At 64.5% G+C, this 57,390-nt stretch carries 48 protein-coding genes and 1 pseudogene (1 of these 49 cut by a window edge); 15 read left to right on the top strand and 34 right to left on the bottom strand.

From position 1 onward, the window contains the following. Positions 1-106: 106 nt before the first annotated feature. Both ACZIRK_RS17925 and ACZIRK_RS17920 read left to right on the top strand, forming a co-directional pair. Positions 107-1,675, top strand: coding sequence for a DUF4403 family protein (locus ACZIRK_RS17925; protein WP_463327877.1), 1,569 nt, complete (start codon positions 107-109; stop codon positions 1,673-1,675). Between the two features lie 251 nt (positions 1,676-1,926). After that, entirely contained in the window at positions 1,927-3,138 is a 1,212-nt protein-coding gene (locus tag ACZIRK_RS17920) for an ABC transporter substrate-binding protein (protein ID WP_456642406.1), read from the top strand. A gap of 53 nt (positions 3,139-3,191) precedes the next feature. Here ACZIRK_RS17920 and ACZIRK_RS17915 read toward each other — a convergent pair whose 3' ends face one another. The 4 genes from ACZIRK_RS17915 to ACZIRK_RS17900 form a co-directional block, all read right to left on the bottom strand. Next, positions 3,192-4,109, bottom strand: coding sequence for an MBL fold metallo-hydrolase (locus tag ACZIRK_RS17915; RefSeq protein WP_165435259.1), 918 nt, complete (start codon positions 4,107-4,109; stop codon positions 3,192-3,194). A gap of 174 nt (positions 4,110-4,283) precedes the next feature. Continuing rightward, positions 4,284-5,498, bottom strand: a complete 1,215-nt coding sequence (locus ACZIRK_RS17910) for an acyl-CoA dehydrogenase (protein ID WP_028168956.1) — start codon at positions 5,496-5,498, stop codon at positions 4,284-4,286. 87 nt (positions 5,499-5,585) lie between these two features. Next, the gene (gene ribB, locus ACZIRK_RS17905; RefSeq protein ID WP_028168955.1) at positions 5,586-6,659 is read right to left on the bottom strand and encodes a 3,4-dihydroxy-2-butanone-4-phosphate synthase; all 1,074 of its coding nucleotides are present in this window, start codon (positions 6,657-6,659) and stop codon (positions 5,586-5,588) included. 111 nt (positions 6,660-6,770) lie between these two features. After that, positions 6,771-8,504, bottom strand: a complete 1,734-nt coding sequence (locus tag ACZIRK_RS17900; protein ID WP_130226458.1) for a cation:proton antiporter — start codon at positions 8,502-8,504, stop codon at positions 6,771-6,773. A gap of 127 nt (positions 8,505-8,631) precedes the next feature. On the opposite strand from ACZIRK_RS17900, the gene ACZIRK_RS17895 reads away from it, so the two are divergent. From ACZIRK_RS17895 to ACZIRK_RS17885, 3 genes are all read left to right on the top strand, one after another. Beyond that, positions 8,632-9,096, top strand: coding sequence for a DUF3124 domain-containing protein (locus ACZIRK_RS17895; RefSeq protein ID WP_245474757.1), 465 nt, complete (start codon positions 8,632-8,634; stop codon positions 9,094-9,096). Positions 9,097-9,157: 61 nt separating this feature from the next. Further along, complete coding sequence (locus tag ACZIRK_RS17890) at positions 9,158-10,396, top strand: aminotransferase-like domain-containing protein (protein WP_130226459.1); 1,239 nt, start codon at positions 9,158-9,160, stop codon at positions 10,394-10,396. A gap of 102 nt (positions 10,397-10,498) precedes the next feature. Continuing rightward, positions 10,499-10,711, top strand: coding sequence for a hypothetical protein (locus tag ACZIRK_RS17885; RefSeq protein ID WP_028168951.1), 213 nt, complete (start codon positions 10,499-10,501; stop codon positions 10,709-10,711). 932 nt (positions 10,712-11,643) lie between these two features. Here the strand turns inward: ACZIRK_RS17885 and ACZIRK_RS17880 are convergent. From ACZIRK_RS17880 to ACZIRK_RS17870, 3 genes and pseudogenes are all read right to left on the bottom strand, one after another. Continuing rightward, positions 11,644-13,223: pseudogene (locus ACZIRK_RS17880) on the bottom strand (alkaline phosphatase D family protein). Between the two features lie 232 nt (positions 13,224-13,455). Beyond that, positions 13,456-13,806: a hypothetical protein gene (locus ACZIRK_RS17875; RefSeq protein ID WP_463327876.1), complete on the bottom strand. Its 351-nt coding sequence runs from the start codon at positions 13,804-13,806 to the stop codon at positions 13,456-13,458. A 243-nt stretch (positions 13,807-14,049) separates the two neighbouring features. Continuing rightward, complete coding sequence (locus ACZIRK_RS17870; protein WP_463327835.1) at positions 14,050-17,520, bottom strand: indolepyruvate ferredoxin oxidoreductase family protein; 3,471 nt, start codon at positions 17,518-17,520, stop codon at positions 14,050-14,052. A 192-nt stretch (positions 17,521-17,712) separates the two neighbouring features. Between ACZIRK_RS17870 and ACZIRK_RS17865 the strand changes: the two genes are divergently transcribed. Continuing rightward, positions 17,713-18,513, top strand: a complete 801-nt coding sequence (locus tag ACZIRK_RS17865) for an SDR family NAD(P)-dependent oxidoreductase (protein WP_130226164.1) — start codon at positions 17,713-17,715, stop codon at positions 18,511-18,513. A gap of 336 nt (positions 18,514-18,849) precedes the next feature. Continuing rightward, positions 18,850-19,074 carry a hypothetical protein gene (locus ACZIRK_RS17860; protein ID WP_130226165.1) on the top strand — a complete coding sequence of 75 codons (225 nt, stop codon included), beginning with the start codon at positions 18,850-18,852 and terminating at the stop codon, positions 19,072-19,074. A gap of 89 nt (positions 19,075-19,163) precedes the next feature. Here ACZIRK_RS17860 and ACZIRK_RS17855 read toward each other — a convergent pair whose 3' ends face one another. Continuing rightward, on the bottom strand, positions 19,164-22,346 hold the full coding sequence (locus ACZIRK_RS17855) for an efflux RND transporter permease subunit (protein ID WP_463327834.1): 3,183 nt from the start codon (positions 22,344-22,346) through the stop codon (positions 19,164-19,166). Positions 22,347-22,589: 243 nt separating this feature from the next. Then, on the bottom strand, positions 22,590-23,837 hold the full coding sequence (locus ACZIRK_RS17850) for an efflux RND transporter periplasmic adaptor subunit (protein ID WP_130226167.1): 1,248 nt from the start codon (positions 23,835-23,837) through the stop codon (positions 22,590-22,592). A 102-nt stretch (positions 23,838-23,939) separates the two neighbouring features. On the opposite strand from ACZIRK_RS17850, the gene ACZIRK_RS17845 reads away from it, so the two are divergent. Together ACZIRK_RS17845 and ACZIRK_RS17840 are read left to right on the top strand one after the other, a co-directional pair. After that, complete coding sequence (locus ACZIRK_RS17845; protein WP_130226168.1) at positions 23,940-24,539, top strand: TetR/AcrR family transcriptional regulator; 600 nt, start codon at positions 23,940-23,942, stop codon at positions 24,537-24,539. A 93-nt stretch (positions 24,540-24,632) separates the two neighbouring features. Further along, positions 24,633-26,354, top strand: coding sequence for a SulP family inorganic anion transporter (locus tag ACZIRK_RS17840; RefSeq protein WP_463327833.1), 1,722 nt, complete (start codon positions 24,633-24,635; stop codon positions 26,352-26,354). A 111-nt stretch (positions 26,355-26,465) separates the two neighbouring features. Here ACZIRK_RS17840 and ACZIRK_RS17835 read toward each other — a convergent pair whose 3' ends face one another. After that, positions 26,466-27,389: a LysR substrate-binding domain-containing protein gene (locus ACZIRK_RS17835; RefSeq protein WP_130226202.1), complete on the bottom strand. Its 924-nt coding sequence runs from the start codon at positions 27,387-27,389 to the stop codon at positions 26,466-26,468. 484 nt (positions 27,390-27,873) lie between these two features. On the opposite strand from ACZIRK_RS17835, the gene ACZIRK_RS17830 reads away from it, so the two are divergent. Beyond that, positions 27,874-28,692, top strand: a complete 819-nt coding sequence (locus ACZIRK_RS17830) for an alpha/beta fold hydrolase (protein WP_463327832.1) — start codon at positions 27,874-27,876, stop codon at positions 28,690-28,692. A 243-nt stretch (positions 28,693-28,935) separates the two neighbouring features. On the opposite strand, the gene ACZIRK_RS17825 is transcribed toward ACZIRK_RS17830, so the two are convergent. The 10 genes from ACZIRK_RS17825 to phnG all read right to left on the bottom strand — a co-directional run bounded on the left by ACZIRK_RS17825 (position 28,936) and on the right by phnG (position 37,290). Continuing rightward, positions 28,936-30,060, bottom strand: a complete 1,125-nt coding sequence (locus ACZIRK_RS17825; RefSeq protein WP_130226171.1) for a GGDEF domain-containing protein — start codon at positions 30,058-30,060, stop codon at positions 28,936-28,938. A gap of 291 nt (positions 30,061-30,351) precedes the next feature. Then, positions 30,352-30,963 carry a pyridoxamine 5'-phosphate oxidase family protein gene (locus tag ACZIRK_RS17820; protein WP_130226172.1) on the bottom strand — a complete coding sequence of 204 codons (612 nt, stop codon included), beginning with the start codon at positions 30,961-30,963 and terminating at the stop codon, positions 30,352-30,354. 13 nt (positions 30,964-30,976) lie between these two features. Then, positions 30,977-31,573: a phosphonate metabolism protein/1,5-bisphosphokinase (PRPP-forming) PhnN gene (phnN, locus tag ACZIRK_RS17815; RefSeq protein ID WP_130226173.1), complete on the bottom strand. Its 597-nt coding sequence runs from the start codon at positions 31,571-31,573 to the stop codon at positions 30,977-30,979. Continuing rightward, a complete protein-coding gene (locus ACZIRK_RS17810; protein ID WP_130226174.1) occupies positions 31,570-32,721 on the bottom strand; it encodes an alpha-D-ribose 1-methylphosphonate 5-triphosphate diphosphatase in 1,152 nt (383 codons plus the stop codon). The genes phnN and ACZIRK_RS17810 overlap by 4 nt, the downstream gene beginning before the upstream one ends. A gap of 10 nt (positions 32,722-32,731) precedes the next feature. After that, a complete protein-coding gene (gene phnL, locus ACZIRK_RS17805) occupies positions 32,732-33,430 on the bottom strand; it encodes a phosphonate C-P lyase system protein PhnL (protein WP_463327831.1) in 699 nt (232 codons plus the stop codon). A gap of 8 nt (positions 33,431-33,438) precedes the next feature. Next, on the bottom strand, positions 33,439-34,239 hold the full coding sequence (phnK, locus tag ACZIRK_RS17800; RefSeq protein ID WP_130226176.1) for a phosphonate C-P lyase system protein PhnK: 801 nt from the start codon (positions 34,237-34,239) through the stop codon (positions 33,439-33,441). Further along, positions 34,232-35,116, bottom strand: coding sequence for an alpha-D-ribose 1-methylphosphonate 5-phosphate C-P-lyase PhnJ (locus tag ACZIRK_RS17795; RefSeq protein ID WP_028165309.1), 885 nt, complete (start codon positions 35,114-35,116; stop codon positions 34,232-34,234). Before ACZIRK_RS17795 ends, phnK begins: the two co-directional genes overlap by 8 nt. Further along, positions 35,113-36,216: a carbon-phosphorus lyase complex subunit gene (locus ACZIRK_RS17790; protein WP_130226177.1), complete on the bottom strand. Its 1,104-nt coding sequence runs from the start codon at positions 36,214-36,216 to the stop codon at positions 35,113-35,115. Before ACZIRK_RS17790 ends, ACZIRK_RS17795 begins: the two co-directional genes overlap by 4 nt. Before the next feature lie 2 nt (positions 36,217-36,218). Further along, the gene (gene phnH / locus ACZIRK_RS17785) at positions 36,219-36,824 is read right to left on the bottom strand and encodes a phosphonate C-P lyase system protein PhnH (RefSeq protein ID WP_130226178.1); all 606 of its coding nucleotides are present in this window, start codon (positions 36,822-36,824) and stop codon (positions 36,219-36,221) included. 4 nt (positions 36,825-36,828) lie between these two features. Then, positions 36,829-37,290 (bottom strand): phosphonate C-P lyase system protein PhnG, encoded by a 462-nt coding sequence (phnG, locus tag ACZIRK_RS17780; RefSeq protein ID WP_028165306.1) that lies wholly within the window; start codon positions 37,288-37,290, stop codon positions 36,829-36,831. A gap of 113 nt (positions 37,291-37,403) precedes the next feature. Here phnG and phnF point away from each other — a divergent pair, with 113 nt between their 5' ends. Beyond that, entirely contained in the window at positions 37,404-38,135 is a 732-nt protein-coding gene (gene phnF, locus ACZIRK_RS17775; RefSeq protein WP_130226179.1) for a phosphonate metabolism transcriptional regulator PhnF, read from the top strand. Positions 38,136-38,308: 173 nt separating this feature from the next. On the opposite strand, the gene phnE (ACZIRK_RS17770) is transcribed toward phnF, so the two are convergent. The 4 genes from phnE (ACZIRK_RS17770) to phnC form a co-directional block, all read right to left on the bottom strand. Further along, positions 38,309-39,157, bottom strand: a complete 849-nt coding sequence (gene phnE, locus ACZIRK_RS17770; protein WP_130226180.1) for a phosphonate ABC transporter, permease protein PhnE — start codon at positions 39,155-39,157, stop codon at positions 38,309-38,311. Next, complete coding sequence (phnE, locus tag ACZIRK_RS17765) at positions 39,154-40,038, bottom strand: phosphonate ABC transporter, permease protein PhnE (RefSeq protein ID WP_130226181.1); 885 nt, start codon at positions 40,036-40,038, stop codon at positions 39,154-39,156. The genes phnE (ACZIRK_RS17770) and phnE (ACZIRK_RS17765) overlap by 4 nt, the downstream gene beginning before the upstream one ends. Before the next feature lie 84 nt (positions 40,039-40,122). Then, complete coding sequence (gene phnD / locus ACZIRK_RS17760; protein WP_456642386.1) at positions 40,123-41,058, bottom strand: phosphonate ABC transporter substrate-binding protein; 936 nt, start codon at positions 41,056-41,058, stop codon at positions 40,123-40,125. A gap of 162 nt (positions 41,059-41,220) precedes the next feature. Next, on the bottom strand, positions 41,221-42,036 hold the full coding sequence (gene phnC / locus ACZIRK_RS17755; protein ID WP_130226183.1) for a phosphonate ABC transporter ATP-binding protein: 816 nt from the start codon (positions 42,034-42,036) through the stop codon (positions 41,221-41,223). Between the two features lie 186 nt (positions 42,037-42,222). On the opposite strand from phnC, the gene ACZIRK_RS17750 reads away from it, so the two are divergent. From ACZIRK_RS17750 to ACZIRK_RS17740, 3 genes are read left to right on the top strand one after another with little or no spacing between them, the layout of a single operon-like run. Further along, positions 42,223-42,879, top strand: a complete 657-nt coding sequence (locus ACZIRK_RS17750; RefSeq protein WP_463327830.1) for an LbetaH domain-containing protein — start codon at positions 42,223-42,225, stop codon at positions 42,877-42,879. Beyond that, positions 42,876-44,069, top strand: a complete 1,194-nt coding sequence (locus ACZIRK_RS17745; protein WP_463327829.1) for an alpha-D-ribose 1-methylphosphonate 5-triphosphate diphosphatase — start codon at positions 42,876-42,878, stop codon at positions 44,067-44,069. The genes ACZIRK_RS17750 and ACZIRK_RS17745 overlap by 4 nt, the downstream gene beginning before the upstream one ends. Positions 44,070-44,089: 20 nt before the next feature. Then, entirely contained in the window at positions 44,090-44,782 is a 693-nt protein-coding gene (locus ACZIRK_RS17740) for a DUF1045 domain-containing protein (protein ID WP_130226186.1), read from the top strand. Positions 44,783-45,124: 342 nt separating this feature from the next. On the opposite strand, the gene hemC is transcribed toward ACZIRK_RS17740, so the two are convergent. From hemC to ACZIRK_RS17690, 10 genes are all read right to left on the bottom strand, one after another. Further along, entirely contained in the window at positions 45,125-46,120 is a 996-nt protein-coding gene (gene hemC / locus ACZIRK_RS17735) for a hydroxymethylbilane synthase (RefSeq protein WP_130226187.1), read from the bottom strand. Between the two features lie 113 nt (positions 46,121-46,233). Continuing rightward, on the bottom strand, positions 46,234-46,854 hold the full coding sequence (gene pncA / locus ACZIRK_RS17730) for a bifunctional nicotinamidase/pyrazinamidase (protein ID WP_130226188.1): 621 nt from the start codon (positions 46,852-46,854) through the stop codon (positions 46,234-46,236). A gap of 65 nt (positions 46,855-46,919) precedes the next feature. Further along, a complete protein-coding gene (locus ACZIRK_RS17725) occupies positions 46,920-47,747 on the bottom strand; it encodes an aspartate dehydrogenase (protein ID WP_130226189.1) in 828 nt (275 codons plus the stop codon). Between the two features lie 72 nt (positions 47,748-47,819). Next, positions 47,820-48,338, bottom strand: coding sequence for a VOC family protein (locus ACZIRK_RS17720; RefSeq protein ID WP_130226190.1), 519 nt, complete (start codon positions 48,336-48,338; stop codon positions 47,820-47,822). 55 nt (positions 48,339-48,393) lie between these two features. After that, a complete protein-coding gene (locus ACZIRK_RS17715) occupies positions 48,394-49,608 on the bottom strand; it encodes an FAD-dependent oxidoreductase (protein ID WP_130226191.1) in 1,215 nt (404 codons plus the stop codon). Next, complete coding sequence (gene atzD / locus ACZIRK_RS17710) at positions 49,608-50,726, bottom strand: cyanuric acid amidohydrolase (protein ID WP_130226192.1); 1,119 nt, start codon at positions 50,724-50,726, stop codon at positions 49,608-49,610. The genes ACZIRK_RS17715 and atzD overlap by 1 nt, the downstream gene beginning before the upstream one ends. Next, positions 50,723-53,065, bottom strand: coding sequence for a molybdopterin cofactor-binding domain-containing protein (locus ACZIRK_RS17705; RefSeq protein ID WP_463327828.1), 2,343 nt, complete (start codon positions 53,063-53,065; stop codon positions 50,723-50,725). Before ACZIRK_RS17705 ends, atzD begins: the two co-directional genes overlap by 4 nt. Then, complete coding sequence (locus ACZIRK_RS17700) at positions 53,062-53,553, bottom strand: (2Fe-2S)-binding protein (protein ID WP_130226194.1); 492 nt, start codon at positions 53,551-53,553, stop codon at positions 53,062-53,064. The genes ACZIRK_RS17705 and ACZIRK_RS17700 overlap by 4 nt, the downstream gene beginning before the upstream one ends. Further along, positions 53,543-54,415 carry an FAD binding domain-containing protein gene (locus tag ACZIRK_RS17695; protein WP_130226195.1) on the bottom strand — a complete coding sequence of 291 codons (873 nt, stop codon included), beginning with the start codon at positions 54,413-54,415 and terminating at the stop codon, positions 53,543-53,545. Before ACZIRK_RS17695 ends, ACZIRK_RS17700 begins: the two co-directional genes overlap by 11 nt. A 431-nt stretch (positions 54,416-54,846) precedes the next feature. Next, positions 54,847-56,274: a M20/M25/M40 family metallo-hydrolase gene (locus tag ACZIRK_RS17690; protein WP_130226196.1), complete on the bottom strand. Its 1,428-nt coding sequence runs from the start codon at positions 56,272-56,274 to the stop codon at positions 54,847-54,849. Between the two features lie 335 nt (positions 56,275-56,609). Between ACZIRK_RS17690 and ACZIRK_RS17685 the strand changes: the two genes are divergently transcribed. Then, on the top strand, positions 56,610-57,390 hold the beginning of the coding sequence (locus ACZIRK_RS17685; protein WP_463327875.1) for a TonB-dependent siderophore receptor. 1,529 nt of this gene lie beyond the right edge of the window; the window shows 781 of its 2,310 coding nt (coding positions 1-781); the start codon lies at positions 56,610-56,612; its stop codon lies off the right edge, out of view.

The raw sequence follows: 57,390 nt of genomic DNA, 5'->3' as shown, positions 1-57,390 counted from the left end.
CGCGCGACCCAGAAACGCCGCAACACGGACACCGACCCGCCGCACTGGCGCATCTTTCCCCTTCCCTATAATAAGCAAATCGGGGGTTTCTCGATCCGGGGGAATGATGCGTCTGCCGATGCGTCCGAAGACGATAGTGATTGGCGTCGTGGTGATTGCGGCGTCGTTCCTGATCAGCCTGAAGGCTATGGACTGGCTGTCGCCGCATGCCGCGGTGCCGGCACCGCCGCTGGCCGAATTGCCGCCGCTGCCGCCGGCGCCGCGCAGCTCGGTGGTGATGGCGCCGGTCGCCATTGCGCTGTCAGCGATCCGCGACGTCGCCGACCGCGGTACGCCGAAGAATTTCAACGGCAAGGCCGACAATCCGGTGCCGCAGATCCTGCAGAATGCCGATATCGGCTGGACCGCCTCGCGTGGGCCGATCGCGGCGACCGGAGCAGAGGACGTGCTGTCGCTCACCACGCCGCTGACGGGTGCGCTGAACGTCACAGGCTCGCTGTCGGCGAAGGCGACGGGCGCGATCGGCGACGTGCTCGGTAGCCTGCTCGGCGCCAATGCGGCCAAGCAGATCGGCGACATCAACATCAAACAGATCAATGCCAACGCCGAGATCAAAGGCAATGTGGTCGTCACCTCGCGGCCCCGGCTGGCCGCAGCCTGGCGTATCGAGCCAAACCTGCAGGCGCAGGTCAATCTCGGCGACACCGGCCTGTCGGTCGCAGGCGTCCGCGTCAACGTGCCGGCGCAGGTCAAGCCGCTGATCGACAAGACCGTCGCCGACCAGTTGACCGCCGTGCAGACGAAGATGCGCAACGATCCGACCTTCGAGCAGAATGCGCGCGCGCAATGGGCGAAAGCCTGCCGCTCGATTCCGCTGCAGGGCGCGGGTGCGGTCGCCAACATGCCGCCAATGTGGCTGGAGCTTCGCCCGATCCGTGCGCTGGCGGCGCAGCCGCGTGTCGACGCTTCCGCGGTAACGCTGACGCTCGGCATCGAAGCGGAGACCCGGATCACGGAGGCGCCGACCAAGCCGGACTGCCCGTTCCCATCGACGATCCTGATCGGGCCGCAGACGCCGGGCCATGTCAGCATCGGCATGCCTGTCGACATGTCCTTTGTGTCGCTGACAAAGCTTTTGGAGGCGCAGCTCGCCGGCAAGACCTTCCCGGAGGATGGCTCCGGTCCGGTCGACGTCACGGTGAAGCACGCGAGCGTGGCGGCCTCCGGCGATCGCCTTCTGATCTCGCTGCTGGTGAACGCGAAGGAGAAGAAGAGCTTCTTCGGCTTCGGCGCCGAGGCAACCGTGCACATCTGGGGACGGCCGGTGCTGGACCAGGCGCAACAGATCGTGCGGCTGACCGATATCGAGCTGGCGGTCGAATCCGAGGCCGCCTTCGGCCTGCTGGGTGCTGCGGCACGCGCCGCCGTGCCGCAGCTGCAGCGCGCACTCGCGGAGAAGATGACCGTCGACCTGAAGCCGTTCGCGAGCAACGCCCGCGAGAAGCTCGCCGCTGCGATCGCCGATTACCAGAAGAACGACGACGGCGTGAAGGTTTCGACCGAGATCACGAGCCTGCGACTCGCCGGCATCGCCTTCGACTCCAAGACGCTGCGCGTGATCGTGGAAACCGAAGGCGCGATCGACGTCTCCATCAAGAAGCTGCCGACCCTTTGAGGTTCTCCCTCGCCCCGCTCTTGCGGGGACCGCCGTAGCCCGGGTGGAGCGGAACGCGTAACCGGGGGCCGCTCGTCAATGCTGATACAGACGTCCCGGGTTGCGCTGCGCTCCACCCGGGCTATGGGCTGCGCGTGAGCAAACCTCCCTGCCGCCTTGTTCGCGGTCCAGGGCTTTGCCGCCGTGATGGCACCGGATAGAACTGGCGGCGTTAATAAAAATCCTCAACAAGAAGTTAGGGAGAAGAAACGATGAAACCGCTTGCGGCCGCCCTTGCGGCGGGTCTCGCGCTTGCCGCTTCCGGCGGCGCGGCCAACGCCCAGATTTCCGACGACGTGGTCAAAATTGGTGTGCTCACCGATATGTCCAGCCTCTATGCCGATGCCACCGGCAAGGGCTCGGTCGCCGCGGTGCAGATGGCGGTCGCCGACTACGGCGGCAAGGTGAAGGGCAAGCCGGTCGAGGTGGTCTCGGCCGACCATCAGAACAAGCCGGACGTCGGCGTCGCCATTGCCAGGAACTGGTACGATAACGAGAAGGTCGATGCGATCTTCGACGTGCCGACCTCCTCGGTCGCGCTGCCGATCTCGGCGCTGACGCGCGAGAAGAACAAGATCAATATCAATTCCGGCGGCGGCACGTCCGACCTCACCGGCGTTGCCTGCTCGCCCAACACCGTGCACTGGACCTACGACACCTACGCACTGTCGAACGTCGCCGGCAAGGCGATGGTCAAGCGCGGCGAGGACACCTGGTTTTTCGTCACCGCCGATTATGCGTTCGGCATGGCGCTCGAGCGCGACGCTGCCAACGTCGTCAAGGAAAGCGGCGGCAAGGTGCTCGGCGAGGTGCGCCACCCGCTCAACACCTCCGACTTCTCCTCCTTCCTGCTGCAGGCGCAGGCCTCGAAGGCCAAGGTCGTGGCGCTCGCGAATGCCGGCGGCGACACCACCAACGCGCTGAAGCAGGCCGCCGAATTCGGCCTCACCCAGGGCGGCCAGAAGATGATCGCGTTGTTGCAGGAGATCACCGACACCCATTCGCTCGGTATCCAGGCAACCCAGGGCCTGATCGTGACGGATGCCTTCTACTGGGACATGAACGACGAGACGAGGGCCTTCTCGAAGCGCTTCAATGAGAAGGTCGGGCACATGCCGACCATGATCCAGGCCGGGCTCTATTCGGCGACGATGCATTACCTCAAGGCGATCGAGGCCATCGGCGCCGACGAGGCGCCGAAAGTGATGGCGCAGATGCGGGCGACGCCGGTGAACGATTTCTTCGCCAAGAACGGCAAGATCCGCATCGACGGGCGGATGGTGCACGACATGTACCTGTTCGAGGTGAAGAAGCCCTCGGAATCCAAGGGCGAATGGGACCTCTACAAGCTGCTCGCCACCGTGCCCGGCGACGAAGCGTTCCGTCCGCTCGACAAGGGCGGCTGCCCGCTGGTGACGCACTGACGCGCACGACGTAGGCGAATGGCGGATGGACCGCCCCATCCGTCATTTGCGCATCACGCCAACCGGTATGTTCCCCCGATCACCGGATCGCCGTCGGTCGTGACGATCCCTCGGGCGACCAGATCCTCCAGATGCGCCAGCACGGAATAGCCGGCAGCGCCGGTTAGCCGCGGATCGAGGCCGATATAGATCGCCCGCACCATGGTCGGGATGTCGGCTTCGCCCTTGGCGAGGCGATGCAGGATCGAGGCCTCGCGCGCCTTCCGGTGCCGCGCCAGGAAACGGACGTAGCGCGGCCCTTCGGTGATTTCGGGGCCATGACCCGAGAAATAGAGTTCCTCCGGCCGCTGCTCCAGCCGTTCCAGCGAAGCCATGTAGTCGATCATCGATCCGTCCGGCGGCGCCACGATCGAGGTCGACCAGCCCATCACGTGATCGCCGACGAAATTGATGCCGCGCTCGGGCCAGGCGAACGCGAGGTGATTGGCGGTATGGCCCGGCGTCGCCACCGCCTCCAGCGCCCAGCCGGAACCTTCGATCACGTCGCCGCTCTTGACCTCGATGTCCGGCCTGAAGTCGCGGTCGGCACCGGACTCCGGATTATGCTTCTCGCTCTCGAACCGCGGCCGCGAAGCGCGGTGCGGGCCCTCGGCATAAACGGGCGCGCCGGTCGCCTGCTTGATCCGCGCGGTGTTCGGCGAATGGTCGCGATGGGTGTGGGTGACCAGGATGTGCGTCACGGTCTCGCCGCGCACGGCATCGAGCAGCGCCTTGGCATGCGCTTCATCATCCGGGCCGGGATCGATGATCGCGACATTGCCCTGGCCCACGATGTAGCTGACCGTGCCGGTGAAGGTGAACGGGCTCGGATTGTTGCAGAGGACGCGCCGCACGCCGGGGCGGGCTTCGTCGACCACGCCGGGCTGCAGCGGAAAATCGCGGTTGAACGGGATGTCGTCGTTGTCGGCCATGGCTGCACACCTGACGCTGATTCCGTCATGCCCGGGCAAAAGCGCGAAGCGCGTCTTCGCGCAGATGTCCCGGGCATCCACGCGCTTTCTTTCCGGAAGCTCACACGTGGATGGCCGGGACAAGCCCGGCCATGACGGAGCAAGGGGTTACATATCGCTCCACAAGATCAGCGCTTACGAGAACGCCTGGATGCCGGTGATGGCGCGGCCCAGGATCAGCGCGTGCACGTCGTGGGTGCCCTCATAGGTGTTCACGGTTTCCAAATTCGCGGCGTGGCGCATCACATGATACTCGATCTGGATGCCGTTGCCGCCGTGCATGTCGCGCGCCATGCGGGCGATGTCGAGGGCCTTGCCGCAATTGTTGCGCTTGACGATGGAGATCATCTCCGGCGCCATCTTGCCCTCGTCCATCAGCCGGCCGACGCGAAGCGAGGCCTGCAGGCCGAGCGCGATCTCGGTCTCCATGTCCGCAAGCTTCTTCTGCACCAATTGCGTCGCGGCGAGCGGGCGGCCGAACTGCTTGCGGTCGAGCGTATATTGCCGTGCACGGTGCATGCAGTCCTCCGCGGCGCCCATCGCGCCCCAGGAGATACCGTAGCGGGCGCGGTTGAGGCAGCCGAACGGCCCCTTGAGACCGGAAACATTGGGCAGCAGCGCACTCTCCGGAACCACCACACCATCAAGCACGATCTCGCCGGTGATGGAGGCGCGCAGCGACAGCTTGCCACCGACCTTCGGCGCGGAGAGGCCCTTCATGCCCTTCTCCAGGATGAAGCCGCGGATCTGGTTGTCGTGCGCGGCCGACTTCGCCCACACCACGAAGACGTCGGCGATCGGCGCGTTCGAGATCCACATCTTGCTGCCGGTCAGCCGGTAGCCGTCGGAAACCTTCTCGGCGCGGGTCTTCATGCCGCCGGGATCGGAACCCGCATCCGGCTCGGTCAGGCCGAAACAGCCGACCCATTCTCCGGTGGCGAGCTTGGGCAGATATTTCTTGCGCTGGTTATCATCGCCATAGGCATAGATCGGGTACATCACCAGCGAGGTCTGCACCGAGTTCATCGAGCGATAGCCGGAATCGACCCGCTCGATCTCGCGTGCGACGAGGCCATAGGCCACATAGCTCGCATTCGCGCAGCCATATTCCTCCGGCAGCGTGACGCCGATCAGGCCGAGTTCCCCCATCTCGTTGAAGATCTCGCGATCCGTCTTCTCTTCCAGATAGGCGTTGATGACGCGGGGCAGCAGCTTGTCCTGCGCATAGGCGCGCGCGGTGTCGCGGATCATGCGTTCGTCTTCGGTGAGCTGGTCATCGAGCAGGAACGGATCATCCCACTGGAAAGAAGCCGCAGCCGGCTTGTCCTTGGCCTGGGGGCGCACGCTCATGAAGATCCCTTTCGTCTCGTCGTTTCGGAATTACCCGATAAATTAAAGCGCCGTGAGTGGAAGCGCAATTGCATTGGGTTCCCCTGGTCAGCTTTCGAGCTTCTCGTTGGAGACGATCTCGATGCCGAAACCGGACAATCCCTTGTAGTCATGCACGGATGAGGTGAGATTGCGGATCGAGGTGACGCCGAGATCGCGCAGGATCTGTGCGCCGACGCCGACCTCGCGCCATTGCCGGTTGCGATCTGCCTCCGCAGTCTGCGTGCCAACGGGCTCAACGGGAACACCGGCCGCGCCGTCGCGCAAGTAGACCAGCACACCGCGGCCAGCGTTCTTGAATTGGCGCAGAACGGCTTCCATGCGCGCCCCACCGGTGAAGATGTCCTTGACGATGTTCGGCTTGTGCAGCCGCGTCAGCACGTTCTTGCCGTCGCCGATGCCGTTATAGACGAAGGCGGCGTGCATGATCTCGTCGAATGGCGAGCGGTAGGCATAGCCCTGCAGCGGGCCGATCGGGCTGTCGGTCGTGAACGTCGCGACCCGCTCGATCAGTTTCTCGCGGGCCTGGCGATAGGCAATCAGATCGGCGATCGTGACGTGCTTGAGCTTGTTGGCGGCGGCAAAGCGGGCGACCTGCTCGCCCTTCATCACCGTGCCGTCGTCGTTCATCAATTCGCTGATCACGCCGACCGGCGGCAGGCCGGCGAGCTTGCAGAGGTCGACCGCGGCTTCGGTATGGCCGGAGCGCAGCAGCACGCCGCCGTCGCGGGCGATCAGCGGGAAGATGTGGCCCGGCCGGGCAAAATCATTGGCGCCGGCATTGGGATTGGCGAGCGCGCGGCAGCAGGAGGCGCGCTCGTCGGCCGAAATGCCGGTGCCGCCATCGGGCTTGTAGTCGATCGAGACGGTGAAGGCAGTGGTGTGGCTGGAATCGTTGTGCGCGACCATCGGGTCGAGCCGCAGCCGCTTCGCGTCGTCGGTGGTGATCGGCGCGCAGACGATGCCGGAGGTGTGACGGATGATGAAGGCCATCTTGTCGGCAGTACAGAGCGAGGCCGCGACGATCAGATCGCCCTCGCCTTCCCGATCCTCGTCATCGGTGACGACGACGAGTTCGCCCTTCGCAAAGGCTTGCAACACTTCCTGGATCGTATCGGCCATGTGTCAAAATCTCGCTTCTTGCTGCCAGTGCATTAGCCGGAACCGGCAGCCCGCGCCAGCATCAATCCGCATGGCAGCAGGCATACCAGCATGCATTCCGCCCACCAGCATCTAGGGCAACACCTCGCGCCGCTCGGCGAGCTGCACATCCATCTCGGCGCGCTTCTCTGCCAAGAGACCGGCGTCCGCCGCTTCGATCACCGAGAACAGCTCGCTCGCGTCGCTGATCCGCGTCACCGTCACGTAGTCGGCTCCGGCGGCGTAGAGATCGTTCACGTCAGCCAGGAAATCGGCGGTCGCGACGATCTTGGCGGTCGGATTGAGGCTCCGGACATGGCGGACCAGCTTCTCATTATTGGCGCCGACCAGGAGCGAATCCGGCACGCTCAGGATGATGATCTCGGCCTTGCCGATGCCGGCATGCACCAGCGTATCGACATTGCTGATATCACCATAGATCACCTGCAGGCCGCGGTCTTTCAAGGTCCTGAACACCAGCGGGTTGAAGTCGATGACGCTGATCTGCTCCAGCAGCGCCTCGTTCTGCCGCTCGATCTGGCTGAGCAGGGCGCTGGCGGCGCGAAAAAAGCCGAGGATGACGATCCGGCGGGGCGCGCCGTGGCCGCCCTCGGGGCCATCCGCTTCCACAGGGTGGGCCTGATCGAGGTCGCGAAGCCCGATCCGCTTCAATGGCCCGATCAGGGATCGGGTGATCTCGCCGCTCCTGGTCATCGCGAAGGTGCTGAGCACCGCCAACACCACGAAAGCGAAGGAGGCGGCGCTCGAGGTCGCGGTGGAGATGTGCCCGGCGGCAACGCCGGTCTGGATCACCACCAGCGAGAATTCCGAGATCTGCGCCAGGTTGATCGCCGGCAGCAGGCTGGCCCTCAAGCCCTGCTTCATCAGATAGAGCGGCGTGAACGTCGTGACCAGGCGGCTCACCACGGTGAACGCCGCGATCAGCAGCGCAAGCCCGATCACCGAGAGACCGGGAACCGGGATCGTCATCCCGAGCGCGACGAAGAACAGCGTGATGAAGAAATCGCGCAAGGTGGTGACCTTGGCGGTGACGTCGAGCGCATACGGGAAGGTCGACAGCGATACGCCGGCGACCAGCGAGCCCATCTCGCGCGATAGATGCAGGCGTTCGGCAACCTCGCCGATCAGGAAGCACCAAGCAAGCGCGCCGAGCAGGATCAGCTCGGGGCGGCGTGCGATCTGCTGGAACAGCCGCGGCAGCACGTAGCGGCTGAGCACCAGCGCGGTCGCCACCAGCACGCCGACGCGCACGATCGAGAGCAGGACGATGCCGATCTGGAGGTTGTCGAGGCTCGGCTGCACGGCGAGGAACAGGATCGCGAAGATGTCCTGCAGCACCAATACGCCCAGCGTGATGCGGCCGGGCAGCGTATCGAGCTCGCGCTTCTCGTAGAGCACCTTGACGATGATCACGGTCGAGGAGAGCGCGCAGGCGACGCAGAGATAGAGCGCGTCGAACTTGCCGCCGCCGCCCATCGACAGCCCGATGCCGACGAAAAACAGGATGCCGAGCAGGCAGCCGCCCAGGAGCTGGCCGCCGGCCGCGAACAGGATCACCTTGCCGGCGCGGACGATCTTCTTCAGGTCGATCTCGAGCCCGATCATGAACAGCATGAAGATCAGGCCGAGCTCGGATATGACGCTGATCGATTCCTGGGACTTGACCAGGCCCGTGCCGAATGGACCAATCAAAAACCCGGCGATAAGGTAGGCCAGGATCAGGGGTTGCCGGGAGAAATGAGCTAACAGGCCGAGCACCCAGGCGAACAGGATGCTTAAAGTAATATCACCTATAAGTTCATGCATGTCTTGGGGCTTCTCCTCAGCGCAACCTAGAGACCCAAGCACGGGGGTCAAACGAGCAATCTGTCACATCCGCGCCCTTAGCCTGTTTCTGGCGATTCTGGCATCGCTGACCGCATCCCGCCCCTCTGTGGCGCAAAGCGGCAGCATCGAGCAGGATTTTGCGAGTTCGCTGACGGCTGTTCCCGCCGAGAATCTCGTCGTTTCCGGCTCTTTCTACGTCCCAGTCTATTCCAGTGTTTCGATGAGCCAAGGCAGGCTCAGGGCCGATTTCTCGGTGACATTGAGTGTCCACAACACCTCCGAGACCAAGCCCCTTGTATTGAAGCGGATCGCCTATTTCGACACCGAAGGCAAGCCGGTTGAAAGCTACCTCAAGGCGCCGATCGCGCTGAAGCCGTTCGCAACCATCGAGGTCTTCATCCCCACCTCCGACGTGCGCGGCGGCACCGGCGCCAATTTCGTGGTGGACTGGGCGGCAGCCGGCGAGATCGCTGAACCCGCGGTCGAAGCGCTGATGGTTGGCAGCGTCGGCCCGGGGCACTATGCCTTCATCAGCCAGGGACGACCGATCAGGATCATCAGTAAGAACTAGCAAGAGGGCCATCGACTTTCTCCGGGCCTTCTCAACGACAACAACACGGGAGTGAATGTCCATGTCGTCAGCCCAATTCGATTTCGCGCCGCTGTTGCCCGCCGGCCTGCCGGCACCGGCCGCCAAGTGGACCGGGCTTGCCAAGTACAGCTTTGTCGGCGGCAACAACGATCCGGACGGGGTTCCGGTCGACGGGCTGATTGAGGCGGTCAACGCGGTGCTGAGGCGCGAGGGCAAGGCGCTCGCGACCTATAACCTCGCCCACGGCCCGCAAGGGTATCGGCCCTTGCGCGAATTCCTGATCCATAAGCTCAAGCGCGATGCCGGCATCGACTGCACGGCCGATGACATCTTGATCGTCTCCGGCTCGCTGCAGGCGCTCGACCTCGTCAACCACACGCTGCTGGCGAAGGGTGACACCGTGCTGATCGAGCAGGAGACCTATCAGGGCTCGCTGAACCGGCTCACACGGCTCGGCATCAATGCCGTCGGCATTCCCCTCGACCAGGACGGCATCCGGATCGATGCGCTGGCTGCCGCGCTCGCCGACCACAAGCGGCGCGGCATCACGCCGAAATATATCTACACCATCCCGACCGTGCAGAACCCGACCGGCACGATCCTGCCCGAGAGCCGCCGCGCCGAGATGCTGAAGCTGTCGCGCGACTATGGCGTGCCGATCTTCGAGGACGATTGCTACGCCGACCTCACCTGGAGCGGCGAGCGTCCGCCCGCGATCTATGCCATGAGCCAGCAGGGCGGCGTGATCCATATCGGCTCGTTCTCGAAATCGATCGCGCCCGCCTTGCGCGTCGGCTTCATCGTCGCGCCCTGGGAAGTGATGTCGCGGATGCTGGCGCTGAAGACCGATGCCGGCTCCGGCGCGCTGGAGCAGATGGTGCTCGCCGAATACTGCGCGCCGCATTTTGCGACCCATGTGCCGGAGCTGACGCGCGGCCTGCGCGCCAAGCTCGATACGCTGATGGAGGCGCTGAGCGAGCAGTTCGGCACCGTGGCGGAATTCGAAGAGCCGAAGGGCGGCATCTTTCTCTGGGTCAAGCTTCCGGATCATGTCGATACGCTCAAGCTTTACCAGGCGGCGCTCGCGGCCGGCGTATCGATCAATCCGGGACCGGAATGGTCGACCAACAAGGCGTGGTCCGGCAGCCGGCTGCGGCTGTGCTTCGCGAGCCCCTCGCATCAGCAGATCCGCGAAGGCGTAGCCGTGCTCGCCGACGTCTGCCGTCGCGAATTCGGCGTGCCGACACGCAGCGGCAATATCGAACGCGCGCAAGGCTGAACGCATTCGCTTGCTGAACAGTTGTTCAGGATTCTCCCTAAGTTCCTGCGGAACGTTTCCGCGGGAAGTGCCGTTTAGTTCAGGCACATGGAGGAGGACATCATGAAGAAACTTGCTTGTGTCTTTGCAGCGCTCGGCGCGATTGCCGTTGCAGTTCCGTCGATCGCCAATGCAGAGACCGTCGTAATCAAGCGTGGCGACCATCATCATCACTGGCGCGGCGCCCACGCCGAGATGCGCGGGCCCGGCTGGCATCATCGCCATCACGACAAGGTGGTGATCATCAAGAAGCATCATCACAATTACGGCTACTGAGGCGTGAACAGAATGGCTCCGCAAGGGGCCATTCTTTTTTGCAGCGATCCTGCGTAGGATGGGTAGAGCGGCGCGAAACCCATCGCGATAGAGCGAGCCGCACGATGATGGGTTTCGCGCCGCTCTACCCATCCTACGATTCCCCAAACCTTGCACCGCCGTCGTCCTCGCGAAAGCGGCCCCATAACCACAGGGGAGAGTTCTGATTCAGATTTCAAACAGCCGAGGGGATGTGAGTCCGCATTCTCGCGACGTGAAATGCCCGAGGTTTGCATCGTTTCCGCCCTCCTCGATGTCAGAGGGCGCAGGGAAAGCCGGGTGCTGGTTGCACCCGTGGGTCCCGTGCAACAAAAAGCACGGGGGTAGGACCACAGGTCAACCGAAGCATTCCGGCTTTCCCTGCGCGATGGTGTTACGGTTTCCTTCGCGCTCTCCCCGGTGACCGGGCTTTCTTGCCACCGTCATCTCAAGCGCGAACTTGTTCGCGCGAAAAACTTAGCGCCAGCGTCGGGGCGCCAGGACCACACGACTTCGCCGTCCGTGAGTATCTCGCTCGTCAGTCGTGACACTCACGTCCACCGCATCTCACCGCAACGTTCGTGACGATCGCGAGCCGCCCCTCATCCGCCGTGAGACGCGCGGAGTTAAATCACTGATTTGCCCGACGGCGAAAGCGGAATATTTTTCGCAGCACGGCTGGACAGACTTTGGGCTGATTTGCCCGTCGAGTTGATTTGTCGCACCCAAAGTATCCACGTCGTCATTGCGAGCGGAGCGAAGCAATCCATAGCGCCGCAAGCGGAGGCGTGGATTGCTTCGCGGAGCCTGTCGTCGGGCGCGCGTTCGCGCGACCCGTTGGCTCGCAATGACGGGGCTGCAGCCGGAATGGATTCCGGGCTCGTCCTTCGGACGCCCCGGAATGACGGAGGGAGTCAGATGTGCTCGGCCATGATCTCGCCCGGCCGCGCATCCGGCCGCGGCTCGATATCGACCGACCAGAGGTCGCGGTTGTCGACGTCCTTCAAGGTCACCGTCATCACCCCGGTCGCACCATCGATGTCGACGCGGCCGAAGAATTGCAGGCCGAAGCAGGGAGCGAGGTTGTCGCCCTGCTCTGCGCTGCAGCCTTTCTGATACATCGCTTTGGGGCCGAAAGTGTTGTCGAGCACGCCGGGCGACCAGGTGCCGGCGTGCAGCGGGCCGGAGACGAATTCCCAGAACGGCTCGAATTCCTGGAAGACCGCGCGGTTCGGATCGTAATGATGGGCCGCGGTGTAGTGCATGTCGGCGGTGAGCCAGACCGTGTTGCGGATGCCGGCGCACTTCATGAAAGACAGGAGATCGGCGATCTCGTGCTCGCGGCGCTCCGGAGGGCCGTCGCCGAGCGCGACCGCATCCAGGCTGATAAGGCCGATCGGCAAGTCCGCGGCGATCACCTTCCAGGTGGCGTTGGAGGCGACCAGCTCGCGCTTCAGCCATGCGAGCTGCGCCTTGCCAAGGATGAAGCTGTCGCTGTTGCCATCGCCTTTATTCCACGTGGAATCGCGGTAAGAGCGCATGTCGATGAGGAACACGTCGAGCAGCGGACCATAGGCGATCCTGCGATAGACGCGGCCGTCCTGCGCGGGGGTAGCGCGCATCGGCATGAATTCGTGAAACGCGCGCCGCGCACGCGCCACCAGACGCGAAGAGCCGTCCTCGGCATAGCCGGTCTCATCAGCGCTGCCGATCGGCGACCAGTCGTCGGCAACCTCGTGGTCGTCCCATTGTGCGAACATCGGCACTTCCGCATGGAAGGCGCGGAAGTTTGCGTCACACCAATTGTATTTGTAGTTGCCGCGAAATTGCCCGAGGCTCCTGGCAACCGCCGACTTCTCTTCGGTGACGATGTTACGCCAGAGCGTGCCGTCCGGCAGCCGCAACTCAGATGGCACCGGGCAATCGGCGTAGATGTGGTCGCCGGAATGAATGAAGAAGTCGGGACGGTTCGCCAGCATGGTGCGGTAGCTGCGCAGGCCGCCACGGGAGGGATCGATGCCCCAGCCCTGCCCCACGGTATCGCCGGACCAGACGAAGGAGATCGATTGGCGCATCGTCGGTGCCGTGCGGAAACGGCCGCCCCTCGCCTCGCCCGCAAGTCCGTCGGACGATTCAAAGCGCACCCGATAGAAGATGTCCTGTCCCGGCGGCAGGCCGTCGATGAGGAGCTTTGCGGTGAAGTCGGTTGAAGGCAGCCGTCGCTTGAGGCCGCGCGCAAAATGGTCTTGAAATTCTCGTCGGCTGCGCATTCCACCTGCATCCGCGCGGCCCGATCGACACGCGACCAGATCACAGCGGCATCATCAGAGACGTCACCCGATTGAATCCCGCACCGAAGCTTCGGGCGATCGGCGGCGCGGCTGAGATAAGGCTTTGCGAGAGTGCCGAGACTTGCGAGTGCGGCGGTCGAGCCTGACCGGATCAGAAACTGGCGTCGGGTCAGGCCGCGCCTGGCGCGTGTCGCGATCGCCATCAGGCAGGATCTCCGTCGAATCGCGACGAAGGTTGCCTGTGCTGCTTGACTCCCAGCCTACGGTTTTACGACAGGTGGATGACTCGTGAAAACGCGCTCGTCATGCCCGGGCTTGACCCGGGCATCCACGTCTTGCAGCCGCGCGCGCTCTCGTGGATGGCCGGGTCAAGCCCGGCCATGACGGAGAATGTGTGCGCCAGTGGTGCTCTTAAGACTTTGTCGGGCGCGCCCGTCAACGCCAGTTGCAGATGCCGCCGGAGCGGCAGGGCCAGGTCTGGATGCGGGCGTCGCGGGCCTGGGCGTCGAGCGGGTTGCCGTGGCGGCGGGCAAGCTTGGCGCGGGCGGGAACGCGCCGCTCGGTGCGCACCGACCGCTCAGGCACAGGCGCAGCACGCGCCGCCCTGACCCTTTTCGTCTCTACCGGCTTCGGTTCCGCGACCACATGTGCAGCATCATTGTGATCGCTCTTGGCTTCGACGGGAACCGGTGCGAACTCCGTCGGCGGACCGAGCCGCTTAGGCGACAGCACGGCCTTGGAGAGGTCGAGATTGAAATAGTCGCCGGGGCGATAATCGTCCGCCATCGCCGGGACGCTCAGGACCAGGGCGGCGGTGGCAACGGCGGCCAGAACTGCATTTCTGGAGCTCACCGAACGCCTCCGAAATGACTCCAAGTGGACATGCCCATCATGTAGGAAGCCGGCCGGACAATTCCAGCCGATCCTGTGGGCACGGTTACCGATCAACGAAAACAATGGCCGCAGGTTGCTTCCTGCGGCCCAAGAATAGGCTCAAGAATCAGCCCAAGCACCGGACCGGATCGGAACCTACTCGGCCGCCTGCGCGACCGGCTGACCGATCGCAGCTTCGAGCCGCTGGCACTCCTGGCGATAGCGAGCGACGTTCGCTTCCTTGACGTGGCCGTAGCCGCGTACCAACTCCGCAGCCTTCGCCAGCGCCACCAAGCGCGGCACATCGAGCGGCTTGTTGCCGAGATGGCGCAGGATCATCGCCGAATATTCGCCCGGCAGCGCCCGCTCCATCCGCCGCTCGGCGGTGTAGCCGAAGATATCGAGCGCGGAACCACGCAAGCGTTTCAGCCGCGCCAGCAGCCTGAACGCGCTGAACACCCAGGGCCCGAACTCGCGCTTCCGCAGATGTCCGGTGACCTTGTCGCGACGCGCGAACAGCGGCGGGGCGAGCAGCACCTTCAACCCGGGCTCGCCGTCGAACTGCTCCTTCAACGCCCTTGCGAATTCGCCATCGGTGTAGAGCCGCGCGACCTCGTACTCGTCCTTGTAGGCCATCAGCTTGAACAGGCCTTTTGCAAACGCCTCCGTCAGCTCATGCGAGCCGGGGGCCGCCGCAGTCTCGGCGGCACGCACCCGCGCGACGTCGGCAAGGTACCGCTGCGAATAGGCCTCGTCCTGATAGTCGGTGAGGAACTTGGCGCGGAAGGCGATGGTCTCGTCGAGCGTGCGCCGTGCCGGCGCCGCGCTCGACGTTTTGAAGCGCGCGGCGCTGACGACACGTGCCAGGTCGTGCGCCGCGAGCCGGCCCCATGAGAAGGCCATCTTGTTCATGTCGACCGCGGCGCCGTTGAGCTCGATCGCCTTCATCAGCGCCTCCAGCGACATCGGCACCGCACCGCGCTGGAAGGCGAAGCCGAGCAGGAAGGCGTTGGTGGCGATGCTGTCGCCCATCAGCGCTGTGGCAAGGCCGGTGGCATCGAGGATGTCGAGGTCGGACGAGGTGACGGCTTGGCTCAGCGCATCGCGCATCGCGCCCGCCTCGAAATCGATGTCGGGATTCATCACGAAGCTGGCGGTCGGCAGCAGGTCGGCATTGACGATCGCGCGCGTCACGCCGCGTTCGGCGCGGCTCAGCGCCGCGACGCTGGTCGCGACCACGATGTCGCAGCCGAGGATCAGGTCGGCGCCGCCGGCGGCGATGCGGACGCTGGCGAGATCCTCCGCACGCGGCGCGAGCCGGACATGGCTCATGACCGCGCCGTTCTTCTGCGACAGGCCAGTGAAGTCGAGCGTCGAGCACGCCAGGCCCTCGACATGGGCGGCCATGCCGAGCAGCGCGCCGATGGTGATGACGCCGGTGCCGCCGATACCGGTGACGAGAATATTGTAGGGGCCGGACAGCGCCTGCGGCTTTGGCGTCGGCAAGTCCTTAAACAGTGCCGACGGATCGGTAGCGGCGCGGTCGGCCTTGCGCAGCTTGGGATTGTGGACGGTGACGAAGCTCGGGCAGAAGCCCTCGATGCAGGAGAAATCCTTGTTGCAGTTGGACTGGTCGATGCGACGCTTGCGGCCGAATTCGGTCTCGAGCGGCTGCACCGAGACGCAGTTCGATTGCACTGAGCAATCGCCGCAGCCCTCGCAGACGCGCTCGTTGATGAAGACGCGCTTGGGCGGATCGGGATAGAGCCCGCGCTTGCGGCGACGCCGCTTCTCGGCCGCGCAGGTCTGGTCGTAGATCAGGACCGTGAGGCCGGCGATGTCGCGGAGCTCGCGCTGTACGGCATCGAGCTCGCGGCGGTGATGGATGGTGGCGCCAGTGGGGAAATAGTTGGCAGGATATTTGGTGGGATCGTCGGAGACGATGGCGATGCGCTTGGTGCCTTCGGCGGCGACCTGATGCGCAATCTGCGACACGTTGAAGCTGCCTTCGGCGGGCTGACCGCCGGTCATCGCGACCGCATCATTATAGAGGATCTTGTAGGTGATGTTGACGCCGGCGGCGGCCGCGGCGCGCAGTGCGAGCAGGCCTGAATGGGTGTAGGTGCCGTCGCCGAGATTCTGGAAGACGTGCTTCTCGTCGGTGAACGGAGCCTGCCCGATCCAGGCCACGCCCTCGGCGCCCATATGCGAGATGGTGGCGGTGCGGCGCGCCGGGATCGACAGCGCCATGCCGTGACAGCCGATGCCGGCCATGGCGCGGCTGCCTTCCGGGATCTTGGTCGAGGTGTTGTGCGGACAGCCCGAGCAGAAATAGGGCGTGCGCTGCAGTTTTGCGGCGCCGATGCCTTCGGCCGGCCGATCGAAGGCCTCCAGCTTGGCGAGGTGCTGCTCCAGCATCGGACTGCGATGGCCGAGCCTGCGCAGCCGCGCGACGACAGCGGCAGCGACCATGGTCGGCGTCAATTCCCCTTCGCTCGGCAGCAGCACCGCGCCGCTCTCGTCGCGCTTGCCGACCACCGACGGCCGCCTGGAAGCATCCACATTGTAGAGGATGCGGATGAGCTGGTCCTCGATGAAGCCACGCTTCTCCTCGACCACGAGCACGTCCTGCAATCCTTCGGCGAAGGCGCGGGCGCCGGATTCCTCCAGCGGCCATGTCAGCGCGACCTTGTAGATGCGAAGACCGAGCGCTTGTGCCTCGGCGTCGGTGATACCAAGCTCAGCCAGCGCCTGGCGCAGATCGAGATAGGCCTTGCCGGTCGCCATGATGCCGAGCCGCGCCGGCTTGGAGTCGAGCACGATGCGGTCGAAGCGGTTGGCGCGGGCAAAGGCGGCGACGGCCTGCATCTTCGGGCCGTGCAGGCGGCGCTCCTGTTCGAGCGGCGCATCCGGCCAGCGGATGGAAAGGCCATCCGGCGGCATCTCGAAATCATCCGGCGTGATGATGCGGATGCGGTCGGGATCGCTGATGATCGAGGCCGAGCTCTCCACCGTCTCCGAGATCGCCTTGAAGCCGACCCAGCAGCCGCTGTAGCGCGACAAGGCGAAGCCAAGGATGCCGAGGTCGAGATAGTCCTGCAGCGTGGCCGGATTGACGACCGGCATCAGCGCCGATGCGAACACCTGCTCGCTCTGATGCGCCAGCGTCGAGGACTGGCAGCCATGGTCGTCGCCGGCGAGCGCGATCACGCCGCCATTCCGCGACGTGCCGGCGGAATTGGCGTGCTTCAGCGCATCGAGCGAGCGGTCGACGCCGGGGCCCTTGCCGTACCAGATGCCGAACACGCCATCGACCTTGGCGCCCGGAAACATGCCGACCTGCTGGCTGCCCCACACCGCGGTCGCGGCCAGATCCTCGTTGAGGCCGGGGACGAAGGCGATGTCATGCTGCTTGAGGAAAGATTTCGCCCGCCACAATGTGTGGTCGTACATCCCGAGCGGCGAGCCGCGGTAGCCGGAGATGAAACCCGCTGTGGTGAGTCCCTGCGCACGATCGCGTTCGCGCTGCAGCATGGGAAGCCGCACCAGCGCCTGGGTACCGGAAAGAAAGATGCGTTTGACGTCCAACCGGTACTTGTCGTCCAGGCCAACTTCCATCAGCGACATGCTTCGCTCCCCGTTCGTGCAAGCTTTTTATGGCTGCATAAAATGCACCGTTTTGCTATGCGTTGAAGGGCCTGCATTCATGGCCTGACAGCATATCTCCCGCCCCCTTGCCGGCCCCGCGCATCTTTGAAACGCTATCGTCAACGGGGAGAACCCCGATGGACAAGAACGAAAAGCGGGAGTGAAGCAGAGATGCGCCTTCAAGATCGTGTCGCCATCGTCGTCGGCGCCGGCCAGAGTCCCGGCGAGGGCATCGGCAACGGCCGCGCCACCGCGCTCACTTTCGCGCGCGAGGGCGCCAAGGTGCTGTGCGTCGACCACCATTTGGATTCGGCGCAGGAGACCGTCGACATGATCGCGGCGAAGGGCGGCACCGCTGTCGCCTTCAAGGCCGACGTGACGAAGAACGCCGAGATCAAAGCGATGGTGGCGGACGCGCATCGGCGCTGGGGCAAGGTCGATATCCTGCACAACAATGTCGGCGTCAGCCTCGCAGGCGGCGATGCCGAACTGCTCGAGATCAGCGAAGAGGCGTTCGACCGCTGCGTCGCGATCAACCTCAAGAGCTGCATCCTCGCGGCCAAGCATGTGATCCCGATCATGCGCGCGCAGAACAGCGGCGCCATCATCAATATCTCCTCGATGGCGGCGATCACGACCTATCCTTACGTCGCCTACAAGGCGACGAAATCGGCGATGATCGCCTTCACCGAACAGCTCGCCTATCAGAACGCGCAATACGGCATTCGCGCCAATGTGATCCTGCCCGGCCTGATGAACACGCCGATGGCGGTCGACACCCGCGCCCGCGAATTCAACAAGAGCCGCGCGGAAGTCGAGGCCGAGCGCGACAGCAAGGTGCCGCTGCGCCAGAAGATGGGCACCGGCTGGGACGTCGCCAACGCCGCGCTGTTTCTGGCGTCAGATGAGGCGAGTTTTATTACGGGTGTCACATTGCCTGTGGATGGGGGTGCCAGCGTACGGCGCGGTTGACTGCTTTACCTCGCCCCGCTCTTGCGGGGAGAGGTCGGCGCGCAGCGCCGGGTGAGGGGTCTCTCCGCGAACGCATTTCTCTCAAAACCTAAGATGCGGAGACTCCCCTCACCCCGCCCCTCTCCCCGCAAGAGCGGGGCGAGGGAGAAGGGGCAGCACGGCTGTATCATCTGGTTAAGATTCAATGGATGGCTTGAAAATATTGAAGAATTCCAGCCACACGATGATGTGACGGTCTATCCCCGTAATTCGAAATCCTGACTCGTTCTGGTCGCATGTTCTTCACGAGCGCTGGGTAATACGCGCCCCGTCGATGGTTAACGAATCCGAGGGACCATGAACGACGAATTTGACTACGAGCTGACAACCGATCAGTGGGAAGTTCTCAAAGCGTTGCGTGCACCTGCAGCAAACCCTTCGAGAATAAGCAGGTTTGCGGTCGAAAGCCTGATCACGCTCGGGCTCGCCGCGATGCGGGGCGATTCGCTCGCGTTAACACCTGCCGGACGCAAGGTGCTGGTGCGCGGCTCGTCGAAACTGCTGCAGGACCTCGCCGCTTGAGGTGAGGACCGCAGCGGGATAATTTTTCCTCGAAACCATCCCGCTTCATCTTTTTGTAATGCGTGATCACGCTCCGGGCCCGCGCGGCGTCATGCCGCGTGGGCCTTTGTTGGAATGGTCGCTTCGCCGTGATGCGTCAGCGGCTTCATGCCGGTGGCGCTGCGGAGCAACACATAGAAGACCGGCGTCAGGAACAGACCGAAGATCGTGACACCGATCATGCCGGAGAACACTGCGACGCCCATCGCGCGACGCATCTCCGAGCCGGCGCCGGTCGACAGCACCAGCGGCAGCACGCCCATGATGAACGCCATCGACGTCATCAGGATCGGGCGAAGCCGCAAGCGGCTCGCCTCGATCGCGGCGCGGATCGGCGAACGGCCGGCGAATTCCAACTCGCGCGCGAACTCGACGATCAGGATCGCGTTCTTCGCCGACAATCCCACCAGCACAATCAAGCCGATCTGGGTGAAGATGTTGTTGTCGCCGCCGGAGAGCCAGACGCCGAACATCGCAGCCAACAGTCCCATCGGCACGATCATGAGGATCGCGAGCGGCAGCGTCAGGCTTTCATAGAGCGCAGCCAGCACCAGGAAGACCAGGAGGATCGCGAGCGGGAAGACCCAGAGGCCGGAATTGCCGGCGATGAACTCCTGATAGGTCAGGTCGGTCCATTCGAAGGCAAAACCCGGCGGCAGCACTTCGGCGGCGATCCGCGTCGCCGCTTCCTGCGCCTGGCCGGACGAATAGCCGGGCGCCGCAGCGGCGTTGATGTCCGAGGACAAAAAGCCGTTGTAGCGGATCGCGCGCTCTGGCCCTGCGCTCTGCCGGATCTTCAGCAGCGCCGATAGCGGCACCATGTCGCCGGAGGCCGAACGCACCTTCAACTGCCTGATGTCGTCGGCGCGGGCGCGGAACGGCGCGTCGGCCTGGACATAGACTGAGTACGTACGACCGAATTTGTTGAAGTCGTTGACGTAGTACGAGCCCAAATAGATTTGGAGCGTGTTGAACACCTCCGTCACGGGCACGCCGAGCTGCAGCGCCTTGGTGCGGTCGATGTCGGCATAGAGCTGGGGAACGTTGACCTGGAAGCTCGAGAACAGGCCGGCGATCTCCGGCGCCTTCGACATCGCCGCCATGAACGCCTTGGTCGCCTCGTTGAGCGCGTCATAGCCGAGGCCAGCGCGATCCTCGATCTGCAGCTTGAAGCCGCCGATGGTGCCGAGACCGTTGACCGGCGGCGGCGGGAACATCGCGATGAAGGCTTCCTGGATGCCGGCATATTTCTTGTTGAGCTCGGCGGCGATCGCATTGCCGCTGAGCGAAGCGTCCTTGCGCTCGTCGAACGGCTTCAGCGTCGAGAACACGATGCCGGCGTTGGAGGAGTTGGTGAAGCCGGAGATCGACAGACCCGGGAACGCCACGGAGCTTTCGACGTCGGGCTGCGTCAGCGCGATGTCGCTCATCTTGCGGATGACCTCCTCGGTGCGATCCAGCGTCGCGCCGTCGGGCAGCCGCGCGAAGCCGACCAGATACTGCTTGTCCTGGCCGGGAACGAAGCCGCTCGGCACCTGCTTGAACAGCACGGCGGTGACGCCGATCAGGAGCACATAAACGCCCATCACGGCGGCCTTGCCGAAGATCACCTTGGTGACGCTGCGGCCGTAATTCTCCGAGGAGCGCGTGAAGACGCGGTTGAAGCCCCGGAAGAACCAGCCCAGCCCCTTGTCCATGATCAGCGTCAGCCTGTCCTTGGGCTCGTGATGGCCCTTCAGCAGCAGCGCCGAGAGCGCCGGCGACAGTGTCAGCGAGTTGATCGCCGAGATCACGGTCGAGATCGCGATCGTCAACGCGAACTGCTTGTAGAACTGACCGGTGAGGCCGGAGATGAAGGCGAGCGGCACGAACACCGCGATCAGGACCAGCGCGATCGCGATGATCGGGCCGGACACTTCCTTCATCGCCTGGTAGGTGGCCTCCCGCGGCGACAGGCCGGACTCGATATTGCGTTCGACGTTCTCGACCACGACGATGGCGTCGTCGACGACGATGCCGATCGCGAGCACCAGGCCGAACAGGCTGAGCGCGTTGATGGAGAAGCCGAACACATGCATCACCGCGAAGGTGCCGACGATCGACACCGGCACCGCGAGCAGCGGAATGATCGAAGCGCGCCAGGTCTGCAGGAACAGGATCACCACCAGCACGACCAGCACGATCGCTTCCAACAGCGTGTGCACCACCGCCTCGATCGAGGAACGCACGAACTGCGTGGGATCGTAGACGATCTTGAAGTCGACGCCATCGGGCATGTTCTTCTTGATCTCGGCCATGGTGGCGCGGACCTTGGTGGAGATATCGAGGGCGTTGGAGCCGGGCGCCTGGTTGATCGGGATCGCGACCGCCTGCTTGTTGTCGAGCAAAGAACGCAGGCCGTATTCGGAGGCGCCAAGCTCGATGCGCGCAACGTCACGCAGCCGTACCACCTCGCCGCGCGCGCCGGTCTTCACCACGATCTCACCGAACTGCTCTTCGCTGGCGAGCCGGCCCTCGGCGTTGACGGAAAGCTGCAGGTCGATGCCCTTGACGCTGGGCGAGGAGCCGACCACGCCGGCGGCGGCTTCGACATTCTGCGCCTGGATCGCCCTGACGATATCGCTCGCGGTCAGGCCGTGCTCGGCGGCCTTCTGCGGATCGACCCAGACCCGCATCGAATAGTCGCCGGCGCCATAGAGCTGGACGTCGCCGACGCCGTCGATCCGCGCCAGCCGGTCCTTGACGTTGAGCACTGCGTAGTTGCGCAAATACGTCATGTCGTAGCGGTTGTTCGGCGACAACAGATGCACCACCATGGTGAGGTCGGGCGAGCTCTTCTTGGTGATGATGCCGAGCTGGCGCACCACCGCCGGCAGGCGCGGCTCGGCCTGCTGCACGCGGTTCTGCACGAGCTGCGTCGCCTTGTCGGGGTCGGTGCCGAGGCGGAAGGTCACCGTCAGCGTCATCGCGCCGTCGGTGGTCGCCTGGCTGCTCATATAGAGCATGTTCTCGACGCCGTTGATCTGCTCCTCGATCGGCGTGGCGACCGTTTCCGCGATCACCTTCGGATTGGCGCCGGGATAGGTGGCGCGCACCACGACCGAAGGCGGCACGACATCGGGATATTCCGAGATCGGCATCGCGAGCAGCGAGATCAGGCCGGCGAGGAAAATCAGGACCGACAGCACGCCTGCAAAGATCGGGCGGTCGATGAAAAATTTCGAGAGATTCATGGGTGTGCCCCCGCCTGTGCGGAGCCTTCCAATGCGATCAATTCAGGAGTTGGGGAGTTTCTCCTTCTCCCCGCACGCGGGGAGAAGGTCGGGATGAGGGGAGCTTCCGCAAACACGGTGAGAGATAGACTCGTGGAAAGGTTCCCCCTCACCCGGATCGCATCTTCGATGCGATCCGACCTCTCCCCGCGAGCGGGGCGAGGTGGAGTCCGGCGGATCGATCGAGCGCCAAGTCATCACGCATCACTGCTGCGCCAGATGCTGATTGTTGCTACCGGCAGCGGCCTGCTGGGTGCCCCGCGCGCCCATTTCGGCGATCTCCAATTTCAGGAGAGCGCCGGGGCGCACGCGCTGCAGGCCATTGACGACGATGCGCTCGCCCGACTTCAGGCCCGAGGTGACGATACGCAGGCCGTCGACGGTGCCGCCGAGCGCGACCGGACGGTAGACTGCGCGGCTATCCTCGCCGACCACCATCACGAATTTCTTGTCCTGGTCGGTGCCGATCGCGCGCTCATCAACCAGCACAAGCGTCTGCTTCTGCGGCTGGCCCATGCGCACGCGGGCGAACTGACCCGGGATCAGGCGGCCGTCTTCATTGCGGAACACCGCCCGCACGCGGATGGTGCCGCTCTGGCCGTTGACCTGGTTGTCGATGAGCTGGATATGCCCCTTGGCGGTGGTGCCGCCGGACGTCGTCATCTCCACCGGGATCCGGTCGAGATTGCCGCGCGTGCCGGAGGCATCTGCGATCGAGTTCAGCGCGCGCAGCACCACCTCTTCGTCGGCGTCGAAGCTGGCATAGATCGGATTGACCGAGACCAGCGAGGTCAACACCGGCGACGCGGTACCGGCCGCGACGAGATTGCCGACGGTGACCTCGAATTTGCCGACGCGGCCGTCCACGGGAGCGCGCACTTCGGTGTAGTCGAGATTGAGCTTTGCGGTTTGCAGCGTCGCTTCGGCGGCCTTGACGTTGGCGATGGCTTCGCGATTGGCATTGTCGCGCTGGTCATAGTCACGCCGGGTCACGACCGCGTTGCCGACGAGTTGCGCGCCGCGTTCGAGCTCGCTTGTGGTGAAGACCACACGCGCTTTGGCGGCCTCGAGCTGCGCCTTGGCCTTGTCGACCTCCGCGGCGTAAGGCGCGGGATCGATCTTGAACAGGACATCGCCGGCCTTCACCAGCGAGCCTTCGGTGAAGTTGGTCGCCAGGATCGCGCCGGCGACACGCGGCCGCAGCTCGACACGGTCGATGGCCTCGAGGCGGCCGGAGAAATCGTCCCACAGATTGGCCTGTCGGGGCTCGATGGCCGCAACCGTTACGGCGACAGCCTGCTCAGGCGCCGTGGCCGCGCTGGTCGCCTGCGCGGCATAAAAATATCGGCCGGAAAGAACCGATCCGGCCGCCGCGACGGCGCCAACGATCACAATACCGCCAACGATGCGTCGGAATCGGCCAGAACGGGGGGTAATACGGGCGGGGGGCATTTGCGCGCTCCATAATGTAGTGAGCGCTACAAATGTGGATCTGGACGCCGGTCCGCAAGATACTTATGTAGCGGATGTTAAGAAATTTTCAGGGAGCACGCAATGGCGATGGGCAGGCCCCGGGCGTTCGACGCCGACGCGGCGCTGGACCAGGCGATGGAAGTGTTCTGGCGGCACGGCTATGAGGGCGCGACGATCGCGCAACTCACTGAAGTTATGGGCATAAATCCGCCGAGCCTGTACGCGGCCTTCGGCAGCAAAGAGGGCCTGTTGAAGGCTGCGCTCGATCGTTATAGCGCCAAACGCGCCTGCTGGATGGAAGAAATCGTGAGCGCGCCGACCGCCCGCGGGGTGGCCGAGCGCATGCTGATGGGCACCGCCGATACCCAGACCGACCCGGCCAACCCACCCGGCTGCCTGCTGGTCCAGGGCGGTCTTGCCTGCGGCACCGGCTCGGCAAACGTTCCATTCGAACTCGCCGCCCATCGGGCGCAGACCGAAAACCAGCTCCGCGAGCGCTTCGTCAGGGCGAAGGCCGAGGGCGACCTGAAGGAAACCGCTGACCCCGCCGCGCTCGCGCGCTATCTCTCCGCAGTCATCGCCGGCATGGGCGTGATGGCCTCGTCGGGCGCCGACCGCGAGGCACTGCGGCAGGTCGCCGCGGTATCGGTGAAGGCGTTCGAGGAGCAGAGTAATTCGTAAGTCGCCTGCCCCGCTCCGTCCGCTCAGCTTGAACCTCTGCCGGGTTTGATCCGAGAATGGTGCGAGCCTGACCGGGTTGGGGAGTGACCGGCGATGAAGCATTGGAGCCGCTGGCTGCCAGGTCTCGACGCCATCCGTCGATATGAAGGGGCGTCGCTCCGCCACGATGTCTTCGCCGGGCTCGTGCTGGCGACCATGCTGGTCCCGGTTGGGATTGCCTACGCGGAAGCATCGGGCTTGCCCGGCATCTACGGTCTGTACGCAACGATCGTACCGCTGCTGGTCTACGCGCTGTTCGGGCCCAGCCGCATCCTTGTGCTGGGACCGGACTCGGCTCTCGCAGCCGTCATCCTCGGCGTCGTCGTTCCGCTGTCGGGTGGCGATCCTCTGCGCGCCGCAACCTTGGCCGGCGCAATGGCGATCGTATCCGGGACGGTATGCATTCTGGCAGGCATCGCGCGTCTGGGTTTTGTGACCGAGCTTCTTAAGCCGATACGCTACGGTTACATGAACGGAATTGCCCTGACCGTGTTGGTCAGCCAACTGCCAAAGCTGTTCGGTTTCTCCATCGAGAGCGAAGGACCGTTACGGAGCTTGTGGGCAATCGGCGATGCGATCCTTGAAGGCAAGACCAACTGGATCACGTTCGGGATTGGACTCGGCAGCTTGATCATTATTCTCCTGCTCCGGAACAACAAGCGTCTGCCAGGTGTCCTGATTGCAGTGGTCGCGGCGACGCTCATCGTCGGTGCGCTGGGTCTCGGGTCGCATTACGGCGTCACCGTTCTGGGTCCTCTTCCGCAGGGGTTGCCGGGCTTCGCCGTTCCCCTGATCGGCACCAATGACATAGTGCCGGTCGTGCTCGGCGGCTCTGCCGTCGCGCTGATATCGTTCGCCGACACCAGCGTGCTGTCGCGCGCCTTTGCCGCACGATTGGGCACGCACGCCGATCCCAACCAGGAGATGGTGGGCCTTGGCGCGGCCAATCTGGCAGCCGGCTTTTTCCAGGGCTTTCCGATCAGCAGCAGCAGTTCGCGGACGCCGGTTGCCGAAGCCGCCGGCGCCCGCACCCAACTGACTTGTGTCGTCGGGGCGCTGGCCATCGCCCTTCTTCTGCTGGCAGCACCAAACCTGCTTCAGCATTTGCCCAACGCTGCGCTCGCCGCCGTCGTCATCGCCGCCGCGATCGGGTTGTTCGAGGTCACCGACCTCAAACGGATCTATCGCATCCAGCAATGGGAGTTCTGGCTGTCGATCGTCTGCTTTGTCGGTGTGGCCGCGCTCGGGGTGATTCCGGGAATTGGCCTCGCAATCGTCATCGCCATCGCCGAGTTTCTATGGGACGGGTGGCGCCCGCACTCGGCCGTGTTGGGCCGCGCCGACCGCGTCAAAGGTTATCACGACATCAGCAGATATCCGGACGCACGCCAGATCCCCGGGCTGGTGCTGTTTCGGTGGGACGCGCCTCTGTTCTTCGCCAACGCCGAATTCTTCAATGAGCGCGTTCTGGACGCCGTGGCGAAATCACCGACGCCCGCGCGTTGGCTGGTCGTTGCCGCCGAGCCGGTCACCAGCGTGGACGTCACCGCCGGCGATACACTTGCCAAGCTGGACGAGACGTTGCACGCGCGGGGTATCGAGCTTCGTTTTGCGGAGCTCAAGGATCCCGTAAAGGACAAGCTGAAGAAATTCGGATTATTGGCGCAGCTTGGTGAGGACAGCTTCTTCCCGACCGTCGGCGCCGCCGTTTCCGCCTACCTGGACATCAACAGTGATGTGGAATGGGAGGACTGGGAAGACCAAGCCGGCCGCTAGAGTGTGTGCTCACAAAGGCGCACATGTCAGCTTCTGACGACCAAGCGGAAATCTTATGATCAGTCGGAGCATTACCGCTCGTGACCCAAAGCGGACGTAAACCTTCGCCAGCTACTGAGCTTCAACGTATCGGATGATGCTCTGATTCTGGACGTTCGCGACCAATTCATCCGTGCGGGATAAAAGCCGACGTAGCAAGGGCGACGGATTTGCCTGATTGTATCCCAAGGCCAAATCGACCGTTGGAGTGCCGCCCTCAAGCGCTCTGGCGACGACGTTCGGTGCAAGCATGTTCTGCGCATAGAGCGGGACGAGGCTAATTCCGCCCGTGGAGGCCACGAGCGACATGGCCGATGATATGTTTTCACCTTCATACTTCGCCTTGAGGGTAATGCCGACTCGGGCTGCGTAGTTCTGTATGACATCCTGCAAGACCGGCGATGTTCTTGCCGAGCTGACATAGATCTCGCGGGCGAGATCCTGCGGACGAATCTTCTTCCGTGATGCCAAGCGGTGTTCGGCCGGCAGCACGGCAATTAAGGGCTCCTTTGCCAATATCTTGAAAACGACGCCGTCGTTGTCTTTTTCCGGACGAAGGAAAGCGATGTCCAGCTTTCCCCGCATCAATGCCAGTGCGAGTTCTGGCGAAGATTGCGTACTGAGCGTCACGTCGACATCGGGTGCTTCCTCGCGGAGCATACGCAGCAGCTGAGGGAGCCACATCACCTCCAGCCCGACGAGAAAACCCATCGAAAGGACGGGCCGTTGCGGTTGCGCTGTTTGTCGGGCGCCCTCCGTTGCGGCCGCAACCTGCAGCAGCGCCAGCCGCGCGTGATCAAGAAATACCCTTCCGGCGGCCGTCAGCGTCACGCCTCGCGCCTGGCGCTCCAATAGCTGGACGCCGACTTCGGCTTCTAGATCGCGGATCTGTCGGCTCAGCGATGGCTGCGAAGTGTTCAGTCGCCGCTGGGCGGCGGTCAGCAGGCTGCCTTCTTCAGCGACGGCAATGAAATAGCGCAGATGCCGGAGCTCCATGATCCCTCGTATGTCTTCCAGGCATAGCTTGAAGCCTACAAGGTCTTGGTCAGGAGCCAAAGAGGGATTTACCGTTTCGTAGTCTTCAACCAAGAAAAGGACAACGAACAATGTCTTCGCCGAAGCCTCGTATCGTCTTCAGCAAAGTGATCCCAGCACTCCTGGCCGATAGGCACGGCGTGATCGCAATTCGGTACGGCCTCAACAATTCTGCAGCGCGATCGAGAGTGATTTCCCTCATTTAGCGGGAAATGCGCGCGAACGCGCAAAGCGGCGAATAGCGCCGCGCCGGAGCCGCCGACAACGCGTCGGCGATCGGGTGTTGCCACGGCAACGGGTTCGCCGGCGGGGCCGCTGAACATCGTGTCTTTTGGAAAGCCAGGAGGCGCGATCTGTGGCCTGATCAGCTCGGGCTCGCTTGCTTTCTTTAGACACCCGTCCGCTAACCTTTGAATAAATCCAATAGCGCAGATGGAGCACCTCGATGCCCAAGATCACGACGACAGACGGCGTAAAAATCTTCTACAAGGATTGGGGATCGGGTCAGCCGATCGTTTTCAGCCATGGTTGGCCGCTGACAGCGGACGACTGGGATGCCCAGATGACGTTCTTCCTTCATCACGGGTATCGGGTGATCGCCCATGACCGACGCGGCCACGGCCGGTCCGACCAGCCCGGCACCGGCAACGACATGAACCATTGGGTTGCCGACCTCGCGGCTTTGACTGAGCATCTCAACCTGCGCGACGCGATCCACATCGGCCACTCCACAGGCGGCGGTGAGGTGGCTCGCTATGTCGCTCGGCACCAGGATCGCGTCGCGAAGGCGGCGCTGGTCGCTTCGCTGACGCCGAACATGTACCGGAGCAAGGACAACCCGTCCGGTCAACCGCCGGAGTGGTTCGAAGCGATTCGGGCAGGCGTGCTGGGCAACCGGTCGGAGTTTTACCGTTTCGTCCCTGAGAATCCGTTCTACGGCTACAACCAAGAAGGGGCGAAGCCTTCGGAGGCGATCATTGCGAACTGGTGGCGCCAAGGCATGGCCGGCGGTGCCCTCGCTCATTACGCAACCGTCGACTCTTGGCTCGAAGATTATACCGAAGACCTCAAGAAGATCACCGTGCCGGTGCTGGTGATGCACGGCCAGGCTGATCAAGTCGTCCCGTTCGCAAGTTCAGTGCCGCGTGCGGTCGATTTACTTAAGAACGGCTCGCTGAAGTCTTATGCCGGCTATCCCCATGGCATGCTCACCACGCATGCGGATGTCCTCAACCCCGACCTACTCGCGTTCATCAGGTCTTGACCCGGCATCTCTCCTCCGTCAATCGCCTTCCCGCACGAAGGAGATGCCGTTTGTAAGGCGGCGTCTCCTTCCAGTTCACGACACGGTATGCGACTGCCGCTTTTGGCCCAACTCGGACCTCTGGTGAGGTCAGCTATCGCACCGCTATCAGGGGTACAGCGGACCTCAAAGCGCCTTGATCTGCGGCGCGGAGGTTTCGTCCTGGTGTCTCGCGCACCGATGCAGTTCGGGCTGATCCATGATTCAGACCGCCTGATCCAGTGCAGCCTCGTCGCCAGACCATTGCCAGCGTCCGCCGCCGGCGCGCTTGGCGGCGTAGAGCGCGCGGTCGACCTGTTCGAGCAACGTGCCGGCCGTAGCACTGGAGGCAAGCTCGGTCACCAGAATGCCGGCGCTGGCGCCGATCCGTGCCGGCTCGTGCGAGACAAAGAAGGGCAGCGACAGCGCCTCGACCACGCGCTTGGCGAGCGCCGACGCGGCATCGTTCCCGGCCGGCCCCTCTTCCACCGAACGCAGCAGCATGAATTCATCGCCGCCAAAGCGGGCAACGGTGCCCTGCGGTCCGATGCATTGGGTCAATCGTTCGGCGACCTGGCGGAGCAGCGCGTCTCCGGCGTGATGGCCGAGGCGGTCATTCACCGATTTGAAACCATCAAGATCGATGGCGATGATGGCGATGCGCCCCGCCGCCTGCTCCAGCGCCGAGAGAAACGCGACACGATTCGGTAATCCGGTGAGGAAATCATGATGGGCCTGGCGCGCCAGCGCCTGCTGGGCCTCCAGCCGCTCGATGAAGGCCTTGCTGAGATGGCGAGAGGCCTCGCGCAGTGTGATCCAGAACAGGAACAGCATGCAGGAGCCGAGCTTGTAGGCGAGCTCCGGCCGCAGCAGACCCGCCACGATGGTCGGCGCAAACAGCACGGCCGATGCCGACAGCACGATCCAAGGACGCACTGCCGCGCGCGACACCATGCCGACGCAGAAGGACATCGACAGTCCGAAGCTGATCCACGCCCCGGCCGCATCGCCGAGCCGGAGCGCGCGGTATGACAGTAAGCCGAGCCCCACCGAGAACGCCACCGCGCCGATGCCGTAGATGTGCTCCCAGCGCAGCACGTCCTGGTCGGAAAAATTCGTCGATCGCAGCTTATAGAGATGCAGGCTGTACAGCCGGGCGCCAGCGGTGATCAGAATGAGACAGGAAATCAAGGCATAGCCGATATCGCCGCTGACCAGGGCAAGCGCGATCGCACCGGTGCCCGATGTCACGGTGATCGCCATGACTTGCGGCATCGACGTGTACAGCAATTTGATCAGTTCGCGGCGAATGCCTGGCTGCACGGCGCTGGACAAGGCTGTCAGTCTCATGGACCGGCACCATGCCGTGGAGTTGCTAAGAAACGGTGAGGCGGATTGGTCCGGGTCGTTGCGGTCCCGCGATAGGCTTAAGGGAGCATCAAGGCGGACGCAGCCGCAGCAGGAGTTGCGTTCTGGAACAAGCACACCGCCGTCATTCCGGGATGCGCCGCAAGGCGCAGGCCCGGAATCCATCGGGCCGCATGCACTGGCGGAGAAATGGATTCCGGGTTCGATGCTTCGCATCGCCCCGGAATGACGATGGTGAACTTTTGCGCACGTGCGCAGGCCGCGGTTCGCGCGTCACCACATCGTCTGGCGGGCGCGCTCTGGCCATTCGCGGTCGTAGGTTTCGCCGCCGACCTTGTCCTCGCTCATGCCGGCGAGGATCTGGCCCGGAGTCGGCAACGTCCTGGGATCGACGCGCTTGTCGGGATTCCAGAGGTCGGCGCGGACGATCGCGCGGGCGCACTGGAAGTAGATCTCGTCGACGGTCATGACGATGACGGAGCGCGGCGCCTTGCCTTCCATCTTGAAGGAGGCAAGCAAATCGGGATCGATGGAGAGATGGGCACTGCCGTTGACGCGCAGCGTGGTGCCGGAGCCGGGGATCAGGAACAAGAGCGCGACGCGCGGGTCGCGGACGATGTTGCGGAGCGAATCGACGCGGTTGTTGCCGCGGCGGTCTGGCATCATCAGCGTCTTCTCGTCATGGATGCGGACGAAGCCCGGCAGGTCGCCGCGCGGCGAGCAATCGATGCCTTCGGGACCGACGGTGGCGAGCGCCGCGAACGGCGACGTCTCGATCAGGATGCGATAGGGCGGCGTGACGCGATCGGCGAGCTTGACGGTGGAAGCATCGTTGGGGAAGCCGTAGATCGCCTCCAATTGCTCGATCGTCGCGATATTTGTCATCGGCTTCCCTTGTTTACTCGTCCCAGCGGCTGCCCTTGATGATCCGCGCGAGCTGGCCCGCGTGATAGTCGGCGGTGCCGACATTGACGATGGTGAAGTCGGGAGCGGCCGTCGTCTCATCGACGGTGCGGCCGAGCCGATGCTCGATCCGTCCGTCGCTCACGCGTCCGCGCATTGCGAGCCGTTCGGCCAGCACGTTCGTTGGCGCGGTGATCTGGACCACGACGACATTGGCGTAGGCGCGGCGGGCTACCGATATCACCGTGCGCGAGACGTTGGCGATCACGGTGCGGCCGGCGCGCAGATCCTCGTCGACCGCGCGCGGCAGCGCATAGCTGTGGCCATGTGCCTCCCAATGCATGGCATAGTCGCCGCGCGCGACTGCCTCGGCAAACGCGTCCGCGCTGACCTCCTCATTGTCCTCGGAGGCCGAGGAGGCGCGCGTGATCACGCGGCGCGCGAAGACGGCATTGCCGTCTTCGGCACAGGCCGCCTTGGCGAGCCCGAGCAGCGTATCCTTGCCGGCGCCGCTCGGGCCGACCACCAGCACCAGGCGGCCGGGGCCGATGGCTATGGGTGTGTCGATTGCGATTGCCTGTGCGTCCGTCATGCGACCCGCTCCCCTTCCCGCCAGACACTGCGCACCACCGGGAGGTCGCGCGCGATGTGCACGCGGATCAGGTCGGCGCGCTTGCCGACCGCGATCTCGCCGCGGTCCGTGAGCCCCACCGCCTCGGCCGCCGTCTTCGTGACCGTGCGCACCGCGGAGGCGAGATCGATCGCCGGGATATGCCGCGGCAATTGCAGCGCCGCCATCAACAGGCTCGAAGGAATGTAGTCGGACGACAGGATATCGAGCAACCCCTCGCGGGCGAGATCGACGGCGGCGATATTGCCGGAATGCGAGCCGCCGCGCACCACGTTGGGCGCGCCCATCAGGATGTCGATGCCGGCCGCGTGCAGGCCGCGGGCGGCTTCCATCGTGGTCGGGAATTCCGCGACCGAGACGCGGTCGCGCACGGCGTCGACGACGTTCTCCTCGGTGGTGTCGTCGTGGCTCGCGAGCGGGATGTTGTATTCATGCGCGAGCGCGACGATGGCACGCATGTTGGTGGCGGCATAGGCCTTTTGGTTGGCGAAACGCCGGGCGAAGAGCTCGTCGAGCTGGGCGTCGGTCATGCCGCCGCCCTTGCCGCGATAGTAGTCGCGCAGCTTCACTTCGTCGCGGAACTGGCGCTGGCCGGGGGTGTGGTCCATCAGCGACATCAGGCGGACGTCGGGCCGGTCGATCAGCTCTTTCGCCTCGGCCACCACATCGGGCATCGGGATTTCGCAGCGCAGGTGCAGGAAGTGATCGGCACGGAGCAGATTGCCCTCGCGGGCCGCCGAGATCGCCGCCGCCAGAATGCCGGCACGGCCATCGACGTCCTCTGCACCGTCCTCGCGCCAGACCCGGAGCGAGTCGAGGACAGTGGTGATGCCCGAGGTCGCAAGCTGCGCGTCATAGGAGATGACGGAGGCAACCGGATCCCAGAACACTTTCGGGCGCGGCACGTAATGGGCTTCGAGGTGATCGGTGTGCAGCTCGATCATGCCCGGCATGATGAGATCGCCGCCGGCATCCTCGCTGCCATCGGGGGCGCTCCCCTCACCGAATTCGGCAATGCGGCCATCGGCGAGCGCGACCCAACCGCGCTCGATGACGCGATCGGCCAGCACAAGGCGCGCATTGCCGATGATGGTCTCTCTTGCGGTCATCTCACCCCTCTCATGCCGCCGCAGCGAATGACGTGACATCCACGATTCGGTCTGCAATCAGATGACGGATTTCATCGTCATGCACGATCGCGACCATTGCGACGCCGCGGCGTTTCTTCTCGCCAATCAGTTCTACCACCACGGCGCGGTTGGCCGCATCGAGCGAGGCCGTCGGCTCGTCCAGCAGCAGGATCGGCAGATCGGACACGAAGCCGCGGGCGATGTTGACGCGTTGCTGCTCGCCGCCGGAGAACGTCGAGGGCGGCAGCCGCCACAGCCGCTCGGGGATGTTGAGACGGCGGAGCAGCGCGGCGGCCTTGTTGCGCGCCTCGGCACGCGGCGTGCCGCCCGCGACCAGCGGCTCGGCGACGACATCGATGGTCGCGACCCGCGGCACCGCGCGCAGGAACTGGCTGACATAACCGACGGTGGCGCGGCGCACGCTCAGGACCTGCCGCGGCTCGGCGCTGGCGAGATCGATCACCTTGCCCTGGTGGCGGATGTCGATCCGCCCGGCATCGCAGCGATAGTTGCCGAAGATCATCTTCAGGATCGACGACTTGCCGGCCCCTGACGGCCCGGACAGCACGACGCATTCGCCCGGTTCGACATGGAACGAGACGTTGCTCACGACAGGCAGTTCGACCCCGCCCTGCAGATGCATGGTGAAGGTCTTTGCCGCGTTGGAGATTTCGATCGTCGCAGTCATCGGTGCCCTCATGGCGGCAGGATCGAGGAAACGAGCAGCTGGGTATAGGGCTCGCGCGGGTCGTCGAGCACCTGGTCGGTCAGACCGGTCTCGACGACGCGGCCGCCCTTCATCACCATCACCCGGTGTGACAAGAGGCGCGCCACCGCGAGGTCGTGGGTGACGACGATGGCGGCGAGGTTGAGCTCGCTGACGAGATTGCGCATGAGGTCGAGCAGGCGGGCCTGCACGGAGACGTCGAGCCCACCGGTCGGCTCGTCCATGAACACCAGCCGCGGCGCAGTGACGAGGTTGCGCGCGATCTGCAGGCGCTGCCGCATACCGCCCGAATAGGTCTTCGGCGCATCGTCGATGCGGCCGACGTCGATCTCGACGCGCTCGAGCCATGTCGTTGCGGTGTCGCGGATGCGGCCATAGTGATTCCAGCCGATCGCCATCAGCCGCTCGCCGACATTGGCGCCGGCGGAGACCGCCATGCGCAGGCCCTGTGCGGGATCCTGGTGCACATAGCCCCAATCGGTGCGGAACAGGAAGCGCCGCTCGGCTTCGCCGAGCGAAGCAAGATCACGCAGCACGCCATCGCGCATGCGATAGGACACGCTGCCCGCGCTCGGCGCAAGCTGCGCCGACAATAGTTGCAGCAAGGTCGACTTGCCCGAGCCGGACTCGCCGACGATCGCCAGCACCTCGCCGGGATGGAGCGAGAACGACACGTCGCGGCAGGCGGCCAGCCGGCCGTAATTCTTCGACAGGCCGTCCGCAATCAAGAGCGGCTGATCGTCGTCGGGCGTGGTCACCGGCTCAGACATGCGCCCTCTCCTTGTGCGGCGCTGCGCTCTGGTGGCCGCGATGGCCTTCGGCCTGGCGCTGCTCGCAATAGTCGGTGTCGGAGCAGACGAACATCCGCCCGCCCTTGTCGTCGGTTACGATCTCGTCGAGATAGGAATTCTCCGCGCCGCAGAGCGCGCACGGCGCGTCGAAGCGGTAGGGCTTGAACGGATGGTCCTCGAAATCGAGCGAGACCACGGTCGTGTAGGGCGGGATCGCATAGATGCGCTTCTCGCGGCCGGCGCCGAACAATTGCAGCGCCGCGCAATTGTCCATCTTCGGATTGTCGAATTTCGGCGTCGGCGACGGGTCCATCACATAGCGCGCGTTCACCTTCACCGGATAGGCATAGGCCGTGGCGATATGGCCGAAGCGCGCGATGTCCTCGTACAGCTTGACATGCATCAAGCCGTATTCGGCGAGTGCATGCATGCGCCGCGTCTCGGTCTCGCGGGGCTCGAGAAAGCGCAGCGGCTCTGGGATCGGCACCTGATAGACCAGCACCTGCCCCTCATGCAGCGACGCCTCTGGGATGCGGTGGCGAGTCTGGATTACGGTAGCTTCCGTGGTCGACGTCGTGGTCGCGACGCCCGCGGTCTTGCCGAAGAATTTGCGGATCGAGATCGCATTCGTCGTATCGTCCGAGCCCTGGTCGATCACCTTCAAGACGTCATCGGGGCCGAGGATCGCGGCGGTGACCTGCACGCCGCCGGTGCCCCAGCCATAGGGCATCGGCATCTCGCGGCTCGCGAACGGCACCTGGTAGCCGGGGATCGCGATCGCCTTCAGGATCGCGCGGCGGATCATCCGCTTGGTCTGCTCGTCGAGATAGGCGAAATTATAGGACGGCGCGTTCATTCGGCGGCCTCCTGCAGCGGCTCCGATGCGTTGGCCTCAGTGAATTCTGTGCGCAGCCTGCGCAGCAGGCCGAGCTCGGACTGGAAGTCGACATAATGCGGCAGCTTGAGATGCTCGACGAAGCCGGTCGCCTGCACATTGTCGGAATGCGACATCACGAATTCCTCGTCCTGCGCCGGCGCCCTCACCTCCTCGCCGAGCTCGCGCGCGCGCAGTGCACGATCGACCAGCGCCATCGACATGGTCTTGCGCTCGCTCTGGCCGAAGGCGAGCCCGTAGCCGCGGGTGAAGCACGGCGCTTCCGTCGCCGAGCCCTTGAACTGATTGACCATCTGGCACTCGGTGAGTTCGATTCTCCCGAGCGGAACGGCAAAACCCGCATCCTCGGCGAAGAATTCGACATCAACCTCGCCGAAGCGGATCTCGCCGGCGAAGGGGTGGTTGCGGCCGTAGCCGCGCTGGGTGGAGTAGCCGAGCGCGAGCAGGAAACCTTCGTCGGCGCGCGCGAGATTCTGCAGCCGCAGATCGCGGTCGGCGGGGAAGCTGAGCGGCTCGCGTGTGAGATCGCCGATCGGCGCGTCCGCTTCTGCTTGCGGCGACGCTTCGATCAGACCATCGTGAGCGAGGATGTCGGTGACGCGCGGCGTCTCGGCGGACGATGTTTCGCCGGTCGCAGGCGCCTCCGGCACAAAACCCTCGGCAAGCTGCGGGTCGAGCAGGCGATGGGTATAGTCGAAGGTGGGGCCGAGGATCTGGCCGCCGGGAATGTCCTTGAAGGTCGCGGAGATGCGGCGGCGGATCTGCATGTTGCCGGTATCGACCGGCTCGGTGGCGCCGAAGCGCGGCAGCGTGGCGCGGAAGGCGCGAACCAGGAAGATCGCCTCGATCAGGTCGCCGCGCGCCTGCTTGATCGCGAGCGCGGCCAGCTCGCGGTCATAGAGCGAGCCTTCCGCCATGACGCGATCGACGCCGAGCGCAAGCTGTTCGGAGATCTGCGCAAGCGTAAGCTCCGGCACCTCCCGGTCGCCGCGCCGTTCATGCGCGAGCAGGCGATGGGCGTTCTCGATGGCGCGTTCGCCGCCCTTGACCGCAACGTACATCGTCAGTCCTTCCCATGAGCGAGCCGCGTGGTGCGCGGGATCGCAACAATCTCATCACCCGCGACCAGCACGACGTCGATGCCGCGCGGGAACAGCGTGGCGTTGACGGCGAGTTGATCGAACAGATCGTGCGGCTCAATGGTCGCTGTCAGCACGGTGGAGCCGTCGATGCCCGGGCCGCGCAGTTCGTAGGCCGCGCCGTGCGACAGGCTGCCAATCTGCAGGATCAGCGTGGTCGAACGATCGGGATATTCGCCGCTGCCGAGCGCGAAACGATCGAGCGCGGGGAGATTCTCGGGATCGCCGATCAGCGCAAAGCTTGCAATCGCGGGATCGCCGGTGATGGGCGCCCCGGTGTGGAACTTGAGCCATTTGGCGACTTCGGGGGTCGACATCGCGCCGTCGAGCCAGATCGGCGTATCGTGATCGAACAGCGTCAGCGCGATCGCGGCCGCGCCGTGCATCACGCCATCAGGCGCGCCGGCCGACGCCGCGATTCGCTCGACCTTCCCCGGACGCGCCATCGCGTTCATTACGGAACGGAATGTCGCCTGCGCCGACAAGACCTTGTCGGCGAAGCCCGGCGGCAGTTCGGCAATCGCCGTCATGTCTTCAGCCCTCACCGCGCACCATCGTATAGAAATCAACCCGCGTCGCCGCCGTCTCCGCGGCCACCCGGTCTCGCTTGGCGATCATGGCCGTGCGCAGCGGCGCGATCACCTCCTGCTCAACCGCATCGGCAAAATCGTCCGATTGCGCCATGGCGTCGCACAACGCGATCAGCCGCGCCTTCTCATGGTCGCGTCCGAGCGTGTAGCCGAAACCGACCTGGCCGGTCGAAAGCAGCACCGCCGCGCGCGAGACGGTCGCCTCGCCAATATTGAAGGGCGCGCCATCACCGCCGACCCGGCCGCGCACCATGACGAGGCCGTTTTCCGGCTCGCGCAGGGTCTTGTGAGCGGGCAGCGCCATCTCGCTGAGCCGGGCCGAAATGTCGGCAGCGTCCGACTGCGCGAGCACCGCCATTCCCGCCCGGCGCTGCGCCCGCCTGCTGTCTTGCTCGGTCTTCGTCATCTCGCGGAACCTTGCCTGACTGAAGTTGTCTATGATACTAGACAACTTGATAAGCAAACGCCATGACTGTTTCATGACAGAGGCATGATTTTCGACAGGACTGGGTTTCCGATATGAGTGTGCAGGACACCGCCTCATCGGGCGTCGCGCTGTGGCGCCTGGTCGCCGACGGCATCGAGCGCGGCATCGCCGAGGGCCGCTTTGCCGCCGGCGAGAAGCTGCCGGGCGAGATGGAGATCGCGGAGACCTACCGCGTGAACCGGCACACGGTGCGGCGCGCCCTGGCGGCGCTCGCCGAGCGCGGACTGGTGCGTGCCGAACGCGGCAGCGGCACTTATGTCGAGGTGCAGAAAATCGCCTATCCGCTGCGCTCGCGCACGCGGTTCTCGGAGATCGTCGGCGCCGGCGGCCGCGAGCCACGCGGGCAATTGATCGATGCCTCGGAAGACGTGGCGAGCCGGGAATTGGCGCGGGAACTCGGACTGAAGGTCGGCGCGCCACTGGTCCGGATCGAGTCGCTGCGGTTCGCCGACCGCGCGCCGATCTGCGTCTCCACCTCCTGGCTTTCGGCCGAGCGCTTTCCGGGCGCGGGAGAGGTGTTCGCCAGCGTCCGCTCGATGACGAAACTGCTCGAACATTTCGGCATCCGCGACTATCGCCGCACCTCGACGCGGATCACCGCCGGCATCGTCGACGCTACCGACGCCGCGCGGCTCGACCTGGCGCTCGGCCGCCCGATCCTGGTGGTCGACTCGACCGACGTCGATCTGGACGACAAGCCGCTGGTGACAAAGCGCTCGCGTTTTGCGGCGGAGCGCGTGGAGTTCTTGGTGGAGAACGGGTAATCCAGTTCTTCCCTCTCCCCGCTCTTCGCGGGGGCGAGACGAGCAAAGCTCACTCTGCGAGGGTTAGGGTGAGGGGCTGCTTCTGCAAATTCGATAGGCGAGAGTGCGCGGAGGGGCCCCTCACCCGGCGCTTCGCGCCGACCTCTTCCCGCAAGAGCGGGGCGAGGTGACTCCTACGCCAGCGTGCGCTGGCCGATGATGGCGAAGCGGAGTTTTGTCGAAATCCAGTCGATCACGGCGACCGCGATCAGGATCATCAGTATCAGGAACGATACCTTCTGCCATTCCAGCACGCGGATCTGCTCGGCGAGCTGCAGCCCGATGCCGCCGGCACCGACGATGCCGATGATCGTGGCCGAACGCGTGTTCGATTCGATGAAATAGAGCACCTGACCCGCGATCACGGGCAGGACCTGCGGGATCAGGCCGAAGCGGATCTCGTGCAGGACGCCGCCGCCGGAAGCTCTGATGCCCTCGACCTGCTTCTTGTCGGCGCCTTCAATGGCCTCGGAGAACAATTTGCCGAAGGCGCCGAAATCCGACACCGCGATGGCGAGCACGCCGGCGAACGGGCCGAGACCGACGACATTGATCCACACCAAGGCCCAGATCAGCGTGTCGACGCCGCGGATCGTATCCAGGAAACGTCGCACCGGGAAACGGAAGATGGCGGAGGGCACGATGTTGCGCGCGGCGAGCAGGCTGACCGGCAGCGCCATGAACGCGGCCAGCGTCGTGCCGAGCAGCGCGATCGACAGCGTCTCGCCGAGCGCGGAGAGATAGGTCGGCAGCGACGAGCCGGGATCGGGCGGGATCATCATCAGCGTGATCCAGCCGAGCTCACGCAGCCCGCTCACCAGCTTGGTCGGCGAGAAGTCCAGATCGAACAGGCCGAAGGCGAAGACCGCTGATGCCGCCAGCAGCATCAAGGGCGTGGCGAGGCGCGCCGAGGCCGGGCGGTCGAAAACGTCAGGGTATTTCGTCCGCAGCGCCTGCGAATCCGGCTTTGGCAACTGGCTCATGCCCGCCCCTCCTTGCCGAACAGTTTTGCGCGCAGCCAGCCGGTGGTGATGTCGATCACGAACACGGTCAGGACGATGGTGACCAGGATGGCGCTGACGTCGGAATAATAGAATTTGCGAATCGCGACCACGAGCTCCTGCCCGATGCCGCCGGCGCCGACAAAGCCCATCACGGACGCTTCGCGCACATTGATCTCGAAGCGCAGCAGCGCGTAGCTGGCATAGCCCGCCGAGACCTGCGGCAGCACGGCGAACCGCATGCAGGACAGCCAGCTCGCGCCGGTCGAGCGGATGCCCTCCACCGGCTTCATGTCGGCATTCTCGACGATCTCGGAGAACAATTTGCCGAGCGCGCCGGTGGAGTGCACGGCGATCGCCAGCACGCCCGCCATCGGCCCGAGCCCGAACGCGATCACGAACACCAGCGCGAACACGATGGCGGGCACGGTGCGCGCAAATTCGAGCAGGCGGCGGACAACAAAGCGCAGCCAGGGCCCGGGCGAGGTGTTCTGTGCGGCGAAAAAGTTCAGCGCAAAGGCAAAGACGGCGCCGGTCAGCGTGCCGACATAGCTGATCAAGATGGTCTCGGCGAGCAGCTTCAGCCAATTCTTCCAGCCCCAGAACCATTCGCCGAAATCGGTCCAGACCCGCTGGCCGTTATCGAGCGTGAGGATGCGGTCGAAATAGGAGACGAAGTTGCCGAAATAGGTGAAGAGCGTGCGCAGGTTCACCTCGGCGCCGATGCCGGCAACGGTCAGCGCCGCGATGAACACCGCCGCCGCCAAGGCCATCTTCAACCGCTTGCGCGCGACTGCCTTGCGATAGGCATCGTTCAGCGCGGCGAGCTGCTGGGCGGGAAGGATGGATACGGCGGTGGCCATCTGCTCTGCTTGGGATCTGCTGCTTGTCCTCAACGGAACAGGCCGGGTCGCGATCGATCCGGCCTGCGTATTCGCGTCGATCGATCAGGAGGCCTTCTTCTTGCGCAGGGCGTCGACGAACTTGATCAGCTCGATCGTGCCGTCCCAATCCTTGGTGGTCGCGGGATGGAAGCCCTTCTTCTGGCCGTCGGAGAGCTTGTCGAACGCCGCCTTGTCCTTCGTCGGCACGTCGAAGAAGGCCTTGGCGATCGCGGCCTTGAGATCGTCGGGAAGGTCGGAGTTGTAGGCATAGGGTCCGTTGATGATCTCGGCCGACTTATGGACGATGCGGAAATCATCCTTCTTCATCGGCGAGCCGTCGGCGTTCTTCAGCATGCCCTTGTGCAGCATCTGGGCGAGCGTGGAGTCATCGTCGCTGGTCCACTGGTTGGCAGCAACATCAACCGTGCCCTGCGCCAGCGCGAGCATCGCGTTCTCGTGGCTGCCGGTGAAGACAACCTTGCTGAAATAGGCTTCGGCGTCCGGAATGCCCTTCTTGTTGAGCTCGAAGCGCGGCACGTTGTTGCCGGAGGTCGAGTTCGGATCGACGAGGCCGAGGTTCTTGCCCTTCACGTCCTCGATGGTCTTGTAGGGGCTGCTCGCCTTGACGAAGAACATCGAGTAGTAGCCGGTGGAGCCGTCGGCGTTGATGTCGTTGGCGAAGGCGTCGGTCTTGACGCCGGTCAGCCGCGCGCGGGCGAAGGAGGCCGAACCGTAGCTGGCGATCTGGATGTTGCCGGAGCGCTGGCCTTCGATCACCGCAGCATAGTCGTTGGCGATGCGCAGCGTGACCTTCACGCCGAGTTCCTTGGAGAGATAGTTGACGAACGGCGTCCAGCGCTCGGTGACACCGGACGCGTTTTCAGCCGGCACGACCGCGAAGGTCAGCTCCGGATATTTGGCCTTCCAGTCCTGCGCCGACGCGGACGCGGTGAGCGCGAGCGCGGCAGCGCCGGCGAGAACGATGCGACGAGTGATCATGGTTTACCCCTGCTGTTATGGTAGCGCCTGGATCACGATCCGAGACGCAACGGGATCGTGATCTCATCTCTTGTTTGAACACGACCGGTTTCCACTTTTCCGGACCATGCTGTAAAGGCCGACTGCACCTGCAGCGGCTTTCCCTGCATAAGGTTACGGCGTTCAGGCCGCGGCTGCGGTGCCGAGCGCCGGAGCTGTTGCGGCACCGGGCGCGGGCATTGGCGCCCCGCCGATGACATCATTGGCCTCGAGATCGTAGAGCTCGCGGGCGATGTGATCGGTCAGCGTCGACGGCTGGCCATCGAACACCACGCGGCCCGCCGCCATGCCGATCAGGCGGTCGCAATAGCTGCGCGCCAGATCGAGCGAATGCAGGTTGCAGAGCACCGTGATGCCGAAATGCTTGTTGATGCGCAGCAGCGCATCCATCACGATCTTGGTATTGCGCGGATCGAGCGAGGCGATCGGCTCGTCGGCGAGGATGATATCGGGCTCCTGCACCAGCGCGCGAGCGATGGCCACGCGCTGCTGCTGGCCGCCGGAGAGCTGGTCGGCGCGCTGGGCGGCGAACTGCGCGATGTCGAACTGCTCGAGCGCCGACATCGCCAGCGCCCTGTCCTGCTCGGGCCAAAGCTGGGTCAACGAGCGCCAGGCCGGCATTTCGGCAAGGCGGCCCATCAGCACATTGGTCAGCACATCGAGCCGGCCGACCAGATTGAACTGCTGAAAGATCATCGCCGAACGCGCGCGCCACTGCCGCAGCGCCTTGCCGCGCAGCGCGGTGACATCGACACCTTCGAACAGGATGCGGCCTTCGGTCGGATCGGCGAGACGGTTGACCATCCGCAACAAGGTCGACTTGCCGGCGCCCGAGCGACCGATCACGCCGACGAAACTACCGGGCTGGACCGAGAACGAAGCATTGTCGACCGCGGCTTTTGTGCCGAAACGGCACGTCAAACCTTCAACCACCAGCATGCAGTGCTCCGAACCCGTCACGTCGCGTAACGGCTAACGCCGCTGAATTACAGTTGTGTGACAAACGCGCTGCAGTGCGGCGATCCTCCACACCGCCGGCGATGTCACGCATCTGTCACGCTACTGTTATGAAGCGCATCGAAGACGTGCGCTCCCCCACAACAATTCGACGAGGCGAAGAAGAAGATGGCCGGCAAGATGCTTTCCGTTGTACCAACGGTCGATCCCACCGCCGCGGTGCGCGATAGCCAGCTTGGGGCCTATACCGAGGTCGGAGCGCGCAGCATCCTGCTCGACGTCACGATGGGTGACTATTCATATGTCGTGAACGACGCGCAGCTCACTTACACCACGATCGGCAAATTCTGCTCGATCGCGGCAATGACCCGGATCAATCCGGGCAATCATCCGATGCATCGTCCGCCGCAGGCGCATTTCACCTATCGCGCCAGCGCATACTTCCCAGGCGAACATGACGAGGCCGAATTCTTCGCATGGCGCCGAGAGCACCGCGTGCATATCGGCCATGACGTCTGGATTGGACATGGCGCGATCATCCTGCCCGGACGCTCGATTGGAACCGGCGCGGTGGTCGCGGCTGGCGCGATCGTGACCAAGGATGTTCCCGCCTACGCCATCGTCGCCGGCAATCCGGCGCGGCCGCTCCGCAAGCGGTTTTCCGATGGCATCATCAGCCGCCTTGCGGCACTCGCCTGGTGGGATTGGGATCACGAAATGTTGCGCCAGGCGCTGCCAGATTTTCGCAAGCTGGTTGTCGAAGACTTCCTCGCCAAGTATGAAGCGCTGAACGCGCCAACAACCCGCCGGAGTGCCATCACGTGACTGACATTGTTATCGAAGGTGGCAAGGCGCTCGTTGAAGGCGAACTCGTCGAAACACGGCTGCGGACCGCGGGCCGCGACATCGCAGCCCTCGGCGAAGAGGGAGACGGCCGCAGCGCGCTCGGCATTGATGCACGGGATCTCCTGGTGCTGCCCGGCATCGTTGACCTGCATGGCGACGCCTTCGAGCGGCAGATGATGCCGCGCGCTGGAGTCGATTTCCCGATCGACGTGGCGCTCGCCGACAGTGACCGGCAGGCGATCTCAAACGGAATCACGACGGTGTTCCACGCCCCCACATGGTCGTGGGAGCCGGGCCTGCGCAGCGCCGAGAATGCGCGGAGACTGCTGGAGGCAATCGAGCAGATGCGCCCGCAGCTTGCCGCCGACACGCGCTTCCATCTGCGCCACGAGACCTACAATCTCGACGCCGAACCGGAGATCATTGACTGGCTCGCGGAGGGCCGCGTCGACTTGTTCGCGTTCAACGACCACATGGACGGGACGATCGGGGACCTGGCAAGGCCGCGCAAGCGCAACCGGATGGTGGAGCGCACCGGCCTTTCGCCTGAAGACTTCGACAAGCTGGTCACGCACGTGGTGTCGCGCGCGAACGATGTGCCTGCCTCGATCGCACGTCTCGCCAGTGCGGCGCGCTCGGCCGATGTCCGCATGCTCTCGCATGACGACAACAGCCCCGAGATGCGCAAGTGTTTTCGCGACCAGGGCGTCGGCATCGCCGAATTCCCTGTCAACGAAGAGACCGCGCGCGAGGCGGCGGCGGCCGGCGATCACATAGTGTATGGCGCGCCGAATGTCGTGCGCGGCGGCAGTCATACCGGCTGGACCAAGGCGTCCGACATGATCGCGAAGGGCCTCTGCTCGGTGCTGGCCTCGGACTATTACTATCCGGCACAATTGCTCGCAGCCTTCCGGCTTGCCGCTGACGGCATTCTGCCGCTGGAAAAGGCGTGGGACCTGATCTCGGGAGCACCGGCACGTGCTGCCGGACTCGACGACCGTGGCGTGCTCGCCGAAGGTCGCCGCGCCGACATGATCATCGTCGATGACAAGGTGCCGCTGCGGCCGCGCATTGTCGCGGTGATATCGGCGGGACGTCTCGTGCATCTGGCCGACGCCAGCCGGCTCACCTATTCCACAGCGCCGCGCATGGCGGTTGCTGCCGCCTGACGCTCCCAGGTCTTACGACGATGGCCAACTATCCGCGTTACGCTCTCTACTACGCGCCGGCACCAGGCAGTGCGCTTGATCGCTTCGGCGCCAAGATGCTCGGCTACGATGTCTATGGTGGCAGCGACCTGTCCTTTCCCGATGGCGTGCCGCCGGACTGGCGCGAGATCACGCAGGACCCGCGCAAATACGGCTTTCACGCCACGCTGAAGGCGCCGATGGCGCTGGCGGAGGGCAAGAGCGAAGCCGATCTGCTTGGGGCATGCGAGGCTTTCGCCGATACGCCGCGGCCAATTCCCGTTATCGAACCCATCATCGATTCGATTAGCGGCTTCATCGCGATGATCCCGGGAAAGCCGTCGACGGAGTTGCAGCAGCTTGCGGCCGACGTGACGCGCGACTTCGATTCATTCCGCGCGCCGCTGACGCCGACCGATCGCGCACGGCGAAATCCCGAGCGCTTGACGCCGCGACAGGTCGAGTATCTCGACCGCTGGGGCTATCCTTACGTGATGGAAGAATTCCGCTTCCACATGACGCTGACCGGGCGATTGGAAGCCGAGCGGCGTGAGATCGCGGTGCCGATGCTGCGGGAACGCTTTGCCTCTGTGCGGCTCGCAACGCTCGCGATCGACCGGCTCGCATTGTTCCGCCAGGATGATGCAGCATCGCGCTTCCGCATCATCGCGCATTGGCCGCTGCGAGCACTCTAACTCGTCGTCGCCCGTATTGTGCGTCCGCTTGCTCGGACCGGCCTCTCCCCTTGTGGGAGAGGCCGGAGCGCATGCAGCGAAGCGGAATGCGATCCGGGTGAGGGGTGCCGGTCTCTCGAGGGGACTTGCGCTGTCGGATGGACCTGAACCCCTCACCCGGAATTCAAGCTACGCTTGAATTCCGACCTCTCCCACAAGGGGAGAGGTGGAGTTTGCCGCCCGGACCTCGCACCACAACCCACATCAGTGGTTATGGGTCCCGGCGTTCGCCGGGACGACGTGGAGAGAGCGTCCACGCGAAGGGTGGGCACGCTGCGCTTTGCCCACCCTACCGTTCTTCGCTTACTCGTCCGTTTCTTCCGGCCTTGTGCGGGCGATGATTTCGGCGGCGCCCTTGTCGAGCAGGTCCAATCCGACGGCGCGGCCGAGTTCGCGGGGGCGGTCGGCGGGGCCGGTGCGCGAGGCCTCGATGAAGCGGTCGCCGGTTTCATCCAGCACCGAGGCGCGCAGAATCATCTCGCTGCCGGCAAGCGTGGCATGGCCGGCGATCGGCGAATTGCAGTGACCGTTCAGGATCCACAGCACCTCGCGCTCGGCTTCGGCCACAAGGCGCGATTGCGCGTCTTCGATCTTGGCAAGACGGGCGCGCGTCGCGAAATCGTTTGCCGCGCATTCGACGGCGACGATGCCCTGCCCGACCGCGGGCAGCATCTCGTCGACCGGGAAGTCATAGGCGATGCGCGATGCACGCCCGATGCGCTCGAGCCCAGAGCGCGCCATCACCAGCGCATCGGCCGGGCCGACCTCGCCGCCATCAGGCAGGCGCTGCTTGTCGCCACGATCGAGCTTGGCAATCCGGGTGTCGGCGGCGCCGCGGAAATGGATCACGCTTGCTTCAGGAAACAGCCTGCGCAAATAGGCCGCGCGGCGCACCGCGTTGGTGCCGATCTTGAAACCCTTGCCGCGGCTGGCGCGAAAGCTTTCCAGCGAAAGGCCGGGACGCAGCACCAGGCTGTCGGTGGCGGCGTCGCGCGGCAGGGTCGCGCCGATCACGAGGCCCGGCGTCTCCTCATTGCCTGGCACATCCTTCAGCGAATGCATCGCGGCCTGCAACTCGCCCGCACGCATCGCCTCGCGGATCTCGGCGACGAAGGCGCCGCCCTTGCCGCCATGACGCAGCAACTTGCTGGTCTGGTCCTGATCGCCGCGGGTCTCGAACCTGACGATCTCGACGGTCAGGTCGGAAGCGGACGCACGTAACAGGCGCGCAACCTCCTCGGTCTGCGCCATCGCCATGGCCGTCTTGCGCGTGCCGATGCGTAACGTCTGTCCCGCCACAATGTCTCCGTTCAAGCCGTCGATAAAGCCGAGGGATTAGAGCAAAAGCCCAATCAAAACAACGGTTTTCGCGCTAGATTCCAGGAGGAATGGGCAGGGTGGAGGGAGGCGCGTCAATCCAGGTCGCTCACGATCTGAACGCCAGCCGCCGCCATTGCCGCATGCGCGGCCGCAAGCGAGCCGGAAAGATCGATTGCCCGGCAGCCGGATTCCACGACCACGGTCTCGAAGCCGAGGCGGCGTGCATCCAGCGCGGAATAATGGACGCAATAGTCGGTGGCAAGTCCGGCCATGAAGATCCGCTTCAGTCCGCGCTCGCGCAAATAGCCGGCGAGGCCGGTCGGCGTGGTGCGGTCGTTCTCGTGGAACGCGGAATAGGAATCGATCGCGGAGCGAAAGCCTTTTCGAATCACAAGCTCCGCTCTGTCGGTCGAAAGCTGCGGATGGAACGCGGCGCCCGTCGTCCCCTGCACGCAATGGTCCGGCCATAGCGTCTGCGGACCATAGGGCATGGTGATGGTTTCGAACGGCGCGGAGCTCTGGTGCGAGGTCGCAAAGGAGCTGTGGCCGCGCGGATGCCAATCCTGCGTCAGCACCACGTGATCGAACCGCTCGGAGAGCCGGTTGACGACGGGGACCACCGCATCGCCATCGGCAACGGCCAGCGCGCCGCCGGGGCAGAAATCATTCTGCACGTCGATGATGAGAAGCAGGTCGTCGGGGTGAATTCGCATGGGCGGCTCGGCTGTATCTGTTCGGACAGCTTAGCCCAAAACACGCAACCCCGCAGCAGACAAGCTCATGTCCCGATGCGCAGCGAGGCACGCTGCTTGCGCAGGCAGGCGATCACGGATAGCGCGGTGATGCGGCCGGTCCGCGGGTTTTCCGAGGGGATGTTCTCGATCGTCATCGAGAACCGCGCCGAATCGGAATCCACCTCGATGCGGTGGGTGTTGCGTGTCACCGTCGGGTCGGCCCAGATTTCCACCCGGGTGCGGTCGGGGCCGATGCCGGCGAGCGAGAGCGCCACCGCGACGTTCAGGTTGGCCGGAAAGCCCTTTGCCGCCTCGCGCGCGGTTCCTTCGAATATCTGCAGCGGCTCGGCGAGCCCTTCAACGCTGATGTCGTTCTCGACCAGATAGGGCGCGCCGGCGAGCCCCAGCGGCGGCTTCCGCGTCACCAGCCGGACCGAATGGATGGTGCCCTCCGCAGCGGCAGTCACGGCGTCGAGCCCGATCAAGGCGCCGGTCGGCACCACGATCTGGCCGCTGTTCTTCCGCGCCAGCGCGATCAGGTCCTCGTTCTGGAGCAGCGCGCCGACGCTGAGCACGACCGCAGTCTTGCCGCGCTCGACCACTGGCGCCACGATCGACCGCACCAGCTTGCTCGGCGCGCATTCGATCACGATATCGGCGGCGCTGGCGAGTTCCTCGATCGGCAGGATTTTCGGCGGCGCCTTCAATTCGCCTAGCCAAGCCTGATGCTTGGCGACGTTCTGCGCCGAGACCGCGCTGAGCACCAATCCGTCGATGCCCCGATCCAGTTCCCTCACCACGCTCGCGCCGATCGCACCGAGGCCTGCAACGGCCACGCGCGCTGCGGGTCGCGTGCTGTTCGAATCCACCATTCGACTGCTCCAAGGACAGATGTCTGTCCTGTCCCGCACAAGCTGGCAGGTGTCAATCGCCGATTCGAAAGATCAGGCGAGCTCGGGATAGGTGGCCTTGTCGAAGAAGCTTGCGCCGGCAACATATTTGCGGCCCGGCGACATATCAGGCTTTTCCTCGCCCTCCCCGCCGCACTCGAAGGTCAGTTCGAGCTGCACGCCGCTGGGGTCATAGACGAACAACTGCCAGAGCGTGGTGCCGGGCACGATGAATTCGCGCCAGTCGAGCCCTGCCGCCTTGAAGCGCGAGACGAATGAGCGATAGCCGGAGCAGGACAGCGAGACATGGTCGATCGCCGCCGTTCCCGCCGGCGCCTTGCCTTCGGGACCGAGCGCGGGACCGCCGGCATAGATGTGCATGATCGCGAGCCCGCCGGGCTGCGGGCAGCCGAGCCAGGCGCCGGGATAGCCGAAGTCAGGCCGCGGGAATTCGCGAAGCCCGATGATCTCGGTGTAGAACTTGCGCGTTGCCGCCAAATTCTCGGTCTTGATGGCGATGTGATAGAGGCCGTGCACCGTTGCGATCGGCAACGTCGGTTCGGTTGCGGTCATGATGTAGATCTCCTCAAATCCTTGGCCGATCATTCCACGGCGTGATGACGTTTCTTCACCTCGCCCCGCTTGCGGGGAGAGGGAGAAGTCCGACGTCGCAATAGAGCGACTTCAACTTGTTCAGGAACGGTGCTTCGTTCTTGTGCAGGGTTCCAGCGACGGGATCGGCGCCTGCCAGCATCGTGTCGGTGGCGGCAAGCGAGAACTCCATCACGAAACGCATGCGGTCCTTGCGCAGGACCTCGAACTCGGTGAGCCAGCGTGCGACATCGCAGCTTCCGGCCCTGTAGCGCTGCGTGATCAGCGCGGCGGCATTGGCGGCGTCCTCCAGCGCCTGGGTCGCGCCCTGCCCCAATGTCGGCACCATGCCGTGGGCGGAATCGCCGAGATAGAGCACGTTGCAATCGGCGGCGCGGTAGAGCACCTCATGCTCCTGCATCCGCGCCCAATGGGTGTCGGCGACATTGTTGCAGACGGTGTCGATCAGCCAGCGCGCCTGGTTGCTCGGCGGCGCGGCGCGCGGCGTGTAGGCGGCGCGCAGAATCTCCGGCGTCTTCTGGCTCTCGGAAATCTGCGCCTCTGTGGCGATCGGGAAAGTGCCGGCGACATAGATGTGGTCCGGCGGCACGCGGAACGACAACAGACGGTTGGGTCCGTTGAACCATTGTTCGTAATCGTCGATCAGGCCGTGCGACGTATCCGGCACCAGCACGCGGAAGATGGCCACTCCCGTCGGCGTGATACGCGGCTCGCCGGAGATCACGCGGCGTACCTCCGAGTAGCGGCCATCGCCGGCAATCAGGAGATCGATGTTGTCGAGCCGATGCGTTTTGCCGTCCTGCGTCCAACTGACAAAAGTCTTGCGCGGATCGACGCTGTCATGGCCGACCTCGACGATCTCGCAGCCATAGGAAACCGTGTCCCCTGCGGCCTCGCGCAGCACGCGATAAAGCTCCGACCAGCGGATGCGCCAGCCCGGTCCGTCCGCCACCTCCCGCAGCGGCAGGTCGAACAGCACAGTGCCGTCGGTGAGCGAAATCCGCCAATTTTTCCAGAGAAAGCCCGCCGCGGTGACGCGCTCAGCCAGCTCCGGATCGGTCAGCTTCATCGCCTTGACGGCGTTCGGCCCGACATTGAGCCCGGTGCCGGCCTCGGAATGATCGTCGCGCGCGACCCGCTCGAGGCATGTCACCTCCACGCCGTCCAACAACGCGAGCCTGCGCGCCATCACGCATCCCGCGACGCCTGCGCCGATGATGACAATGCGCATCAGGCCAAACCTTCCTCTTGCGAAGCAATGACGGCAATCAGGCCGCCGCCATCAGGGCCCTGATGCTCGGCGCCGCCGGAGACGAAGATCCGGCCATCGCCGATCACGCCGGCAACGAGGCCGGCGACCGCGCCGCGGATGTGGCGCTGGGCGTTGATATCGGTGTCGTCGAGCATGGTGTGCCTGTTGCCGCGAATCCTTCCGCCCCGGTCGGGCTCGCATTTGACGAGCACAGTCGCGATCCGTGCCGCGTCCGCGGCGGAGACTTGCGGATTGGCGGCAATGCCGAGATCGGCGAGCACGTCGACGATAGCGCCGATGTCGAGCGCGTCCGCCATCGGACGGTGCGATATCTGCAGCGGACCCCTCCAGAGCGGGCTGTTGCCGAGCACCACGACCTCATTGCTTTCGACCTCGACGCCGGAGGAAATGCTGGCGCGCGGCGACTGGATCGAGAAGTCGCTGAGCAGCGACGCGTCGGTGAAGGCGGATGGCGCCAGTTCGTCGAGCGCGACGGCGACGCCGAATGCGCCGGCGGCACGGGCAAAAGCCATCGACCTGTTGGGATCGCTGGTGAGCGGGGTCTTGCCGGCTGCGATCGCGGCCGCGGCGCGGGCGACCGTGACGCAGGGGCACTTCACCTGCACGAAGTGGACATCCTGCAATCGCTCGATCCCGGCATTGTCAATCGCGGCGCGCACGGCATCGGCGACGCTGTCGACATGGGCGCGGCGGCCGACATCATCTGCCGGGACCGGATCGCTGAACGCGGTGCCGATCGCGAGCGACGGTCCGGCCTCTGGCGCCGGTTCGGCCTCGCTGATGCAGAAGACGCTATAATGCGGGCTCATCACGCCTTCGGTGCCGCCCGAGAGCACGCAGGGGATTTCACGGATCAACTGCTCGGCGGGCCTGTTCAGATATTTCGACAGCAGCAACATCAGGGTCTGGGTGAAGTAGCCGCGGGTGAAATCGTTGACGCCGCCATTGCCCTCGGTCTTGCCGATGATCGCAACGACGTCGGCCGCGCGGACGGCGCCGCCTGCGATCAAGCGATCCAGCTCGGACAGGTCGCCGGGATGCGCCATCGAGAGCCGGAAAACCCGCGCCGTCCTCATGGCTCGCTCGCCTTGATCAGCTCAAAAATCCGGCTCGGGCTCAAGGGAATCTCCAACAGCTCGACGTTCTTCTCCTTGAGCTGCAGCGCATCCTCGATCGCCTGCGCAAACAGCGGGCCGACGGGAATCGCGCCGGCTTCGCCGGCACCTTTGATGCCCATAGGATTAAGCGGCGACGGCGTTACGGTGTGGCCGAGTTCCATGCGCGGCACGTCGAGCGCGGTCGGCAACAGATAGTCGGCGAGCGAGGCGTTGAGTAACTGGCCCTGGTCGTCGAACACCAGCTTTTCGTAGAAGGCGTTGCCGATGCCCTGCGCGACGCCGCCATGGATCTGCCCTTCCAGGATCAGAGGGTTGATCACCGTGCCGCAGTCATGGACCACAACGTATTTCAGGATCTTGAGGTCGAACGTCTCCGAATCCACCTCGACGATCATGGCATGCACGCCATTGGCGGTCGCGCCGCTCGGCGGCCCGAAATATTGCGTCGATTCCAATCCCGGCTCGGTGCCGGGCTTCACCGCGCCACGCATCGGGTTGGCGCGCCGCGCAAGTTCGCCGAGGCTCAAGAATTTTTCGGGAATGCCGACGATCGAGATCTTGCCATCGGCAAGCACCAGATCCTCCTCGGCGCATTCGAAGGCGTCGCTGGCGAGCTTCAGCGCCTTCTGCCGCACCGCGCGCGAGGCTTCGTTGACGGCATTGCCGGCCACAACGGCGCCGCGGCTGGCAAAGGTGCCGGCGCCCCAATAGAACTGGTCGGTGTCGCCGGTGACGATTTCGACATCGGTGACGTCGACGCCGAGCTGGTCGGCGGCGATCTGGGCAAAACTGGTGAAATGCCCCTGCCCCTGCGTGCCGATGCCGGTCGCGACGCTGACCTTGCCATTGGCCTGCACCTGCACTTTCGCGCCCTCATAGGGCCCGATGCCGGTGCCCTCGACGTAGCAGGCGACGCCGATACCGACGTGACGGCCTTGCGCGCGCAGCTTCTCTTGCTCCTGCTTGAACTCGGCATAGCCGATCGCCTGCAGCGTCTGGTCGAGCACCGGCTCGTAGTTGCCGCTGTCATATTCGAGCTGGGAAAAGTCCTGGTAGATGATCCCGTTCTTGTAAGGGAACGCGTCGGCCGGAATGAGATTGCGCCGTCGGATCTCGGCGGGATCGATGTTCAGCTCGTGCGCGGCAAGATCGAGCAGCCGCTCCATCACGAACACGCCATGCTGCCGTCCTGCGCCGCGATAGGGCGTCACGATCGGCAGATTGGTGAAGACGGCGGTGAAGGTCGAATCGTAGGACGGCACTACGTACGGCCCGAGCAAGGTGCACTGGCTGTTGATCGGCACCGTCAACCCGTAGGGATCATAAGCGCCGCCGTCGTGCAGGAAGACGTCCTGAACGCCGAGGATGCGGCCGTCGCGCGCGACCGCGATCTCGGCATCATGGATCTGGCCGCGCTCATGCGTGGTGGCAAAGAAATGCTCGAGCCGATCCTCGATCCATTTCACCGGGCGGTTGAGCCGCATCGAGATCCAGGGCAGCGCGACCTCTTCCGGATAGAACATCATGATCTTCGGCCCGAAGCCGCCGCCGACGAAGGGCGCGATCACCCGCACCTGCCGCTCGCCGAGGCCGAGCACGGCGGCGAGGCCGTTGCGGACGAACACCGGCGCCTGGGTCGTGTCCCAGATCGTCATATGCTGGCTGCGCGCTTCCCAATGCGCGACGACGCCGCGCGTTTCGATGGTCGAGGCAATACCGTGCTCGTAGGCGAAGCGGCGCTTGATCACCAGATGTGCTTTCGCAGCCGCGGCGCGATAGTCGCCCTTGCTCTGATGCACATGCGCGGAGACGTTCGAGCCGAGGTCGTCATGCACCAGGGCTGAACCGGGGCGTAGCGCGGCCTCAAGGTCGATCACCGCCGGCAGCGGCTCGAGATCGACGTCGATATCGTCGAGCGCATCCTCGGCGATGTAGCGGCTTTCGGCGACGACGACGGCCAAGGGCTCGCCGACATGCCGAACCTTGTCCTTGGCCAGCGGCACTTGGGTGCGCTGATTGAAAATGCTTCCCGGGATCGGTGGCGGCGGCACCAAGAGCGGACCGGGCTGCCAATAGGCGCCGTAATCATCGGCGGTGTAGACCGCCACGACGCCCGGGCGCTGCAGCGCGCGGGAAACATCGATGCACCTGATGCGCGCGTGCGCGGCAGGGCTGCGCAGGAATGCCGCGTGCAGCATGCCCGGCAGCTCGACGTCGTCGATGAACAGCGCCTGTCCGGTGAGGAGCTTGCGATCCTCATTGCGCTTGACGGGGGCGCCGAAGAACCGTGTGGTCATGGTGCGGCCGCCCGCATCGCCTGCGCCGCGGCCATCATGGCGTCAACGATGTGCTGATAGCCGGTGCAGCGGCAGAGATTGCCGGACAGCGCCTCGCGCACCTCTTCTTCCGACGGCGACGGGTTCTGCTTCAGGAACGCCGTCATCGTCATCAGGATGCCCGGCGTGCAATAACCGCATTGCAGGCCGTGATGCTCATGCATCGCCCTCTGCACCGGACTCAGCTCGCCGCTATCGGAGGCGAGACCTTCGATCGTGGAGAGTTCATGCCCATTGGCCTGCACTGCAAGCATCAGGCAGGAGCGGATCGGCGCGCCATCGAGCAGGACCGTGCAGGCGCCGCAGACGCCATGCTCGCAGCCGACATGGGTGCCCGCCAGCAACAGATCGTGGCGGAGGAAATCGCTCAGCAGCGTCCGCGACTCGACGCTGCGCCGATAAGACGTCCCGTTGACGGAGACACTGATCTCGTGGCGGTCAGGCTGCATGGGCCGCCCGCCGATAGGCCGTGCGGATCGCGCGCTGCGCCAGCACGCCGGCGAGATGCCGCTGATAATCGGCGCTGGCGTGGACATTGCCTGCGGGCTCGATCGTTGCCTGTATGGCGGCAGCGGCCGCCTTGATCGGCTCATCGGCGCAAGCCTGACCGACCAGAGGCGCGGCAGCCTCGCTGGCATCGACCGGCGTGTCGCCGACGCCGCACAGCGCGAGCCGGGCGTTGCCGCAGCGGCCTTCCATATCCAGTGTCACGATGACGGCCACGCCGGCGATGGCAAAATCGCCTCGGCGCCGCGCCACTTCCATGAAGCACACGCCGCTGCGCGGCGGCAATGCCGGAAACTCGACATCGACCAGCATCTCGTCGGCGGCAAGGTCCGTGGTGAGCGATCCTTGAAAGAACTCCGAGGCTGCAAGCACCCGCTCGCCGCGGGCCGACTTCAGTCGCATCCGCGCCTCCATCGCCACCGCAATCGCGGGAAGCTCGGACGCCGGATCGGCATGGGAGAGGTTGCCGCCGATGGTGCCGCGGTTGCGGATCTGCGGATGCGCGATGTGCGGCAGCGCGTCGGCGAACAACGGACAGCAGCCGAGGAACTCGCTATCCCGTTCGAGCGCGCAATAGCGCGTCAGCGCGCCGACACGAATAGTTGAGCCGTGATCGATGCCGGCCACCTCATCCAGACCGTTGATATCGATCACGACCGCCGGTCGCGCCAAACGGAAGTTCATCGCCGGGACCAGGCTCTGGCCGCCGGCCAGGAATCTTGCCTCATCGCCATGTTCGGCCTTGAGCGAGAGCGCGTGATCCAGCGATGAAGCAGCGATGTATTTGAAGGGAGCAGGCTTCATAAAGGCTCGTTCGACGAACGCATCCGCATCGGCTCGAAACAGGAGATGAAACTATCTGTAGTCTAACAACGCCAGTCAAAAGTCGGCGAGCCCGAAGACAGCCAGAACTGCATGAAATGCAGCTAATCCCTGCTCATTCTTCTCACCGCATGCATAAACATTGGGCGGGCTTGAGCCGGCCTGCTGAAAGCACCAGCCTCCGCTGTCATGCCCCGCGAAGGCGGGGCGTCCAGTATGCGGCGGCGTCTCGGCTTGAGCACGACCGCCTGTGGAATACTGGATCGCCCGCTTTCGCGGGCGATGACGGAGAAGGCCTGGCGCGCCGCCCCCTTCACGTCGTTGCGAGCGCGAGCGAAGCAATCCATTTCGCCGCTCGTGGAGATATGGATTGCTTCGTCGCTGTCGCTCCTCGCAATGACGGGTGGCAGCGTTCACGTTCCGCCGGCGAGCGTCTTCACCAGGCGATAGAGATAGTCCTCGCCTTCGTAGAATGATTTCACCAGAATCCGTTCATCCTTGCCGTGGGCGCGGATGTCGCTGATATCGGCGGCAAGGCCGGAATGGCCGTAGGTCGGGATTCCCGCGTTGCGCAGATAGCTCCCGTCGGTGGCGCCGGTGCTCATGGTCGGGATCACCGCCGCCGTCGGCCAGAATTCGTGCGACAGTTTATCGATTGCGCCCATGATCTCCTCGTGCAGGGCCGACGGCGCGCTCAACACGGGCTGGCCCATTTGAGTGACCTGGATTTGATCGTCCGCAAGCACGCGCTCCAGCGTCGCCTTGACACCGTCGACCGGCTCGCCCGGCATGATGCGGCAGTTCACCTTGGCGGTCGCAAGCTGCGGCAACGCGTTCACGGCATGTCCTCCCTCGAGCATCGTCGCGACGCAGGTGGTGCGGAGCTGGGCGTTATAGGCAGGATTGGCCGCAAGCCGGACAAACGACATCGCAGCGGGGTCGGGCTTGTCCGACAGCACGGCGCGGATGTCAGACGCCGTCTGCTCGCTCTCGAACTGTGCCGTGCGCTCGAAATACGCCCGGGTGGTCTCGTTCAGGTTGATCGGGAAACTGAACTTCGAGAGGCGAACCAGTCCCTCGGCGAGGCGATAGATCGCGTTGTCCTTGACCGGTACCGAGCTGTGGCCACCCCTGTTCTTGACTTCGAGCAGGTAGCTCAGCGAGACTTTTTCGGAAGTCTGCACGGTGTTCCGGATCGGCTTGCCGTCCTTCAGGCCGACACCGCCGCCTTCGTTAAGCGCGAATTCAGCATCGATCAGGTCGCGGTGATTCTTCAAGAGCCATTGGATGCCGAGCCCGTTGGCGTCCAGGATTTCTTCATCCGTTTCCAGCGCCAGGATGATATCGCGGTCTGGCTTGTAGCCCTCTTTCTTGTATCTGATGAGGTTGGTGACGAAGGCCGCGGCCATGTATTTGTCGTCGCCGCTGCCGCGGGCATAGAAATAGCCGTCCTGCTCGGTCAGCTTGAACGGATCGACCGACCAGTCCTCGCGATTGGCCGGGACCACGTCGATGTGAGCGAGCAGGAGGATCGGCTTGCGCGCGCCGCTGCCGCGCAGCCGTGCCACCAGATTCCCCTTGCGCTGTGCCGGCGAGAACACCTGCACGTCGCTATCCGGAAAGCCGGCGGCGCGCAACCGGGCCGCCATCGCCTCCGCAGCCTTGGCGGTGTCGCCAGTTGCGGTGACGGTGTCGATCTCGATCAGCTCCTGGTAGATGTCGCGCGCGAACTGCCGCTCCGGGCTCAGCCCTTCCGCAGCGGCTGCAGGACTTCCCAGCAGAGCCGCTGCAAGTACGGTCGACAGCAGGATTGAAAGCCTTGGTCTGACGTTTTCAACCATCTCGGGTCTCCGATTCCACTCGCCCCAGTTGTGCGACATTCAGACAGGGACGCTGAGGTTTTGCAAGATGCAAGGCCTGATGGCGGCGAGGCCTATTCGGAGTCAACTGTCAAGCATTCCACTGCTCCTTCGCTACAAATTGAAGAAGCTGCTCGATGCGGCGAGAGGCATTCGCTGTATCGCCTGACGGATCTGCAAATCATTCGTGCGAAGTACGTTCTTAGAGCGATTCAATTCCAGCGCTGTTCTTTCTGTTCGCAGCGGCTGCTAAAGGCACCGCGCTAATTTCGTCCTGGAAGTGAATCGAAGTGAAAGTCAGTGCTGTTTGCCGTCTCGTGGGAGACCATCCAAACCGAGCCGGCGTCAGCCGCGCGCATTTTTTCATCGGCACCGCCGCCTTGCTGGCTGGTTGCTCCTCTTCCGTGACGATCGCACGGGCACAATCGAGCGTGACCTTGCCGGCTGTGACAGTGGAGTCGCCAACGCAGAAGCGCAAGCCGGCGCGCCCGGCGGCCCCCTCCGCGCGTCGGACCCAGGCAGCGGCGGCGCCTCAACGTAATCGAAATGTGACGCCTGCGGAGCCTACGCCGTCCGAGCGCGCCGCGGCGGCAGCGGCGGCGCTGTACCAAGCCAAGCTCGGCTATCGCGCCATGCCCAGTTCGACCACGCTGCGCACCGGCGCTTCGCCGCTTGACACCTCGCAAGTCGTCAACGTCGTGCCCGAGCAGGTGCTGAAGGATCAACTGCCGCGCAATATCGACGACGCCCTGGTCAATGTCAGCGGCATCACCCAGACCAATACGCTCGCCGGCACCCAGGATGCCGTCATCAGGCGCGGATTCGGCGACAATCGCGACGGCTCGATCATGCGCAACGGCATGCCGCTGGTCCAGGGCCGCAGCCTCAACCCCGCCATCGAAAGCGTCGAGGTGCTGAAGGGACCTGCATCGCTGCTGTACGGCATCATGGATCCCGGCGGCATCGTCAACACGATCAGCAAGCGCCCGGACCTCTATCAGCACGGATCGATCACCGTGCTCGGCTCGACCTACGGCAACAGCAAGAACGGCGCCGATGCGACCTTCGATATCACCGGCCCGATCGGCCAGGGCGGCC

This window comes from Bradyrhizobium sp. Leo114 (genome assembly GCF_055229415.2).
Note: the sequence above shows the minus strand (reverse complement) of the source record. Positions and strands in the feature narration are given on the sequence as shown.

Coding starts and splice junctions, on each gene's coding strand:
- ACZIRK_RS17725 (WP_130226189.1), bottom strand. CDS start 47,747: ATGGTGGATTCGAACAGCACGCGACCCGCAGCGCGCGTGGCCGTTGCA.
- ribB (WP_028168955.1), bottom strand. CDS start 6,659: ATGGCCGATACGATCCAGGAAGTGTTGCAAGCCTTTGCGAAGGGCGAA.
- ACZIRK_RS17845 (WP_130226168.1), top strand. CDS start 23,940: ATGGCGATGGGCAGGCCCCGGGCGTTCGACGCCGACGCGGCGCTGGAC.
- phnC (WP_130226183.1), bottom strand. CDS start 42,036: ATGCTGGTGGTTGAAGGTTTGACGTGCCGTTTCGGCACAAAAGCCGCG.
- ACZIRK_RS17850 (WP_130226167.1), bottom strand. CDS start 23,837: ATGCCCCCCGCCCGTATTACCCCCCGTTCTGGCCGATTCCGACGCATC.
- ACZIRK_RS17750 (WP_463327830.1), top strand. CDS start 42,223: ATGGCCGGCAAGATGCTTTCCGTTGTACCAACGGTCGATCCCACCGCC.
- ACZIRK_RS17860 (WP_130226165.1), top strand. CDS start 18,850: ATGAACGACGAATTTGACTACGAGCTGACAACCGATCAGTGGGAAGTT.
- ACZIRK_RS17790 (WP_130226177.1), bottom strand. CDS start 36,216: ATGTACGTTGCGGTCAAGGGCGGCGAACGCGCCATCGAGAACGCCCAT.
- phnE (WP_130226180.1), bottom strand. CDS start 39,157: ATGAGCCAGTTGCCAAAGCCGGATTCGCAGGCGCTGCGGACGAAATAC.
- phnD (WP_456642386.1), bottom strand. CDS start 41,058: ATGATCACTCGTCGCATCGTTCTCGCCGGCGCTGCCGCGCTCGCGCTC.
- ACZIRK_RS17705 (WP_463327828.1), bottom strand. CDS start 53,065: ATGACCACACGGTTCTTCGGCGCCCCCGTCAAGCGCAATGAGGATCGC.
- pncA (WP_130226188.1), bottom strand. CDS start 46,854: ATGCGAATTCACCCCGACGACCTGCTTCTCATCATCGACGTGCAGAAT.
- ACZIRK_RS17795 (WP_028165309.1), bottom strand. CDS start 35,116: ATGAACGCGCCGTCCTATAATTTCGCCTATCTCGACGAGCAGACCAAG.
- ACZIRK_RS17825 (WP_130226171.1), bottom strand. CDS start 30,060: ATGAGACTGACAGCCTTGTCCAGCGCCGTGCAGCCAGGCATTCGCCGC.
- ACZIRK_RS17820 (WP_130226172.1), bottom strand. CDS start 30,963: ATGACAAATATCGCGACGATCGAGCAATTGGAGGCGATCTACGGCTTC.
- phnH (WP_130226178.1), bottom strand. CDS start 36,824: ATGACGGCGATTGCCGAACTGCCGCCGGGCTTCGCCGACAAGGTCTTG.
- ACZIRK_RS17885 (WP_028168951.1), top strand. CDS start 10,499: ATGAAGAAACTTGCTTGTGTCTTTGCAGCGCTCGGCGCGATTGCCGTT.
- ACZIRK_RS17835 (WP_130226202.1), bottom strand. CDS start 27,389: ATGGAGCTCCGGCATCTGCGCTATTTCATTGCCGTCGCTGAAGAAGGC.
- ACZIRK_RS17865 (WP_130226164.1), top strand. CDS start 17,713: ATGCGCCTTCAAGATCGTGTCGCCATCGTCGTCGGCGCCGGCCAGAGT.
- phnN (WP_130226173.1), bottom strand. CDS start 31,573: ATGACGGACGCACAGGCAATCGCAATCGACACACCCATAGCCATCGGC.
- ACZIRK_RS17870 (WP_463327835.1), bottom strand. CDS start 17,520: ATGTCGCTGATGGAAGTTGGCCTGGACGACAAGTACCGGTTGGACGTC.
- ACZIRK_RS17740 (WP_130226186.1), top strand. CDS start 44,090: ATGGCCAACTATCCGCGTTACGCTCTCTACTACGCGCCGGCACCAGGC.
- phnG (WP_028165306.1), bottom strand. CDS start 37,290: ATGACGAAGACCGAGCAAGACAGCAGGCGGGCGCAGCGCCGGGCGGGA.
- phnK (WP_130226176.1), bottom strand. CDS start 34,239: ATGTCTGAGCCGGTGACCACGCCCGACGACGATCAGCCGCTCTTGATT.
- ACZIRK_RS17715 (WP_130226191.1), bottom strand. CDS start 49,608: ATGCGCATTGTCATCATCGGCGCAGGCGTCGCGGGATGCGTGATGGCG.
- ACZIRK_RS17720 (WP_130226190.1), bottom strand. CDS start 48,338: ATGACCGCAACCGAACCGACGTTGCCGATCGCAACGGTGCACGGCCTC.
- ACZIRK_RS17840 (WP_463327833.1), top strand. CDS start 24,633: ATGAAGCATTGGAGCCGCTGGCTGCCAGGTCTCGACGCCATCCGTCGA.
- ACZIRK_RS17915 (WP_165435259.1), bottom strand. CDS start 4,109: ATGGCCGACAACGACGACATCCCGTTCAACCGCGATTTTCCGCTGCAG.
- ACZIRK_RS17910 (WP_028168956.1), bottom strand. CDS start 5,498: ATGAGCGTGCGCCCCCAGGCCAAGGACAAGCCGGCTGCGGCTTCTTTC.
- ACZIRK_RS17690 (WP_130226196.1), bottom strand. CDS start 56,274: ATGGTTGAAAACGTCAGACCAAGGCTTTCAATCCTGCTGTCGACCGTA.
- ACZIRK_RS17830 (WP_463327832.1), top strand. CDS start 27,874: ATGCCCAAGATCACGACGACAGACGGCGTAAAAATCTTCTACAAGGAT.
- ACZIRK_RS17855 (WP_463327834.1), bottom strand. CDS start 22,346: ATGAATCTCTCGAAATTTTTCATCGACCGCCCGATCTTTGCAGGCGTG.
- ACZIRK_RS17925 (WP_463327877.1), top strand. CDS start 107: ATGCGTCTGCCGATGCGTCCGAAGACGATAGTGATTGGCGTCGTGGTG.
- phnE (WP_130226181.1), bottom strand. CDS start 40,038: ATGGCCACCGCCGTATCCATCCTTCCCGCCCAGCAGCTCGCCGCGCTG.
- ACZIRK_RS17810 (WP_130226174.1), bottom strand. CDS start 32,721: ATGACCGCAAGAGAGACCATCATCGGCAATGCGCGCCTTGTGCTGGCC.
- phnL (WP_463327831.1), bottom strand. CDS start 33,430: ATGACTGCGACGATCGAAATCTCCAACGCGGCAAAGACCTTCACCATG.
- ACZIRK_RS17890 (WP_130226459.1), top strand. CDS start 9,158: ATGTCGTCAGCCCAATTCGATTTCGCGCCGCTGTTGCCCGCCGGCCTG.
- ACZIRK_RS17875 (WP_463327876.1), bottom strand. CDS start 13,806: ATGGCGGACGATTATCGCCCCGGCGACTATTTCAATCTCGACCTCTCC.
- phnF (WP_130226179.1), top strand. CDS start 37,404: ATGAGTGTGCAGGACACCGCCTCATCGGGCGTCGCGCTGTGGCGCCTG.
- ACZIRK_RS17920 (WP_456642406.1), top strand. CDS start 1,927: ATGAAACCGCTTGCGGCCGCCCTTGCGGCGGGTCTCGCGCTTGCCGCT.
- ACZIRK_RS17700 (WP_130226194.1), bottom strand. CDS start 53,553: ATGCAGCCTGACCGCCACGAGATCAGTGTCTCCGTCAACGGGACGTCT.
- atzD (WP_130226192.1), bottom strand. CDS start 50,726: ATGAGGACGGCGCGGGTTTTCCGGCTCTCGATGGCGCATCCCGGCGAC.
- ACZIRK_RS17695 (WP_130226195.1), bottom strand. CDS start 54,415: ATGAAGCCTGCTCCCTTCAAATACATCGCTGCTTCATCGCTGGATCAC.
- ACZIRK_RS17900 (WP_130226458.1), bottom strand. CDS start 8,504: ATGCATGAACTTATAGGTGATATTACTTTAAGCATCCTGTTCGCCTGG.